Annotated in this window: 54 protein-coding genes and 5 tRNA genes (1 of these 59 running past the window's edge); 40 read left to right on the forward strand and 19 right to left on the reverse strand. The window is 31.6% G+C overall.

The window, feature by feature from the left end; genetic code table 11:
- The 8 genes from LCI24_RS09540 to LCI24_RS09575 form a co-directional block, all read left to right on the forward strand.
- Positions 1-122, forward strand: the 3' end of a protein-coding gene (locus LCI24_RS09540) for an NAD(P)H-dependent oxidoreductase (RefSeq protein WP_274640176.1). Its footprint begins 457 nt before the window's first position; 122 of the gene's 579 nt are visible here — the last part of the coding sequence; its start codon lies off the left edge, out of view; the stop codon is at positions 120-122.
- 277 nt (positions 123-399) lie between these two features.
- Complete coding sequence (locus LCI24_RS09545; protein ID WP_274640177.1) at positions 400-1,752, forward strand: caspase family protein; 1,353 nt, start codon at positions 400-402, stop codon at positions 1,750-1,752.
- Between the two features lie 107 nt (positions 1,753-1,859).
- Positions 1,860-2,396 (forward strand): HD domain-containing protein, encoded by a 537-nt coding sequence (locus LCI24_RS09550; RefSeq protein ID WP_274640178.1) that lies wholly within the window; start codon positions 1,860-1,862, stop codon positions 2,394-2,396.
- A 462-nt stretch (positions 2,397-2,858) separates the two neighbouring features.
- Positions 2,859-4,997: an amino acid permease gene (locus LCI24_RS09555; RefSeq protein ID WP_274640179.1), complete on the forward strand. Its 2,139-nt coding sequence runs from the start codon at positions 2,859-2,861 to the stop codon at positions 4,995-4,997.
- Positions 4,998-5,116: 119 nt separating this feature from the next.
- A complete protein-coding gene (locus LCI24_RS09560; protein ID WP_274640180.1) occupies positions 5,117-5,515 on the forward strand; it encodes a DUF6678 family protein in 399 nt (132 codons plus the stop codon).
- Between the two features lie 243 nt (positions 5,516-5,758).
- Positions 5,759-6,574: an AraC family transcriptional regulator gene (locus tag LCI24_RS09565; RefSeq protein ID WP_274640181.1), complete on the forward strand. Its 816-nt coding sequence runs from the start codon at positions 5,759-5,761 to the stop codon at positions 6,572-6,574.
- Positions 6,575-6,648: 74 nt separating this feature from the next.
- Positions 6,649-7,143, forward strand: a complete 495-nt coding sequence (locus LCI24_RS09570) for a VOC family protein (protein ID WP_274640182.1) — start codon at positions 6,649-6,651, stop codon at positions 7,141-7,143.
- Positions 7,144-7,368: 225 nt separating this feature from the next.
- Positions 7,369-9,210 carry a PLP-dependent aminotransferase family protein gene (locus tag LCI24_RS09575; RefSeq protein WP_274640183.1) on the forward strand — a complete coding sequence of 614 codons (1,842 nt, stop codon included), beginning with the start codon at positions 7,369-7,371 and terminating at the stop codon, positions 9,208-9,210.
- Between the two features lie 300 nt (positions 9,211-9,510).
- On the opposite strand, the gene rlmF is transcribed toward LCI24_RS09575, so the two are convergent.
- The 3 genes from rlmF to LCI24_RS09590 are packed head-to-tail and all read right to left on the reverse strand — an operon-like array spanning position 9,511 to position 12,625.
- Positions 9,511-10,365, reverse strand: coding sequence for a 23S rRNA (adenine(1618)-N(6))-methyltransferase RlmF (rlmF, locus tag LCI24_RS09580; RefSeq protein WP_274640184.1), 855 nt, complete (start codon positions 10,363-10,365; stop codon positions 9,511-9,513).
- Entirely contained in the window at positions 10,365-11,960 is a 1,596-nt protein-coding gene (bshC, locus tag LCI24_RS09585) for a bacillithiol biosynthesis cysteine-adding enzyme BshC (RefSeq protein WP_274640185.1), read from the reverse strand. The genes rlmF and bshC overlap by 1 nt, the downstream gene beginning before the upstream one ends.
- Positions 11,960-12,625, reverse strand: a complete 666-nt coding sequence (locus LCI24_RS09590) for a class I SAM-dependent methyltransferase (protein ID WP_274640186.1) — start codon at positions 12,623-12,625, stop codon at positions 11,960-11,962. Before LCI24_RS09590 ends, bshC begins: the two co-directional genes overlap by 1 nt.
- Positions 12,626-12,746: 121 nt before the next feature.
- Between LCI24_RS09590 and LCI24_RS09595 the strand changes: the two genes are divergently transcribed.
- The 5 genes from LCI24_RS09595 to LCI24_RS09615 are packed head-to-tail and all read left to right on the forward strand — an operon-like array spanning position 12,747 to position 17,936.
- Positions 12,747-14,681 carry a BatA domain-containing protein gene (locus tag LCI24_RS09595; RefSeq protein ID WP_274640187.1) on the forward strand — a complete coding sequence of 645 codons (1,935 nt, stop codon included), beginning with the start codon at positions 12,747-12,749 and terminating at the stop codon, positions 14,679-14,681.
- Positions 14,678-15,937 (forward strand): dihydroorotase, encoded by a 1,260-nt coding sequence (locus LCI24_RS09600; RefSeq protein ID WP_274640188.1) that lies wholly within the window; start codon positions 14,678-14,680, stop codon positions 15,935-15,937. Before LCI24_RS09595 ends, LCI24_RS09600 begins: the two co-directional genes overlap by 4 nt.
- Positions 15,938-15,941: 4 nt before the next feature.
- A complete protein-coding gene (locus LCI24_RS09605) occupies positions 15,942-16,268 on the forward strand; it encodes a hypothetical protein (protein WP_099213844.1) in 327 nt (108 codons plus the stop codon).
- Between the two features lie 3 nt (positions 16,269-16,271).
- Complete coding sequence (locus LCI24_RS09610) at positions 16,272-16,910, forward strand: alpha/beta hydrolase (RefSeq protein WP_274640189.1); 639 nt, start codon at positions 16,272-16,274, stop codon at positions 16,908-16,910.
- A 54-nt stretch (positions 16,911-16,964) separates the two neighbouring features.
- On the forward strand, positions 16,965-17,936 hold the full coding sequence (locus LCI24_RS09615; protein WP_274640190.1) for a sterol desaturase family protein: 972 nt from the start codon (positions 16,965-16,967) through the stop codon (positions 17,934-17,936).
- 33 nt (positions 17,937-17,969) lie between these two features.
- Here LCI24_RS09615 and bcp read toward each other — a convergent pair whose 3' ends face one another.
- Positions 17,970-18,422: a thioredoxin-dependent thiol peroxidase gene (gene bcp / locus LCI24_RS09620; RefSeq protein WP_274640191.1), complete on the reverse strand. Its 453-nt coding sequence runs from the start codon at positions 18,420-18,422 to the stop codon at positions 17,970-17,972.
- Between the two features lie 109 nt (positions 18,423-18,531).
- On the opposite strand from bcp, the gene LCI24_RS09625 reads away from it, so the two are divergent.
- The gene (locus tag LCI24_RS09625; RefSeq protein WP_274640192.1) at positions 18,532-19,188 is read left to right on the forward strand and encodes an endonuclease III domain-containing protein; all 657 of its coding nucleotides are present in this window, start codon (positions 18,532-18,534) and stop codon (positions 19,186-19,188) included.
- Positions 19,189-19,430: 242 nt separating this feature from the next.
- Here LCI24_RS09625 and LCI24_RS09630 read toward each other — a convergent pair whose 3' ends face one another.
- On the reverse strand, positions 19,431-20,012 hold the full coding sequence (locus tag LCI24_RS09630; protein ID WP_274640193.1) for an RNA polymerase sigma factor: 582 nt from the start codon (positions 20,010-20,012) through the stop codon (positions 19,431-19,433).
- Between the two features lie 234 nt (positions 20,013-20,246).
- Between LCI24_RS09630 and uvrA the strand changes: the two genes are divergently transcribed.
- Complete coding sequence (gene uvrA / locus LCI24_RS09635; RefSeq protein WP_274640194.1) at positions 20,247-23,039, forward strand: excinuclease ABC subunit UvrA; 2,793 nt, start codon at positions 20,247-20,249, stop codon at positions 23,037-23,039.
- A 76-nt stretch (positions 23,040-23,115) separates the two neighbouring features.
- Here uvrA and LCI24_RS09640 read toward each other — a convergent pair whose 3' ends face one another.
- Both LCI24_RS09640 and LCI24_RS09645 read right to left on the reverse strand, forming a co-directional pair.
- Entirely contained in the window at positions 23,116-23,724 is a 609-nt protein-coding gene (locus LCI24_RS09640; RefSeq protein ID WP_274640195.1) for an HmuY family protein, read from the reverse strand.
- 21 nt (positions 23,725-23,745) lie between these two features.
- The gene (locus LCI24_RS09645) at positions 23,746-25,812 is read right to left on the reverse strand and encodes a TonB-dependent receptor plug domain-containing protein (protein ID WP_274640196.1); all 2,067 of its coding nucleotides are present in this window, start codon (positions 25,810-25,812) and stop codon (positions 23,746-23,748) included.
- Between the two features lie 95 nt (positions 25,813-25,907).
- Between LCI24_RS09645 and LCI24_RS09650 the strand changes: the two genes are divergently transcribed.
- From LCI24_RS09650 to LCI24_RS09695, 10 genes are all read left to right on the forward strand, one after another.
- Positions 25,908-26,810 carry a DUF6607 family protein gene (locus tag LCI24_RS09650; RefSeq protein WP_274640197.1) on the forward strand — a complete coding sequence of 301 codons (903 nt, stop codon included), beginning with the start codon at positions 25,908-25,910 and terminating at the stop codon, positions 26,808-26,810.
- Positions 26,811-26,844: 34 nt separating this feature from the next.
- Positions 26,845-29,268, forward strand: a complete 2,424-nt coding sequence (locus LCI24_RS09655; RefSeq protein WP_274640198.1) for a TonB-dependent receptor — start codon at positions 26,845-26,847, stop codon at positions 29,266-29,268.
- Between the two features lie 11 nt (positions 29,269-29,279).
- Positions 29,280-30,773: an ankyrin repeat domain-containing protein gene (locus tag LCI24_RS09660; RefSeq protein WP_274640199.1), complete on the forward strand. Its 1,494-nt coding sequence runs from the start codon at positions 29,280-29,282 to the stop codon at positions 30,771-30,773.
- Between the two features lie 108 nt (positions 30,774-30,881).
- A complete protein-coding gene (locus LCI24_RS09665) occupies positions 30,882-31,313 on the forward strand; it encodes a DUF2271 domain-containing protein (RefSeq protein WP_420802991.1) in 432 nt (143 codons plus the stop codon).
- A 28-nt stretch (positions 31,314-31,341) separates the two neighbouring features.
- Positions 31,342-33,519: a PepSY domain-containing protein gene (locus tag LCI24_RS09670; protein WP_274640201.1), complete on the forward strand. Its 2,178-nt coding sequence runs from the start codon at positions 31,342-31,344 to the stop codon at positions 33,517-33,519.
- A gap of 249 nt (positions 33,520-33,768) precedes the next feature.
- On the forward strand, positions 33,769-33,990 hold the full coding sequence (locus tag LCI24_RS09675) for a hypothetical protein (RefSeq protein WP_274640202.1): 222 nt from the start codon (positions 33,769-33,771) through the stop codon (positions 33,988-33,990).
- A 26-nt stretch (positions 33,991-34,016) separates the two neighbouring features.
- A complete protein-coding gene (locus LCI24_RS09680) occupies positions 34,017-35,111 on the forward strand; it encodes a hypothetical protein (protein ID WP_274640203.1) in 1,095 nt (364 codons plus the stop codon).
- 110 nt (positions 35,112-35,221) lie between these two features.
- Positions 35,222-37,288 (forward strand): sensor histidine kinase, encoded by a 2,067-nt coding sequence (locus LCI24_RS09685; protein ID WP_274640204.1) that lies wholly within the window; start codon positions 35,222-35,224, stop codon positions 37,286-37,288.
- Between the two features lie 3 nt (positions 37,289-37,291).
- Positions 37,292-38,041 carry a LytR/AlgR family response regulator transcription factor gene (locus LCI24_RS09690; RefSeq protein ID WP_274640205.1) on the forward strand — a complete coding sequence of 250 codons (750 nt, stop codon included), beginning with the start codon at positions 37,292-37,294 and terminating at the stop codon, positions 38,039-38,041.
- Between the two features lie 96 nt (positions 38,042-38,137).
- Entirely contained in the window at positions 38,138-38,695 is a 558-nt protein-coding gene (locus tag LCI24_RS09695) for a YqgE/AlgH family protein (RefSeq protein ID WP_274640206.1), read from the forward strand.
- Positions 38,696-38,697: 2 nt separating this feature from the next.
- On the opposite strand, the gene LCI24_RS09700 is transcribed toward LCI24_RS09695, so the two are convergent.
- Both LCI24_RS09700 and LCI24_RS09705 read right to left on the reverse strand, forming a co-directional pair.
- The gene (locus tag LCI24_RS09700; RefSeq protein WP_274640207.1) at positions 38,698-39,528 is read right to left on the reverse strand and encodes an aminotransferase class IV; all 831 of its coding nucleotides are present in this window, start codon (positions 39,526-39,528) and stop codon (positions 38,698-38,700) included.
- A gap of 105 nt (positions 39,529-39,633) precedes the next feature.
- Positions 39,634-40,017, reverse strand: a complete 384-nt coding sequence (locus LCI24_RS09705) for an START-like domain-containing protein (protein WP_274640208.1) — start codon at positions 40,015-40,017, stop codon at positions 39,634-39,636.
- A 104-nt stretch (positions 40,018-40,121) separates the two neighbouring features.
- Here LCI24_RS09705 and LCI24_RS09710 point away from each other — a divergent pair.
- Positions 40,122-40,195: transfer RNA gene (locus LCI24_RS09710), tRNA-Met, on the forward strand.
- 34 nt (positions 40,196-40,229) lie between these two features.
- On the opposite strand, the gene LCI24_RS09715 is transcribed toward LCI24_RS09710, so the two are convergent.
- Entirely contained in the window at positions 40,230-41,111 is an 882-nt protein-coding gene (locus LCI24_RS09715; protein ID WP_274640209.1) for an MBL fold metallo-hydrolase, read from the reverse strand.
- 37 nt (positions 41,112-41,148) lie between these two features.
- Positions 41,149-41,583, reverse strand: a complete 435-nt coding sequence (locus LCI24_RS09720) for a GNAT family N-acetyltransferase (protein WP_274640210.1) — start codon at positions 41,581-41,583, stop codon at positions 41,149-41,151.
- A 29-nt stretch (positions 41,584-41,612) separates the two neighbouring features.
- On the opposite strand from LCI24_RS09720, the gene LCI24_RS09725 reads away from it, so the two are divergent.
- From LCI24_RS09725 to LCI24_RS09745, 5 genes are all read left to right on the forward strand, one after another.
- Complete coding sequence (locus LCI24_RS09725) at positions 41,613-42,059, forward strand: GNAT family N-acetyltransferase (protein WP_274640211.1); 447 nt, start codon at positions 41,613-41,615, stop codon at positions 42,057-42,059.
- 112 nt (positions 42,060-42,171) lie between these two features.
- Entirely contained in the window at positions 42,172-42,327 is a 156-nt protein-coding gene (locus LCI24_RS09730) for a hypothetical protein (RefSeq protein ID WP_274640212.1), read from the forward strand.
- 495 nt (positions 42,328-42,822) lie between these two features.
- Positions 42,823-42,895, forward strand: a tRNA-Gly gene (locus LCI24_RS09735).
- A gap of 42 nt (positions 42,896-42,937) precedes the next feature.
- Positions 42,938-43,010: transfer RNA gene (locus LCI24_RS09740), tRNA-Gly, on the forward strand.
- A 41-nt stretch (positions 43,011-43,051) separates the two neighbouring features.
- Positions 43,052-43,124 (forward strand) — tRNA-Gly (locus LCI24_RS09745).
- 31 nt (positions 43,125-43,155) lie between these two features.
- Here the strand turns inward: LCI24_RS09745 and LCI24_RS09750 are convergent.
- Complete coding sequence (locus LCI24_RS09750; protein WP_274640213.1) at positions 43,156-43,803, reverse strand: rhomboid family intramembrane serine protease; 648 nt, start codon at positions 43,801-43,803, stop codon at positions 43,156-43,158.
- A gap of 89 nt (positions 43,804-43,892) precedes the next feature.
- On the opposite strand from LCI24_RS09750, the gene LCI24_RS09755 reads away from it, so the two are divergent.
- Entirely contained in the window at positions 43,893-44,804 is a 912-nt protein-coding gene (locus LCI24_RS09755; RefSeq protein ID WP_274640214.1) for a lysophospholipid acyltransferase family protein, read from the forward strand.
- A gap of 71 nt (positions 44,805-44,875) precedes the next feature.
- On the opposite strand, the gene LCI24_RS09760 is transcribed toward LCI24_RS09755, so the two are convergent.
- From LCI24_RS09760 to LCI24_RS09775, 4 genes are all read right to left on the reverse strand, one after another.
- Positions 44,876-44,951 (reverse strand) — tRNA-His (locus LCI24_RS09760).
- 55 nt (positions 44,952-45,006) lie between these two features.
- The gene (gene bshB1 / locus LCI24_RS09765) at positions 45,007-45,723 is read right to left on the reverse strand and encodes a bacillithiol biosynthesis deacetylase BshB1 (protein ID WP_274640215.1); all 717 of its coding nucleotides are present in this window, start codon (positions 45,721-45,723) and stop codon (positions 45,007-45,009) included.
- On the reverse strand, positions 45,724-46,881 hold the full coding sequence (locus LCI24_RS09770) for a trans-sulfuration enzyme family protein (RefSeq protein WP_274640216.1): 1,158 nt from the start codon (positions 46,879-46,881) through the stop codon (positions 45,724-45,726).
- Between the two features lie 75 nt (positions 46,882-46,956).
- Complete coding sequence (locus LCI24_RS09775) at positions 46,957-48,366, reverse strand: MATE family efflux transporter (protein ID WP_274640217.1); 1,410 nt, start codon at positions 48,364-48,366, stop codon at positions 46,957-46,959.
- A 152-nt stretch (positions 48,367-48,518) separates the two neighbouring features.
- On the opposite strand from LCI24_RS09775, the gene LCI24_RS09780 reads away from it, so the two are divergent.
- The 6 genes from LCI24_RS09780 (at position 48,519) to LCI24_RS09805 (ending at position 53,833) form a co-directional block, all read left to right on the forward strand.
- Positions 48,519-49,277, forward strand: a complete 759-nt coding sequence (locus tag LCI24_RS09780) for a Rossmann-like and DUF2520 domain-containing protein (RefSeq protein ID WP_274640218.1) — start codon at positions 48,519-48,521, stop codon at positions 49,275-49,277.
- Positions 49,261-49,788: a KdsC family phosphatase gene (locus LCI24_RS09785; RefSeq protein WP_099213868.1), complete on the forward strand. Its 528-nt coding sequence runs from the start codon at positions 49,261-49,263 to the stop codon at positions 49,786-49,788. Before LCI24_RS09780 ends, LCI24_RS09785 begins: the two co-directional genes overlap by 17 nt.
- Before the next feature lie 46 nt (positions 49,789-49,834).
- On the forward strand, positions 49,835-50,260 hold the full coding sequence (locus LCI24_RS09790) for a DUF2147 domain-containing protein (RefSeq protein WP_274640219.1): 426 nt from the start codon (positions 49,835-49,837) through the stop codon (positions 50,258-50,260).
- Positions 50,261-50,376: 116 nt separating this feature from the next.
- Entirely contained in the window at positions 50,377-50,817 is a 441-nt protein-coding gene (locus LCI24_RS09795; RefSeq protein WP_099213869.1) for an RrF2 family transcriptional regulator, read from the forward strand.
- Between the two features lie 66 nt (positions 50,818-50,883).
- Positions 50,884-51,603, forward strand: coding sequence for an iron-sulfur cluster repair di-iron protein (gene ric / locus LCI24_RS09800; protein ID WP_274640220.1), 720 nt, complete (start codon positions 50,884-50,886; stop codon positions 51,601-51,603).
- Between the two features lie 10 nt (positions 51,604-51,613).
- Positions 51,614-53,833 (forward strand): nitric-oxide reductase large subunit, encoded by a 2,220-nt coding sequence (locus tag LCI24_RS09805; protein WP_274640221.1) that lies wholly within the window; start codon positions 51,614-51,616, stop codon positions 53,831-53,833.
- 55 nt (positions 53,834-53,888) lie between these two features.
- On the opposite strand, the gene ygiD is transcribed toward LCI24_RS09805, so the two are convergent.
- From ygiD to LCI24_RS09820, 3 genes are all read right to left on the reverse strand, one after another.
- On the reverse strand, positions 53,889-54,719 hold the full coding sequence (gene ygiD / locus LCI24_RS09810; protein WP_274640241.1) for a 4,5-DOPA-extradiol-dioxygenase: 831 nt from the start codon (positions 54,717-54,719) through the stop codon (positions 53,889-53,891).
- Positions 54,720-54,852: 133 nt separating this feature from the next.
- A complete protein-coding gene (locus tag LCI24_RS09815) occupies positions 54,853-55,428 on the reverse strand; it encodes a YceI family protein (protein WP_274640222.1) in 576 nt (191 codons plus the stop codon).
- A 17-nt stretch (positions 55,429-55,445) separates the two neighbouring features.
- The gene (locus LCI24_RS09820) at positions 55,446-55,958 is read right to left on the reverse strand and encodes an NAD(P)H-dependent oxidoreductase (protein ID WP_274640223.1); all 513 of its coding nucleotides are present in this window, start codon (positions 55,956-55,958) and stop codon (positions 55,446-55,448) included.
- 111 nt (positions 55,959-56,069) lie between these two features.
- Here LCI24_RS09820 and LCI24_RS09825 point away from each other — a divergent pair, with 111 nt between their 5' ends.
- Together LCI24_RS09825 and LCI24_RS09830 are read left to right on the forward strand one after the other, a co-directional pair.
- A complete protein-coding gene (locus tag LCI24_RS09825; protein WP_099213874.1) occupies positions 56,070-56,426 on the forward strand; it encodes a winged helix-turn-helix transcriptional regulator in 357 nt (118 codons plus the stop codon).
- A 484-nt stretch (positions 56,427-56,910) separates the two neighbouring features.
- The gene (locus tag LCI24_RS09830; protein ID WP_274640224.1) at positions 56,911-57,186 is read left to right on the forward strand and encodes a hypothetical protein; all 276 of its coding nucleotides are present in this window, start codon (positions 56,911-56,913) and stop codon (positions 57,184-57,186) included.
- Positions 57,187-57,671 lie beyond the last annotated feature (485 nt).

The following is a 57,671-nucleotide window of genomic DNA, read 5'->3' on the forward strand; positions in this document are numbered from 1 at the left end:
TAAACTATATAGGAATAAAAAAAGTGCGAATTACTACTATTGGTCCTATAAGACTCTCAAAAGAAAAGTTTAGAGCTAAATGGTTGAAAAAAGTAGCAACTCTTGGAAAAATGAACAAGTAATAGTACCTCTATTATCCATTCAAGATGCTAACAAACATTTTTCTACACAATACGATATGTAATCTTTTTATTGTTTGGTATCACTTTCCTTAGGCTTCGTGTGTTGACCCGATTAGGCTTCGTGTGTTGACCTGATAAAAAAGTTACTCTTTTTTATCTTATTTTTTTATATTTGAGAGTGTTAATAAAATTGCTAAAAGTTCCGCATATCCTACCGTAAAAAGAATATAACAGTAATTTTATTATGTATATAAACTAGTTTAGCCAATTAAAAAAAATGAGTAACTATATATTAGCAATTGGAATAGACAATTATCAAAATTGCACGAAACTGAATAATGCAGTAAGGGATATTAATAATATCATTGAGGTCTTGACTGAAAAATACGACTTTAATAAAGAAAACATAGTGACCTTATTAAACGAAGAAGCATCCCTTGAAAATATTACAAACGAATTAGAAAACTTTCTTTCTACTCAAGACGAAAGTCATAATTTAATAATTCTATTTTCTGGGCACGGAGAATTTGATGATTTACTTCAAATGGGATACATTCTACCTCAAGAAGCAACACCTTATTCAAAGGCTACATATTTACCTTATTCAACTCTATTCAGTTATGTAAAGGCTTTAAAGTCTCATCATATTTTACTCATTTCAGATTCTTGTTTTTCTGGTAGCGTTTTCACACCATATAGGAAAATCGAAACATCAAAAGAAAAGTTAGACAAAATCCCTTCTAAATGGGCTATCACTTCTGGAAGATTAGAACCCGTTTCTGATGGAGAACCAGGAAAGAACAGCCCATTTGCTGAATCTTTAATCAAAATACTAAATGAGAATACATCAGCTTTAAGCATATCTGAATTATCCAATAGGATAGTTTCAGAGGTCTCTGGGCAAGTTGAGCAAATTCCAAGAGGAGAACCGCTACAAGCTTTTGGACATAAAGGTGGAGAATTTATTTTCAATCGAAAGAAATCAGATAAGAAAATAAAATTATCAAAGGAAAAAGCAAAAGACTTTTCTGAAAGAGAAGAACTTTTGAAGTTGATAGAAGCTAATTATGAATTAGAAGAAAGAATTGAGGATGCAGAAAATGAAAATAAAGCTGGTACTATCAGAAGATTAGGAAAAGAAAAAGAAAGTTTAAATAATATTCTAAATAAAGAATTACTCAAAGAACTAGAAATTCAGAGAGTTTATGTCTCTCAAAACATTTCATCAAATGATAGCTTACCTATAAAGTATCTCGAAAAATACGATGAAATACTTGAGGTTAGAAAAACAAAAATTGAAGCAGTAAAAAAGCAAAAATATGACGATGCTGCAAGATTGAGGGATGAAGAGAAAGACCTCGAAAAAGAACTTGATGAAATCCTAAATCACGAGCAGCTTTTATCACAACTTGAATTGAGTATTGAATCACTTTACAGAGATTATTTTATTAGTCAAATGATTATGAATACTCAATCAAATATAAAGTTTGAAAAAAGAGATAAAATTGAGAATATATTCGGAAGAATTTTATTTCTTGATTTATCTTTTAAAAATGGTAATATATCACCATTTCTTTATAAGGACAATAGAGAAAAATTATTAAATGTTTTAAAAAGTGAGTTGTCATAAAACTGGCTCTAACACCATATATAATTCATTGATTTTTCTCGCCTACTTTTTATCCTTTTGAACAATAGCACACTAAAAAACCCTTCTCTAAATAGAAAACACCTCAAATGACACAAGAACTCTATCAAAAAGCAATAAAATTTGCTGGAGAAAAACATAAAAATCAAAAAGTTCCTGGAACAAACTCTAACTATTTGCTACATATCTCTAACGTTGCTATGGAGATAATCTTAGCATATAATGTAAATAACAATTTCGATTTGAATTATGCTGTTCAATTAGCGCTACTCCACGATACATTAGAAGATACTGATACTGACTTTTCAGAGTTATTGAACATGTTTGGAGAAAAAGTTGCTATTGGAGTTCAAGCATTGACTAAAAATAAAAATCTTGATTCTAAAAAAGAGAAAATGACAGACAGCTTGAACCGAATAAACAAACTTGAAAAAGAAGTTGGAATGGTAAAATTAGCAGACAGAATTACAAACCTTCAAGAACCACCAAAACATTGGAAAAAAGATAAAATTCAAAACTATTTATCTGAAGCTATCGTAATTAATGAAACACTAAATAACAAGAATGAATATTTAAATAAAAGGTTAGAAAATAAAATTGCTGAATACAAAAAGTATATTAAATAAAAACATTCCACGCTACCAACCCTTAGTATAAGTAGCCAATTCCCCCTACTCACAAAAATTGCTACCATATCTTTAAACTACATTTCTTTACTAACATTTTTCTACACGGTAGCATATACCACTGTTTAAAATAGCTCCCCTTACTATGGGAGAGTCACTCCCCTTAGGCAAGGAGTATCATTCCCCTTACCGTGGGAGAGTCATTCCCCTTAGGCAGGGAGTATCGCTCCCCTTACCATTGGGGTGTCATCCCAATTAGGCTTGGGGTGTCGCCCCGATAAAAACCACACCCTATTTTCACTCCATAAAAACAACCAACAAAAGCTAGCCTTTCTAACAAAAAACACTCTAAAAGAGCATATTACAAACACTATCTTAATCTAACCACGCTTAAAAAGTCTAATTTTTTTCATATCTTCTCATGGTCTAACCACTTAATAATAAGCCTTAAACGCAAAAGTCATGAGGAACAAACTAAAAAAAGACTTAGGATTATTTGATGTTTTTGCCATTAGTACTGGAGCTATGTTTAGTTCTGGTTTCTTTTTACTACCAGGAATCGCCTCACATTACACAGGGCCTTCTGTATTTTTAGCCTACTTACTTGCAGGTGTATTAATACTGCCCACCATGTTTAGTATTGCTGAAATATCAACAGCCTTACCACGATCAGGTGGAGCATACTTTTTTTTAGACAGAAGCTTAGGTCCACTCATGGGAACTATTGGCGGACTGGGTACGTATTTCGCTTTAATGCTTAAAACAGCCTTTGCTATTATTGGTATTGGTGCATATGCCGCTATATTTTGGGAAGTACCTACCAAAATAGTTGCCATTGTGGCTACTCTCTTTTTTATGGCGTTAAACTTAGTAGGTGCTAAAAAAACCTCCGCCTTTCAAAAGGTGTTTGTCATATTCCTATTAGTCATTTTAGTTGGTTTTATTGCAGATGGTCTTTTCTCCATCTTTACCTCAGATACTATTACCAACGAATCTATCAATAAACAATTTACTCCTTTCTTTTCAAACGGATTTGGAGGAATGTTTACCACCATAGGTTTTGTTTTTGTTTCCTATTTAGGGCTCACTCAAATAGTAAGTGTTGCAGAAGAAATTAAAAACCCTGAAAGAAATATTCCTTTAGGTATGATACTTTCTTTAGTCGTTACAGGATTAATTTATGGTTTGGGTGTTTTTATTATGGTTACTCTTATTGAACCTACTGCCTTTGCTAACGAACTAGCACCAGCAGCTACAGCCGCAGAACAACTTTTTAAATGGTTGCCCGATAATGTAGGAGTATTATTAATGTCGGTAGCAGCACTTGCCGCTTTTGCCTCAACAGGAAATGCAGGACTATTATCTGCATCACGATATCCGTTTGCCATGGGACGCGATAAATTGTTTCCTGCTATTCTAGCCAAAATTGGTAAAAAAGGAAGTCCTATAGTCGCTATATTTTTAACTACAGCATTAATTATTGTATTCATTCTACTATTATCAGAAGAAGGTATTGTAAAGCTTGCGAGTACCTTCCAATTATTGATTTTTATCTTTATTAACTTTTCTGTTATCGTTTTTAGAAAAAGTAAAATAGAATCGTACGACCCTGGGTATTTATCTCCATTATATCCGTTTATGCAAGTTATCGGAATTGTTATTTCATTCATCCTTATTATTTATTTAGGATGGATGCCCATACTTTTCACCTCTGGTATTATTGTAATAGGCCTACTTTGGTATCACTTCTATTCCAAAGGAAAAGTAAAACGAGAAGGCGCTATTTTTCATTGGTTTGCGCTTTTAGGGAGGCATCAGTACGACGAGTTGGAAAATGAATTAATGACTATTTTAAAAGAAAAAGGACTTCGTGAAGGCGATCCTTTTGATGAAACCGTAATTACATCGAAAATAAAAATAATTAAGGATACTACTAACTTTGACAAGGTCTTAAATATCGCTTCCGATTACTTTTGTAGGGAGTTAGACCTCAACAAAGAAGGTGTACTACACAAGTTTTTCCAATCTATACCCGATGAATCTGTGATAGCGTTACCTGGTATTTTAGTTTTTCATGCCAAGTTTAAGAGTGTTACGCATCCTTCCATGAAAATTGTTATTTCTAAAAACCCAATTAAAGGTGCATTTCCGTCTGAAAACTATGAGTTTAAAAAGCCCATACAAATCTGTGCTTTTCTAATTAATTCTGATGAAAACCCAAAACAGCAATTGCGCATGCTATCGAGACTTCTTGATATTTTAGAACGAGAGCACATCGTAAAAACCTTGCTTAAAATGAATAGCCACAGAGAAATTAAGGAGTTTTTACTACAAAACGAGCGATTTGTAAGCATCAAACTACTCGAAGGAACTCCGCAAGACTCCATGATAGGAAAACAGCTAAAGGAAATTCAGTTACCAAAAGATGTTTTAGTAGCTTTGGTTGAAAGAAACGACAAAACGTTTACCCCTAATGGTTCAACTGTTTTTCTAAAAGATGATGTACTTACTATACTTGGGGAAACCAAATCTATCGCAAAACTGTATAAGGAATACATGAGTTATGAAATAGATAAGCTGGATACGGAGGTGACTACTTAATTTTTGGTTTGATTTCTAAGGTTTAAAATAGCTATATTCGCTACCAGACTATATCGGTTTATTAAAACGGCAGATACTTTAAACCCTTTTTAAATAATAAAAACAGCTGAGCTCAGAAAGTGAACTTAACAGAAAAAAATATAGATGATATCATCCAAAAAAGTAATTTTTCATCATTTATGAATAATTCAAAATGGGAAAAACTATTTGATAATTTAGTTAAGGAATTTGACTCCGTATTTATCAAGTATAAACTTATTGGACGGGAAAAAGTTCTGGAAACTGAATTTGATTTTGTTGATTTCTATCCTTTTTTCATAGAACCTATTTTATATAAAGAAATTGAATGGGTTGAATTTCCTGAAAAAATGCAAATGATTAATAATAAACGGATTTCAAAACAAACAATTTCTGAACATAGCCAAGACATTACTAAAATTAAAAATTTGATTAATAAAATTGGAGATTTTGATATAGAGAAATATAATGGAATTTTAAGATTATATGGGTATAAATAATGCTATACTATAATCCACAATTATAATTCCTTTGAATTCAACTATACCCAAATCTACTCGGAATCACTAATACAAATTCTTAAACAAAAACCATTCTTTTTAACCCAATAATTAAACAGTAAAAACTCCCTCTCCCAACTTTCCAAAAAAATCTAATTAACGTATCTAATAGTATTATTCTATACTTCTTAAGTTATATCTTTGGTAAATCGTATCTCATGCTGAAAAAGATTAAACTACAAAATGGACTACCAAACATACGAACCACATACAGATTTAAGCTCCATTATTAGTTGTTATTGGACTTTGGAAGTACCTATACTTTCCGAACCACAAAAACAACGAATTGTACCAGATGGTTGTATAGAGATGGCATTTATTCTTGGAGACGATATCAAACGGTACACTTCCGAAAATGACTTTATACTTCAACCACGGGCAATGATATTGGGACAAACAATTGAGCCATTTTATATTGAACCAACAGGTTATGTCAATACTTTTGCCATTAGATTTTATCCTTATGGGTTTGCCAATTTTATTTCTGGACCAATCAACAACTTGGCAAATAAAGAAACGTCACTAGACCTACTTTTTGACAAGAAAACCGCAGATGGTTTACAACAAAAAATAATCAACGCTGAAAATACGATACAACGTATAGACATAATCGAAAAGTTTCTTTTGGATACGTTTAACGACCAAAAAACAATTCATAATATTGTAAAAAATACTGTTGATGCCCTTCTAACTACAAACGGAAGTGTTTCTATAAACTCAATCCTCCAATACGACCTATCTAAAAGAAGACAGCTTGAAAGAAACTTTAAAAAACAAATTGGAGTAAGCCCCAAACAATTAGGGAAAGTAATTCGATTGCAAACAGCTTTAAAATTGATGCTTAACCAAAAGTCTAAAAACCTAACCGATGTTGCCTATAAAAGCGACTATTTCGATCAAGCTCACTTCATCAAAGACTTTAGAGAATTTACAGGAATAAACCCCAAAGAGTTTCTTACTGACGAAAGCTTGAAGCTTTCTACTCTTTTTTACAAATAAGCTAAGGTGTCGCATTTTTACAATTTCAACTAATTTTCTGCTCTTAGTTTTGCATCAATAATACTAAGCTGAAAATGAAAAACAACACACTTATTGCCATTATTACCCTACTTTTTTGCTTTGTGTCTTGCAAAAACAAAGACACTACAGTCGCTAAAACAACGCAATCTCAAGAATCAATCACTAAAAGCATACAACAGATGAAAAGTTATGTCTCAATTTTCGAAATTCCAGCAACCAACATTACACGAGCCGTTAATTTTTACAAAGAAATTTTAGGAATAGAAATTGAAAGATTCCATTTTCCAGAAATGGAAATGGGGGTATTTCCTTACCAAAATCAAATGGTTACAGGAGTAATTATACAAGGCGAAGGTTATGAACCTTCTGCTAGCGGAGTTACCATTTACCTCAATGGTGGAGACAACCTGCAAACTATTATTGATAAAGTAGGAGAACATGGTGGAAATATTGTGATACCTAAAACACCTCATGCTGACGAAAACGGGTACTTTGCTATTTTTCTCGACTCAGAAGGAAATAAGATTGGACTTCATTCGCCAAATTAAAAAAACAAACTCCTAATAATAAAGGGAAGTAATAATGGTTTGGGTACTAACTCAAACCGTTATTTCTTTTTATTAAAGTGTCTTAAAAACAAACCCATAAATTTATAAAGTCAGCTACAACTCATATATCAAACGAAAGCAAAACTCCCTGTATAAAACCATTCCTTCCCCTTTTCAAAAAAATCTAATTAACGTATCTTGCAGTCTTATTAAAAGACACCTATAATGCAAGACAAAAACTTACATACTTATATAAAAAATGTTGTAGAAAATATGCCGGCAGATTGGTTAAACCTAACCACGCACCGTCTGGATATTTATGTAGAAAAACTAGCCAAAACCCAGTTTTTAGAACAGTTTGAAGATTTGTATAAAAACAACAATACTGCTGCTTCTGCTTTAAACGAGTTACCAACTGCGTACGATTATATTCGTTTAGGGCATCCGTTATCATCTGTATTAGAATGGACGATTGCCAAACTATACCATACAAAAGCAGAAAATGTAATTAGTTTTTCGTCGCAAACAGTTCCTGTATTGGCTGTATTAAGAGCGAATTTGTTTGCTAATAAAAACACGCAAATAGTATACACCAATGAAATCCCTGGCTTTTTTGATGCAGAAGTAATTAAAAATGTATACGGATATCAGTTTGAATTAAAAAAGGTGGATAGTGTTGAAGCTATTCCTGAGTTTGATGGTAGTACGGTACTTATTGTTGAACAAGAAGCTATTTGCAACTTTACCATTGTACAAAACGTTGATTTCTACATCAACACACACCCAGAATTAGGAAGCTTTTTATTAGTTAACGGTGAGCAAAACGATTCTTATATTTCAGACATTCAACATGTAAGAAGAAGAGAAACTATTGCCATGACTCCTGCTAATTCGTTAAAAGCGTTAAAAAGCCTTATCGATGAGCCGTATGAGGTTACAGTAACTGACGTAGCACAAAACAAAGCAAAGGTTGAGAAACTCATCAATGAAATTACCAATACCAGTACAAAAGCGTTGGTAGCATCAAGTGGACTTTCAATACAATACGCCATTTTAATGGGATTGATTGATGATGCTCTAGAAAACCATCAAGGAAAAGCTATTAAAATTGTAGTGCCTCCAAACTGTTATGGTGGTACAAACGACCAAGCGAGACGTGTTGCTGCTTGTTTAAACAACGTAGACATTGTTGATTTACCTGTTGATGGAGATAATGATATGGTAGAAAGTATTGATACCGTGTTAACCAACATTGCTGCACAAGATGCGGTTCCTTATATCATTGCTGAAATTCCAACCAATCCAAGAGTAGAAGTACCAAACCTTACCGATTTAAGAGATGTTTTGAGTAAGAAACGTACGACTCCTACCGGTGAAACAGCGATTGATCCTGTATTTATTTTAGACCAAACTTTCTGTCCGAATGTTCACTTTTTAGGAGATACAGACATGTTAGCCAATATTAGAACTATTTCGTTTGCAAGTGGTTCTAAATTCCCAAGTGGTGGAAAATGTACTGCTGGGTACTGTGTTGGAAACAAAACCACCAATGCTTTAATAGAAAAAATAGAAAAGCATTTACACATTTGCGATAACGAGGCTACACCACTTCAATATGAAATATTAGCTGCGCAAATGCCTTCTATGACGCAACGAATTAGCGATGCTTATAAGAATACTCGTGAGTTTGTAAACTTTATCCACGAAGTGTTACCTGATGCTAAAATCAATTTTGTTTCTGAGGAATTAGCAGCACAAGGATTTATGCCATCAGTATTTTCGTTAGACCTTCCTACCAAAGGAAATACTGCGGAAGAAAAAGAAGCCTATAAAAGAGCTTTAAACTTAAAGCTTATCAATTTAATGATTACTGAAATTCCAAATGAAAGTAAGTATTGTGTAAGCTACGGACAGTTAAAAGGTTGTTACTGGACGATTCCTGCAACCTCAACCCAAGGAACTACCAAAGAAGGTGATAAAGATTATATTGCTCGTGTAGCGCTTTCTCCTAATATGGATTTAGAGCTTCATAAAAAAGTATTCTTAGACTTTGTAAAAGGTATTTAAGAACTATAAAACGTCATAGCGAGGAGTGATAACGACGTGACTATCTTACTCTCTACATAAAGATTACTTCGTTATCACTCGTAATGACAAAACAAAACGTTGTTTCGACTATATGAGTGACTCCTATTTTAAAGATTTCGCCTTTCGTTACACATTCAGTTCGAAATGACAAAAAAAACGTCATTTCGAAAGAGGCTACGACTGAGAAATCTCAATAATCAGAGTAACCAACCTTAGTGAGATTTCTCCCTTCGGTCGAAATGACGTTTATTTATTATTTCAGAAAGTTTCTTTCCTTTTCTAAAACCTCCAACACACAATACGTGTTACCTTGTTTCCTTGGTGCATAGGAATTACTTTAAATTCTTTAACTCCTAATTTCTTACCTGAGTTTTGTAAGCTTTCTACGTTTTCTTTTTTAGAAACCAAACTCGTAAACCATTTACTTATTTTCGGGAATTTAGAACTCTCATATAAATAGGTATGTAAAAAAGCTTTCTCTCCACCTATATACCACAGCTCATTAGAGTTCCCTGCAAAATTACGGACAGCATTATTTCCTAAATTTCTCGATTTTCTTCGGTTGGCTCCTCTCGCCTCTTCTGCCGATTTATAGAATGGTGGATTGCACATCGTTACTGTAAATGCATCATCTGCTTCTATGATTCCTTCTAAAATATGCTCTTCTTTAAACTGTTGCCTTAATTCAACCTTATCCGTAAAACCATTATCATCTATAATGTCTTGAGCATAATCTAGTGAATCTAAATCGATATCAGTAGCAACAAAATTCCAGTCATATTCTGCAATTCCCAACAAAGGATAAATACAACTTGCTCCTGTACCAATATCTAACACCGTTACGTTTTCCTCATCTGCTACCAAATCTGCTAAATGATGAATGTAATCTACTCTTCCAGGTATTGGCGGACATAAATTATCATCAGAAAAATTCCAATGCTTAATATTATAGTGAGCAGCTAATAATGCTTTATTAAACTCTTTTACTGCTATTGGGTCAGAAAAATCGATGGTTTCCTTCTCAAATTTTTCAATAACAAACTCCTCTATTTTTGGATACTTTTCTTTTAAGAGTTTAAAATTATATCCGTTTTTATGTTTGTTTTTTTTGTGTAATCCTTTTTTATCTGCCATTAAAGTGTAATAACTGTAAACTCTAGTTGTAACGGATGTAAATTTTCTTTCAGAACTTTAATAAAGTCGGCTCCATATTCTAAATAGAGCTCTGAAAAATTACGTTGACGTTCTTCTAAACTTTGATTAGGTAACAATTCGTTTTGCAAAGCTACGATTCTTTCAACCATTTCTTTCTGACGTCTTTTTTCTGCTCTCAACCATCTTTTCTCGAGGTTTTCTAGTCCTTTTATCTGCTTTTTTTCTTGTGCATTTACTGCACCTACAAAAGAAACATCGGTTTTTTGAGCTAGCTCACGTAAATCGTCAAATTGTTCTTGTAAAAACTGCTTTTGCTTGGTAAAATCTACCTTAGTATCACCATTGGCTAACACTTTTCTTGCTAGTAAATCATCTTGTTTTAAAAACAACTCTTCTTCTGAAACGTTTAGTTTCTCTAACTTTCCTAATTGTTTTTCTGAGAGTATTTGAGCTGAGTTTCTTAATAACAAAATAGGAAACGGAACATTTACTTTATCAAAATATGCCTTTAACTCTAACCAGTAGGCTAACTCCCCTCCTCCACCTATGTAACATAAGTTCGGTAAAATTACCTCTTGGTATAGTGGACGCATAATTACGTTTGGTGAAAAGCATTCTGGCTGACTATGTAAATGGTCTAGAATTTCATCTTTTGTCCAAGAAATATCTGTATTATTTACCTTGTAAATTCCGTTTTCAAGAACAATACGTTCACGAATCCTATCGGTGATATAAAACAAGTTTATCTCACGCGGATTTACTTGTATTTTATATGACTTTTCTAGCTCTGTAATTGTTTTCGATACTTCTTTATAAGAGGTTTCGTGTAGCAAATCGTATTCTACATACGGTGTTAGTGCTCTTTTTAATTCTCTTTCATCAGCATCTAAAATTACCAAACCATACTTTCCAAAAAGTTTATCGGCTATATATCTAGTTGCGTCTGCTAATGTTTTGTGTTGCAAGTATCCTTTTTCAAATATCTCTTTTATTTGAACAGCATTTTTTGAACTTCCCAAATGTTCTGCAAACACTTCAAAAACATCTTGTAACCCCTCGGTTATAAAACGTCCTACTGGTCCTGTTTGGTCAGAGTTCCACTGTACTTTTATCCCTTTAAAATTAAAGAAGTTAATTTCTTCAAAATCGTGGTCTTCAGTTGCCATCCAATATACGGGTACAAAATTCTCATTCGGAAATTGCATTGACAAATGCTCACACATATTTATAGTTGATATAATCTTATATAAAAAGTATAACGGCCCTGTAAATAAGTTCAGCTGATGTCCTGTTGTAACAGTAAATGTATTCTCTTCTAGTAAGCTTTCTATATTTTTTTGCGTGTCGAACGACAAATCAATGTCTTTGTATTGTTCTCTCAATACTTCAACCAATCTTTTTCTTTGAGTGCTTGAAATAGGATTTGCTTTCTTTTCTTCTAGTTGCTTTTCAAAGTTTCGTAAACTCGGATAACGGTTATAAAAAGGTTGAATATTTTCATCAGCCTTTAAATAATCCTCCATTGTTTTAGAAAAGAATCCTGTGTTTTTATAAGGTATATTGGTTACGTTCATTACTTGTGCGTTCTTTGAAATAAAGTGTAAACATACGGACGTTCTCCTCCGTACGGATTTACAAATGTGTGATTAAAACTATTGACTAAAACAAAATCGTTTCCTAATTTTTCTTGTAGCATTTCCGCATTGTAACGTTGTAATTGCAGTCCACAACATTTTTCTGCTCCGTCTAAAGCAAAAACAGCAATAATTACAAATCCGTCAACTTTTACAATCTTCTTTAATAAATTAAAATAGGCGTTCTGTTCTTCGGTTTTTAAGAAGAAGTGTAGTACCGCTCTATCATTCCATACATCAACTTCATCAAGCTCATGTAACTTGGTTGGAGTCACTAAATCATCAGCTATAAAATTAACTTTTGATGCATCTTTTCCTAATCGATTTTGTATATCGATTAAAGCTTTTTCAGATAAATCATTTGCTATTAAACCTGAATATCCATCAGCTACTAGCTCGTCAATTAACATAGATGAACCAACGCCTACATTTAAGATTTTAGCATCTTTAGATACTTTGGATTCTTTTAGTAATTGAATAGTTTCTTTCGAACTTTCTTCGAACCAGCCTAGTTTTTCTGTTGGATTTTTTACGTAGGCAGCATTCCAGTGTTTTTTGTAATTAATTTCTTCCGGAATGTTACACTCACTCTCTTTTGTAGTCATAGTCCAAAAATAGGAAAATTTAATCCTTTGTCGAAAACTTACTAGACTTCTAACAGATTTTTAACTACATTCTTTTTTTAACCATCTATTTAGGTATTTTTACAGTTAGTAAATTACAATTATGCAGTTTAAACATCCTGAGATTTTATATTTCTTAGCTTTTTTACTCATTCCTATTTTGGTACACCTGTTCCAACTACAGCGATTTGTAAAAGTTCCGTTTACCAATGTAGCTTTTTTACAAAAGTTAGTGTTGCAAACACGTAAAAGTTCTCGTATAAAAAAATGGCTGATTTTAGCCACTCGCTTACTGTTACTTACTGCTCTAATTTTTGCTTTTGCTCAACCCTACTTTAGTAATCATAAATTAGATGAAGAGCAGCATTTCTTTATATATCTAGATAATTCTTTAAGTACTAATGCTGTTGGAGAAAAGGGTAATTTACTACAAATTGCTACACAAGAAATTATTGAAAATTCTACAGAGAAAACAAGTTATTCTTTACTTACAAACAATCATTTTTACGCTAATAAAACAGCTTCTGAACTAAAAGAAGAGTTGTTAAAAACAACAAATACCGCAAAAAGTAGAGACCTTGCTGATGTTTTTCTAAAAATGACTAGCGAACATAAGTCTATAGCTTCTCCTACCAAAAACATTGTAATTTCTGATTTTCAAAACATTAAAAAAGAGGAAGTTGACAATGTTCCTAAAAATACTTCTTTTGTGAAGTTAGTACCTGAACAAAAAAGTAACATTTCTATTGATAGTGTTTTTGTTGACGATAATGGTGGGTCTAATTTTAACGTCCATATTGTTGTTAAAAATCAAGGAAATGCCAAAAATGATATTCCTATTGCTATATACAATAATGACAAATTGTTGAATAAACAAACCTTTAGTATTGAGAAAAACAAGACTACAGAGGTTACTTTTTCTGTTGTAAAAGCACCTGTGTTTTTAGGTAAAGTAGCTATTAATTTTAACGACACCTACGGGTTTGATAATTCATTTTATTTCACCATTAATGCTAACGAAAAAATTAATGTACTAGCTATTGGAGAATCAAACAACTTCTTACAACGAATTTATACTAAAGAGGAGTTTAACTTTACTTCTTCTTCGCTACTAAATGTAAATTATAATTTGATAGATAAGCAACATCTTATTGTCTTAAATGAGTTAGAAAATATTCCTGAAACACTTATAAATAGCTTAGCAAGTTATACAGCAAAGGGTGGAAATATAGTTGTAATTCCAAGTAATAAAGTAACTCTTTCTTCTTATAACAACTTTTTTAATAAACTAAATACAGGAAAGTTATTTTCACTAAAAAGTGACAGTTTAAAGGTTACTTCGATTAATTATAATCATCCTCTTTTAAAAAATGTTTTTGAAAAGAAGGTAGCCAACTTTCAATATCCATTTGTAAAAACCTCATTTAATACTGAGTTTAAAAATGCTAGCAATATTGTTTCTTTTGAGAACAAACAAGGTTTTATTAAACAGATTAGTTTACCAAATGCTTCTATGTATTGGGTAGCTGCTCCTCTAAATAAAGACAATAGTAATTTTACAAACTCTCCTTTAATTGTTCCTGTTTTTTATAACATAGGAAAACAGAGTTTACAACTTTCTGAATTGTATTATACAATAAACAAACAAAATACTATTGATATTGATAAGCAACTAGGTAAAGATGAAGTTTTAAGTATTGTTAATAGTAAAGGTTCTTTTATTCCTTTACAGCAAACTTTTCAAAACAAAACACGTATCACAACCAAAGACCAGCCTTTAACTGCTGGGTTTTATCAAGTACAACAACAAAGTAATGTACTTAGAAATATTGCTTTTAATTACAATAAAGATGAAAGTGTCTTAGACTTTTTAATATTTTCTGAAGCTAATGACATGACCATATCTACTTCAGTTAAAAACACCTTAGAAAATATTAATAATGAAAACAAAATTCAATGGCTTTGGAAATGGTTTTTGGGCTTAGCTATTGTATCTTTGCTTTTAGAAATTTTGATTTTAAAATTCTTTAAACCATGACAACGCTGCTTAAATCGGCAACAATAATAGATGCTTCTAGTCCTTACCACCAACAAACTAAAGATATTTTAATTACTGACGGTATTATTACCAAAATTGACAACAACATTACTAGTGAAGAAAACTATACTGTTGTAGCGCTTGATAACCTTCACGTATCTCCGGGTTGGTTTGATACAAGTGTTTCTTTTGGTGAACCTGGTTATGAAGAGCGAGAAACCTTGCAACATGGTGTACAAGTAGCGGCTAAAAGTGGGTTTACACATGTAGCTATTAATCCAAATACACACCCTATAGTTGATAATAAATCGGCTATTGAGTTTTTAATTAATAAAGTAAACGGAGCTGCAACTAGTATTCATCCTATTGGAGCTTTAACACAGCAAAGTAAAGGAGTTGAAATGTCTGAAATGTTCGACATGCAACAATCGGGTGCTATTGCTTTTGGTGATTATAACAAACCTGTTAGCAATGATAATTTGTTAAAGATAGCTTTGTTGTATGCTCAAAACTTTGACGGATTGGTACTAAGCTTCCCTAAAAACAACTTAATAGCAGGTGAAGGTGTTGCTAATGAAGGTAAAAATAGTACTCTTTTAGGGTTGAAAGGAATTCCTGCTCTTGCAGAAGAAATTCAAATTTCTCGCGATTTATTTTTATTAGAATATACAGGAGGAAAATTACACATTCCTACTATCTCAACAGCTAAATCTGTTCAACTTATTAAAGAAGCGAAAGAAAAAGGCTTAGATGTAACGTGTAGTGTCGCTGTACACAATTTAATATTAACAGATGATGAACTACATGGCTTTGAAGCTAATAAAAAGGTAAATCCTCCTCTACGTACAAAAGAAGATAGAAAAGCTTTAGTACAAGGTTTAAAAGAAGGAGTTATTGATATAATTACTTCAGACCATAATCCTATTGACATTGAACATAAAAAAGTAGAGTTTTCTACCGCTAAAGACGGAACTATAGGTTTAGAAAGTGCTTTTGGTGCTTTAAATACAGTATTAGATTTAGAAACTATTATTAATTGCTTAACAAGCAACCCGAGAAAGCGTTTTAATGTTGAATTGGCTTCCATAAAAGAAGATGAAAAAGCTAGTTTGTCTATTTTTAATCCTGATGGAGCGTATACTTTCTCTAAGGAAAATATTGTTTCTACCTCGAAAAACAGTATCTTTCTAGGGAAAAAGCTAGAAGGAAAAGTTTATGGTATTTACAATAATAGTCAACTAATTTTAAACTCATAAAATCATGGAAAACTTAACAGTAAACGAAGGAAAAACCGAAGCAATCATTAGTCATTTTACAGTTATAGGCCTTATTATTGCCTTTGTTTTAAACATGAACAAAAAGAATGCTTTTGCTAGTTTTTACATTAGGCAAATGCTTGGTTTAAATGTTCTTCAGCTTTTAAACGGCTGGGTTGTTTATAAATATTTAGGTAGTAATGCTGGTTGGATTGTTGGCGTGCTACTATTTGTACTTTGGTTAATTAGCCTTTTAGCTGTTTTAAAAGGAGAAAAAAAGCTTGTACCAGTTGTTGGAGAGCAATTTCAAAACCTATTTAAAGGAATTTAATATATGAGTTTACAATATATTGTAAGAGAACCTAAAACCTCAAATGCTAACCCTCCATTATTAATTTTATTACACGGATATGGTAGCAACGAACAAGATTTATTTTCATTTGCTGAAGAATTACCAGACGATTTATTAATTATAAGTGCCAGAGCTCCTCATGATATGGGGTATGGTGGCTATGCATGGTATGCTATAAATTTTGATTCAGTTAACGGTAAGTTTTCTGATTTAAAACAAGCAGCTGAATCAGTTGATAAGATTGCTTCTTTTATAGATGAAATTAAAGAAAAGTACAATACAAACCCTGATAAAACATTTTTATTAGGATTTAGCCAAGGAGCTATTTTAAGTTATGCGTTAAGTTTTAAGTACCCTAACAAGGTAAAGCACGTAGTAGCTTTAAGCGGTTATATTAATGAAGAATTGTTACCAGCCGAAATAGACAACTCAATTGCTACAGATTATTATATCTCTCACGGAACTGTAGATCAAGTTCTTCCTATAGATTGGGCACGTAAAGCTCCTATTATACTGAAAGACTTTAAGTTGGATAACGAATATTCAGAATACCCTGTTGGACATGGTGTAGCTCCTCAAAACTTTTATAGCTTTAAAAGTTGGATTGAGAAAAGACTATAAACTTTAACAGTTAAATTGAGTAAAATTAAATATTTTTGCAACTAAAAAAATAGCATGAGCAACATATTTAATCAAGATATATTATACTACTGGAGTGCTCCGTTTTTCATTTCTGTAATCTTACTCGAAATGTTCTTTAGCTATCGAGCTAAAGCCAAAAACTACGAATTTAAAGATACAGCTACTAATGTTTACTTTGCCCTAGTAAATTTTAGCCTAGACTTGTTAATGAAGGTTACTTCATTTGCTATTATGGGCTTTTGTTATCAATACAGAATTATTGATTGGGAAGGTAATATGTCGTGGGCATATTGGTTATTGGCTTTTATAGGTCAAGACTTTTTGTACTACATTCACCATTATGTAGATCATCATTCAAGATTTTTCTGGGCTGTACACGTAACACATCACAACTCTGAATTTTACAATATTTCAACTGGTTTTAGATCTCCAGTTTTACAGCCTTTATTTAGGTATATGTTCTTTTTACCCTTAGCTTTTCTAGGTGTTATGCCATTGCACATTATGTTTGCATACGCCATGAATCAAAACTACGGAACTTTATGCCATACTAACTTTATTAAAAGTAAATTAGGTTGGTGGGGATATATTTTTGTTACTCCATCTCACCATAGAGTTCACCATGCTTCTAACACTAAGTATTTAGATAAAAATATGGGAATGGTGTTGATTATTTGGGATCGTATTTTTGGAACTTTTCAAGCTGAAGAAGATGAAACTGAATACGAAAAATTACGTTATGGTTTAACTAAGCCTTTAGAAGATAAAGGACCTATTAATATTATTTTTCACGAATGGAAAGAAATTTTCAAAGACTTTTTTAACCGAAAAAAGGATTTACCATTAACAACACGTTTAAAATATGTGTTTATGCCTCCAGGGTGGAGTCATGATGGTAGTACTAAAACAAGTAGAGAATTACAAAAAGAACTTGCTACCACTACAGAAGTAATAACAACTCCTAAAGAATTAAGAGTAAGTCCACAAAAAATAAAAGTCGAGTAAATACTCGACTTTTTTCTTTTATTAGATGTACTATTACTTTAATATCTGATTTGCGTGTTCTTTTGTTTTTACTTTCGTAATAACATCTTCAATTACTCCATTTTCATCAATTACAAAAGTAGTACGATGAATTCCATCATACTCTCTTCCCATAAACTTTTTAGGTCCCCAAACACCAAAAGCATTGATTACATCTTTACTTTCATCTGCTAACAAAGGAAAAGGTAATTCATTTTTATTAATAAAGTTTTGTTGACGTCTTGCTGAATCTGCACTCACCCCCAAAACATCATACCCTTTTGCTAAAAAAGTTTTGTAATTATCTCGTAAGTCACAAGCTTCTGCTGTACAACCAGGCGTACTTGCTTTTGGATAAAAGAATAATACTAGTTTTTTCCCTGCATAATCAGAAAGCTTTACTGCATTTCCTTTTTCGTCTACCGATTCAAAATTTGGTGCCTTATCTCCTATTTTTAGTGTTGTCATATTATTTTGCTTCAAAGTTATAAAGTCAAAGTTACAAAGTTGATTTTGATTATCCATAAAACATACGAAGCTTCTTTGTACCTTTGATTTTTTCAAATTTTATAAAGCAATGACGAAAGCAGAAAAAGTTCAATTTGTTATAGATACTTTAGAAGAGTTATATCCTGAAACTCCAATTCCTTTAGACCATAAAGATCCTTACACATTATTAATTGCTGTATTAATGTCTGCTCAAAGTACTGATGCTCGTGTAAATACCATTACACCATTATTATTTGAAAAAGCTGATAATCCGTATGATATGGTAAAGCTTACTGTTGATGAAATTAGAGAGATTATCAAACCTGTTGGTTTATCACCAATGAAATCAAAAGGAATTCACGGTTTATCTAAAATCTTAATTGAAAAGCATAATGGTGAAGTTCCTGTTGATATGGAAGCCTTGGAGGAATTACCTGCGGTGGGGCATAAAACTGCTAGTGTGGTAATGTCTCAAGCCTTTAACATTCCTGCTTTTCCTGTAGACACACATATTCATAGGTTGATGTTTCGTTGGAATTTATCTAATGGCAAAAGTGTTGCTCAAACAGAAAAAGATGCAAAACGCCTATTTCCAAAAGAATTATGGAATAAACTTCACTTACAAATTATTTATTACGGACGAGAATACTCTCCTGCTCGTGGTTGGAAGTTAGAAAATGATATTATTACCAAAACGGTTGGAAGAAAATCGGTAATAGACGATTATAATAAAAAGAAAGCATAAAAAAAGCCCCAACCTTTGTTGAAGCTTTTTCCACTCTTAATTCAAATTCAATTCAATGAGATAGTTTGATTTCGTTTTAACTACTGTTAGCGATTTAGAAAAATTAATCAAATATTGAATTGTTTCTTGTTTAGGTTTCATTTTAAAGTCAGGAGACTTCTTTGAGTAAATTTGCATCATATATAATTCCCTTATTATTACTTATAATCAATGATTTAACGATGCATTTTTTCAAATATTGTTTAACTGACCAAAATAATTTTATTTTTTTCAATTATTTTTCTCAAATTAATTAAAGCGTAGCGCATTCTACCCAATGCTGTGTTGATACTAACACCTGTATTTTCTGATATTTCATTAAAACTCATATCGTTATAAATACGCATTTTTAAAACTTCTTTTTGTTCTTCTGGTAGCTCTTCAACTAACTCTTTAACATCATTTAAAATTTGTTCTTTTATTATTTTACTTTCTGCATTTAAAGTTCCATCACTTAATACTGAAAAAATATCAAACTCTTCTGTATTATTAAATGTAGGCATGCGATTATTCTTTCTAAAGAAGTCAATAATTAAATTATGAGCAATACGCATAACCCAAGGCAAAAACTTACCTTCTTCGTTATAATTTCCTTTTTTTAGCGTTCTTATTACCTTTATAAAGGTGTCTTGAAAAATGTCTTCTGTAGTATCTCTATTCTGTACTTTACTGTAAATAAAGCTATAAAGACGTTGTTGGTGGCGCTTAATCAATAATTCTATGGCATATTCATTACCATTAATGTAGTTTTTTACTAAAACACTGTCATCTACTATGTTTTGCATAATAATTACTTTTTTAAAAGAGCAACTAGCTAGTTCTCTTTTGGTTAGGGGATATTAAGTTATAAAAGTAATTATCTTGCTATAGGCTATTATTTATTGATTAATAACGAGTTACAAATATTAAATTTTTTATTAATAAATACAAAAAAAACTAAAAAAAAAGAGAAAAACACTATAGTTTATTCATAAAAACCACTTGAAATTGGTATTTTTATCGCTTATTTTTTTGAGTATATGAAGACTGATATTTCAACTGTTAATCCAAAGGAAAATATTATAATTAAAGGGGCTAAACTGCACAATTTAAAAAACATTGATGTAGTAATTCCTCGTAATAAATTAGTAGTAATTACTGGACTTTCTGGTTCAGGTAAGTCTTCTTTGGCTTTTGATACTTTATATGCGGAAGGACAACGTCGTTATGTAGAAAGTTTAAGTTCCTACGCACGTCAGTTTTTAGGAAAACTACATAAACCTAAAGTAGATTATATCAAAGGAATTGCGCCTGCCATTGCTATTGAACAAAAAGTAAACTCTACTAACCCACGTTCAACAGTTGGTACTTCTACTGAAATTTACGATTATATCAAGTTACTCTTTGCTCGTATTGGTAAGACCTTCTCTCCTATTTCGGGAAATGAAGTGAAAAAACATACTGTTTCTGATGTTATCAATCATGTAAAAACTTTTGAGGAACGCACAAAATTGTTATTACTTGCTCCTATACATATTAATAAAGACAGAGATATAAAAACTGTTTTACAAGTACTAACACAGCAAGGATATGCTCGTTTAAAATATCAAGATACTGTATACAGAATTGATGAATTTCCTATAAAAGATTTTAAAGGAAATGAATTACAGCTAGTCGTAGATAGAATTGTTGTAAAAGACGAAGAAGATTTTTACAACCGTTTGGGAGATGCAATACAAACAGCATTTTTTGAAGGAAAAGGTATTTGTTATATCGAAAACCTATCAGATAATAGTACTGTTGAATTCAGTAATAAATTTGAGTTAGACGGAATTTCTTTCTTAGAACCTAACACTCATTTATTCAGCTTTAACAATCCTTACGGAGCTTGCCCTACTTGTGAAGGATATGGAAATGTGATTGGTATTGATAAAGATTTAGTAATTCCTAATACAGGACTTTCTATCTACGAAAATGCTATTTTTCCTTTTAAAACAGATAGTTACAAAAAATATAAAAACGATTTAATTCTAAATGCTGAAGAATTCGGAATTTCTATACATAAACCATGGTTCGAACTTACAGATGAACAAAAAGACTTGGTTTGGAATGGAACAAAAAAATTTAAAGGAATTAATCATCTATTCAAAAAACTAGAAGAAAAAAGTTACAAAATCCAAAACCGTGTAATGCTCTCTCGTTATCGCGGAAAAACAAAGTGTACCGAATGTAACGGAAAACGTTTACGTAAAGAAGCTAACTACGTTCAGGTATATGGTAAAACTATTGATGAATTAGTAACCTTGCCTTTAGATGAATTGGCAGTATTTTTCAACAATATTCAATTAAACAAATACGAAGAAAAAATTGGTAAACGTTTACTTACCGAAATTAATAATCGTTTACAGTTTTTAACAGATGTTGGCTTAAGCTATCTAACTTTAAATAGAACGTCTAACACGCTATCAGGTGGAGAAAGTCAACGAATTAATTTAGCCACTTCATTAGGTAGTTCGTTAGTAGGTTCTATGTATATTTTAGATGAGCCTAGTATTGGTTTACACCCAAAAGATACAGAAAGATTAATTGGAGTCTTAAAAAATCTACGTGATTTAGGTAATACTGTAATTGTAGTTGAACATGATGAAGATATCATGAAAGAGGCTGATTACATTATTGATATTGGTCCTGAAGCAGGAACCTATGGTGGAAATGTGGTTGCAGAAGGAACTTTTGAAGATATCCTACAATCTGAATCGCTAACAGCTAAATATCTATCAGAAGAATTAAAAATTGAAATCCCTACTAGTAGAAGAACATCAAAAAATTCTATTGATATTATTGGTGCTCGTGAAAATAACTTGAAGAACATTGATGTTTCTTTCCCTCTTAATAACTTAACCGTTATTACTGGAGTTTCAGGTAGTGGTAAAAGTACCTTGGTTAAGAAAATCTTGTATCCTGCAATGCAAAAAAAGCTAGTTGGATATGGCGAAAAACTAGGACAACATACAGATGTTACGGGAAGCTTTGACTTATTAAAACATGTAGAGTTTATCGATCAAAACCCTATTGGTCGTTCTTCACGCTCAAACCCTGTAACATATATAAAAGCGTATGATGATATTCGTAAATTACTTTCAACTCAAAAACTATCTAAAATTAGAAACTACCAACCAAAACATTTTTCTTTTAATGTAGATGGTGGTCGTTGTGAGGTTTGTAAAGGTGAAGGAGAAGTTACTATAGAAATGCAATTTATGGCAGATGCGCATTTAGAATGTGAAACCTGTGGTGGTAAACGCTTTAAAAAAGAAGTACTAGAAGTAACTTTTGAAGGAAAATCAATCGATGATATTTTGAATATGACCATTGATGATGCCGTTGCTTTTTTTACAGAACATGAACAAGCCAAAATAGCTCGAAAATTAAAACCTTTACAAGATGTTGGATTAGGTTATGTACAGTTAGGACAATCGTCTTCTACCCTTTCTGGTGGTGAGGCACAACGTATAAAACTGGCTTCTTTTTTAGTTAAAGGAAACACTAAAGATAAAGCTTTGTTCATTTTTGATGAACCTACTACTGGATTACATTTTCACGATATTAAAAAGTTATTAGCTTCTTTTAATGCTTTAATTGAAAGAGGACACTCAATAATTGTTATTGAACACAATATTGAATTGATTAAGTGTGCTGATTATATTATTGACCTTGGTTTAGAAGGTGGAAAAAAAGGTGGAAATTTAATCTTTGCTGGCACCCCTGAAGAGTTAGCGAAAAACAAAAAATCATATACCTCTAAGTATCTAAAAGAGAAGTTACATTTTTAAAGAGAAAAGCCACCCAACCTCTCAGTCGGACAGCCTTTCACAACAAAAATTAACAAAATTTAATAACTAAAGATTACTAAAACTTCGTGTCTCCAATATTTGGATTGTATACGTAATTAAAGGTATAATATTTTGAACCTTCTAGCGATGGTGCGCTATCCTTGTAATAACTTAAAATCTCCATTTTAGCGTAATTTCCATCAATTGTTTTTACTACAATAACTTTTCCTGCAATAGGTGCTATTGTATGATTTTCTTGATTATAAGCATACCAACCTTGGTTGCTTCCTGTTTTTATAACTAATTCTTCCTCTGAATCCTGTTTTAACTCTGTTTCAGCTGGTGCAGTGGTAACTCCTTGTAAACTTGTACTTGAAAGTAACATCATGCTAGCATTACCTGTTCTATCTATATCTTCTAAAAGAGCTCCTTTTTTACCTCCGTTAACAATAATTTCTGTAGCTCTAAACGCAATATCCCAATTATCACCAGTTACCTGTTTCCCTTCTTTAAAACTAAACTTTGTAAACTCACCTGTGTAGTTACCTCTACCCTCTCCTGGTGCATACAAGTTCTCTATCTTTTTTGCTACTACATCATCTAAAACAACATCATCATTGTCACTACACGAAACAGCTACAAAAGCTAACATAGTCATTGCTAAAATTGATTTTAAAATTCTCATTTTTACTGATTTATATTTATATTAAAAATTAAATTGAATTCTTCCGTAATAAGTTCTACCTAAACGCAATACACTATCGTTATTTGTAAAACTGTCTTTATTTTCTAACCCTCTTTCATTAATAAGGTTATCAACACCTATCTGAACATTCATTAACTTGAAAAGAGTTTTATCTACCGCCATGTTTACCTGTGTGTTATCAGAAACAAAATCATCAAACTCGTCTACTATACCTTGACTATCGTTCGTATCAAACAAAGCATATTTACTTCGGTATACCACTCTAATATTTGCCGAAAAATCATATTGAAAATTCTCATAGAATAACTTTAGATTCCCCATATGTTTTGATCTATTTGGTAATCCGTAGTAATTAGATAGCATCATTCTTTGAGCAGGTGAAGCAGGAGTTTTTCTAAAAAAAACAGTTCCAGATTTAATCTTCTCTTCCTGATTTTTGTCTCCAGTATCCAAAAACTGATATCCTCCTAAAACTCTAAAGTTGTCGTTAATCTTATAATTAGCATCTATCTCAACTCCTTGAGTATATACCTCATCAACATTTCGATATGAAAACGTTCTTGTTCCAACTGGCAAGTTTAATTCAGAAGCTTCTAATTGTGTATCAAAAGTGTCTATCAAATCTTTAATATCATTTCTAAACAAGTTGATATTTAATTTTAAGTTTGATATTGGTTGTACTTGAAATCCGAAGTTATAACCAATAGAACTTTCTGGTTTTAACTCATTTTCTATTGTTTGTACTGCTAGCAAATCTCCATACAAGTCGTGCAAAGTTTGTGTACCCAACACAATATAGCCACTTGATGTATTTTTAAAATTGAAGTATAATTGACGGAAATCTGGAGCTTTAAATCCATAACCTACGGAACCTTTAACCATTAACCAATCATTTATTTTATAGCTAGAAGATATTTTAGGTGTAAATGCTGATTTATACTGATTACTATCTTCAAACCTAGCTCCTACAACTATATTTAAATTGCTAACTGAATTAAAATCAAACTGACCAAAAACATAAGGAGTATTAAACTCTTTCACTCCTTCAAACTCCGTTCTTTCTAAGCTTTCTAAATTAGCTCCTGCTCCTAAAATTAAAGTACCCGTACTGAAGGTGTTTTTGGATTTTACTTCTGGTCGTAACAGCGTTTGGTTATAATTTGTCTTTTCATTATTGAAAATACTCTCAGCATTATACTTAGTTGCATAAAAAGTATAATCTACATCCCATTTATTTGTTATTTCATGAGATAATTTTGTAGTAACATTCCAATCTTCTTGACTATTCTCTTCAGAGTTATCGCCTTGGTTTTGGAAGAAGTAACGTTGAGAAAATACTCCTTTTAACTTATCAGAAAAATCATACATTACCTTTAGGTTTCCTGTAAAATTTTGATGTGGTGCTGTTGTTCTTGAAGTTGTTTCTGGCGATAAATCAAATCCTTCGCTAGAATTTAAGTTGACTCCAGCCACAATCCCCAGTCTTTTCTTTTTCCAAACAACATTAGTGTTTATATCCAACTCGTTTTTTGCTCCGCCTCTTGCAAAATAACTCAATGACCCTTTAAACTGTTCATACTTTGGTTTTTCAGTAATTATATTAATAACCCCACCAATAGCTTCAGAGCCATATAAAGAAGATGAAGGCCCTTTCACTATTTCAATTTGTTTGATATTATTTACCGTTAATCTATTTAGATCAATATTTCCTGAAGTTCTTCCAACAATTGGTACACCATCAATTAAAATTAATGTGTAATCAGCAGCAACTCCCTGTAACTGTACTCCTTCTGAATTTCCAAAATCAGAAACTATCGTAATTCCAGTTTGCTCTAATAAAATATCTTTCAACCTAACTGACCCAGATTTTTGTAATTGCTCTTTTGTTATTAAAGTAACTGGCATTGGAACTGAAGACAATTGACGCGATGTTCTTGTGGCAGTTACAATCACTTCATCTAAATCATAGCTAGAAGTTACATTCTTCTCAACACTAGTGTTTTCTTGAGAAAAAGCCATAAAACTAATCAGCATAAAACTTAGTAGCACTCCTTTATTTAGAAACATTCTTAATAATTTTTTTGCAAATATATCTTTTATTTTTAATCAATCTAAATAAAAGTTATATTTTTGTCGAAAAATAAATTCAAACAAATCTTACGATGAAAAAAATACTATTTGGTAGTATATTAATACTATCTGCACTTACAATTAACGCCCAAAACAAGAAGAAAAAAGATAGAGAAGCTATTAAAAAAATGTGTGGTTGCTATGAAGTAACTTTTAATTTCGCAGAAACTTTTAACAACAGTAAAGACTCACTTTACAAACCTTCAAAAACAAAAAAAGATAAAGCTTTAGAATGGGCAGGATTGGTTGTTGACGAAAACAACAAAATATCCATTCAACATTTATTACAAGTAGGTAATCCTTCAAATCCACATATAGTTAAACACTGGAGGCAAGACTGGTTATATGAAAACACTGATTTTTACATGTATAATGGTGATAATAATTGGTTATTTCAAACCAAACCAAAATCAGAAGTTAAAAAACAATGGACACAAAAAGTATATCAAGTAGACGATAGTCCACGATACGAAGGTTCTGCCACTTGGGTTCATGTAGACGGAAAAAGTTACTGGGAAAATACTACAGACGCCCCATTACCAAGAAGAGAATACACAAAAAGAAGCGATTACAATGTAACTGAGAGAGGAAATCGTCATGAAATTACAAGCTACGGTTGGTTACATGATCAGGATAACAGAAAAATTATAAGAGAAACTGGTAAAGAGGATATTGTTATTGCCCATGAAAAAGGCTACAATACTTATGTAAAAGTAGCTGATAGCAAATGTAAAGCTGCACAAGACTGGTGGAAAAAGAACACTAATAAATGGCAACTGGTTAGAAATAAGTGGTCTGAGGTTTATGGTAGAAATACCAACCTATCATTAGAACAAAAAGTAGATAACAAGCCTTTATACAAACACTTGTTTTCTGAAAACACTTCTGAAGAAGAACAAATTAACAAAGCAATAGAGTCTTTTATAAAAAAGTAATCCAAAAAAATAAAAACCTCTCAAATAAAAAGAAATGAGAATTATAGTGTCTCTACTACTAATATGTAGTTGTATCCAAACAATATACAGTCAAGCAACCATAAAAGGTATTGTAAAATCAGAAAATAATGAATCTATTCCGTATGCTAATGTTTTTATCAAAGGAAGTAAAATAGGTACTGAAACTAATGAAAATGGTAATTTTACTATCAAAAATGTACCATACTCAAACTACAAGCTTGCTGTAAGCGCTGTAGGTTTTATTCAAGTATCACGAAAAATAACGGTTAAAGAGAATATAAATAACTTAGTAATCATTTTAAAATCAGATACTCAATTAGATGAAGTTGAACTTTTTGGAGCAAGAGATAAAAGAGCTGAAAAACTAGAAACACTTACTAGGTTACCTTTAGCTCCCAATGAGCAATTACAAAGTATCTCAGTATTATCTCATAAACTAATCGACCAACAAAATGCTTTAAGTCTTAGTGATGTTACCAAAAATGTAGCAGGTGTTTATACGTTTGCTACTTATGGTAATACTAAAGAAAGTATGTCACTAAGAGGTTTTAGAGGTATTCCTTTATTAAAAAATGGCGTTCGTATTAACTCTGACTTCAGAGGTACTGGAATTATCACTGATATGGCAGGTGTCGATAACATTCAAGTACTAAAGGGAGTTTCAGCTATTAGTCAAGGATTAGGTGGTGACTTAGGTTCTGCTGGTGGAGTCATCAACGTTGTTACTAAAACCCCTAAATTTTATACAGGTGGTGAAATTACATTTAGGGCAGGTAGTTTTGGTAAACTACGTCCTACTTTTGATGTCTACGGACCAATAGATACTAACAAAAAACATGCTTTTAGAATTGCTGGTTCTTACGACAAGGCTGATAGTTTTAGAGACCACGTTGGTTCTGAGCGTTTTTATGTAAATCCGTCTTATGCCTGGAGACCAAATGATAAAACGACCATTACCTTAGAAATGGATTATATGCATGACAGTAGAACTCCAGATCAAGGAACCATTAATTTAGGGACTTATGATGTAAATAACATATATAAGTTGCCTAGCAATAACTTTATAGGCTTTGATTCAGATAATGTTACTACTAAAAACCTAACTTATGCTATTAGAGCAGACAGAAAGTTAAATGATAAATTAAGTTTAAAAGCAGGATATTTTGTTTCTGATTTAGATATTGATACTAAGTCCTCATACGCATTTCAAGGAAGTCCTAGAAATGGTTTGCCTGTTTTGTCAGACTCTCAACGTTATAGAGAATATACTGCATCTGGTAGAAAAGACAATAACAGTGTATTACAACTAGACTTAGTAGGTAAAGATGTTAAAACAGGATTTTTAAAACATACTTTCCAAATTGGAGCTGATTTTAGAACTTCAGAGTTTGATAATTTAAGATATACAACAAACTATAATACAGGTAATGATTATGTAGATATTATAGATGTACTACAGCCTGTAAATAACACCCTAACTAATGATATTAGCATTACAAGAAATTCTAGTGGAGATACAGGATCTAAAACAGAATCTTACGGAATTACGATACAAGATAAAATTAGCCTAACCAATTGGGCAGATGTTTTCTTGGGGTTACGCTATACCTCTATGAAGAGAACCAAAGGTAACTTTATTGGGAGACCTTTAGACGAATCTAAAAGCGATGACGCTTTTAACCCATTAGTAGGTTTTAATCTAAAACCAAATGAAAATATTATTGTTTTTGGTTCATATGCCAGTAGCTCAGACCCTAGGACTTCTTTTTATATGGATGTTGACGGTAACGAATTAGGTACAGAGCGTTGGGATCAAATTGAAACCGGTATTAAGTCTACTTGGTTAAACAATGCTCTACGTTTTAATATCACTACGTTCTACACGTCAAGTAAAAACTTAAACCTACCAGTTTATGACAATGCTGGTAATGATTTAGGTTATTATACACAGGGAGGTGATGATGTTAGAAATGGTGTAGAAATTGAATTAGTTGGTCGTATCCTTCCTAATTTAGAAGTTATTGGTGGGTATTCATATTTAGATGCTAAATATAAAGACCATGTTTCTTATTATTACAACTCTCGTCCAATGAATACACCAAAACATACAGCAAACTTCTGGGCTCGTTATGCATTTAGAAAATCTTTAGATGGTTTATCAATTGGTGCAGGAGCTTATTATTTAGGAAAGCGACCTCATAATGTATGGTCTAGAAACTATACACATACAGGCGTGGTTCCTGGTGTTAAACCTTTCGATTTAAAAGCTTACACTACTGTTAATGTACAAGCATCTTATAAATTCAATGAAAAATTAAGTATTGATGTATTTGGAAATAATATCTTTGGCGAAGTTGGCTACAACGCTTACCGCACAAGCTATATTAATAGAATTGAACCTGCTAATTTTGGTTCTACATTACGCTATAAATTTTAAAAAACAGAAACATGAAAAAACAACATATAACATTTGCTCTTGTACTCTTTATTAGTACAATTCAAGCACAAACAAAAAACATCTTTTTTGAAAGATCTTTTTGGCAAACTAACCCTACAATAAAAACTGTTGAACAAAAAATAAAAGAAGGGAATGATGCTACTGCCTTAAATCCGAATGGATTTGATGCTGTTACTTATGCTATTCTTGCAAGTGCACCTAATAAAACAATCAAACATTTACTTACTAAAAAAGGAAATGGTGTTAACAAAATTACACACGATAAAAGAACCTATGTTTTTTGGGCTGCTTATAAGAACAATGTTGAAATAATGAAGCATTTAATAGCTAATAATGCTCGTATGAACCTAAAAGATTCTCATCAGTTATCTCCATTGACTTTTGCTGCAAATGCAGGACAAACTAATAAAGAAATTTATGAATTGTGTATTCAAAACGGAATTGATATCAAAACAGATGTTGACGAACATGGGGCTAATGCTTTGCTATTAGTTTTACCTAGTTTAAAAGACCTATCTTTTATTGAATATCTTTCTTCTAAAGGTTTGAGTTTACATAGTGTTGATAGTGATGGTAATGGTGCTTTTAACTATGTTGCTAAAAAAGGAAATAAAAAAATGTTAGAGCTTCTTATAAAAAAAGGATTACCTTATAAAAACCTAAATAAAAAAGGAGGAAATGCAATGCTATTAGCTACACAAGGTTCTCGAAGTGGCTACAACTCTTTAAAGTTTTTTAAATATTTAGAGAGTTTAGGTATCAAGTCTAATATTACTAACAAAGAAGGAAAAACACCGCTTCATAATTTAGCACGTGGAAACAAAGATGTAAATACGTTTAACTATTTTCTTAATAAAGGTGTAAATCCTAATCAATCTGATGACAATGATAACACTCCTTTAATTATCGCTGCTAGTAGAAACTCTTTAGAAATTGTTCAGCTTTTATCAGAAAAAACAAAGAATAATAATCACACTAATAAAAAAGGACATTCAGCACTTACGTATGCAGTTGAATACAACTCAGAAGCTGTTGTGGATTATTTGGTAAAAAACGAGGCTAATATTGAAGTAAAAGACAACAAAGGAAATTCTTTAGCTTATTATTTAGTCAAAAGTTATCATCCTAAAAAAGTGAACGATTTTACTGAAAAAATGAGTCTTTTAGTCAATAACGGATTAAACTTAACAAAACTCCAAGCTAATAAAAATACGTTATTCCATATAGCAATAGAAAAAAACAACATCGATTTACTTAAAAAAATCAACACTTTAAAAATTGATGTAAACGCTAAAAATAGCGAAGGTTTAACTCCATTACACTTAGCGGTTATGCAAGCTAACAACACTGATGTAATCAAATATTTATTAAGTATTGGAGCTAAAAAATCAATTACTACTGATTTTGATGAAACTGTACACGATTTAGCTAAGGAAAATGAAATCTTAAATAAGAAAAATATAGATATTAACTTTTTAAAATAAACTTATGTACCAAGTCGTGTGTAAATACAATTACACACAATTTGGTATTAAATAAACCAATAAAAAATGAAAAAAATCATAGCTCTTTTTATTACTGTCTTCACAATAATGGCTTTTAACACAAATGATAGTGCCACGTATAAATGTATGATTCAAATGAAAAATTATACTGGTGAAGGTGCTTACATCGCTATTTCTTTATTAAACCCAACTGGAGAATACGAAAAAACATTGTACGTTCAAGGTGATGATGATGAATGGTATTCTGACATTACCGAATGGTGGAAGTTCCAAGGAAAAGTTCGCACAGATATTGACGCTATCACAGGAGCGACCATTAGCGGAGGTAATCGAGCTATTACCGTATTAAAAATTGACAATGATAAAATTGACAATGGGTATAAAATTAGATTTGAATCGGCTGTTGAAGATCAGGAATACTACAAAAATGACGTAGAATTTGAACTCACTACCGAAAACCTTAAAGGTAAATTTGAAGGAAATGGGTTTATTCGTTACATCCGCTTAATGCCTCAATAATTTTACTAAATAGAAATAGCTAACAAAAATGACCACTTCTATATGGAGATATAGCCACTTAACTTTGGCTATATCTTCTTTCCTTTTCGTACTCGTTGCTGCCGTTACAGGTATTGTTTTATCTTTTGAACCTATCTCAAAACAGCTTTCAGACTACAGTATTTCTAATACTGAAGAAATTACACTTGCTCAAACAATTTCTGAACTACAAAAACAATACGACGAAATAATTTCTATCACTATTGATGAGAATGATTTTGTAACAGCTTCGGTAGTTACCAAAGAAGGAAAAAGTGACACATTTTATGTAAATCCAACTACAGGAGAAAAATTAGGTAGTATTGAAAAAAAGAAACCTATTTTTCAGTTTGCTACTAGCTTACACAGATCTTTATTTTTAAAATCTACAGGAAGATTTATCGTTGGCTTTATTTCATTTTTACTTTGTTTAATTGCGGTAACTGGACTCGTACTAATTGCTAAACGACAAGGTGGATTCAAACAACTTTTTTCTAAAATTGTAAAAGAAAATTTTGAACAGTATTATCATATTATAATTGGTAGGTATACACTTATTCCTATTATCATCATCACGCTAACGGGGATGTATTTATCGCTAGATAGATTTTCAGTTTTACCCAAAGAAAAAATTAATCACTCTTATAATTTTCCTTCAGCTTCTTCTAACAAAAAAATAGCAGTTGCTGATTTCCCTACATTTAAAAACACCTCTCTAAACGAAGTAAAAAGTGTAGAATTCCCTTTTTCTGAAGATGAAGAAGATTACTTTTTTATGAAACTTAATGATAGTGAAGTACTAATTCACCAATATACAGGGAACATAATCAGTAAAGAGAATCTTTCGTTAACCAGCATACTTTTAAACTGGAGCTTGTTATTACACACAGGAAATGGAACAATTATTTGGTCAATAGTATTGTTACTTTCTTCAATATCTATCCTATTCTTTATCTATTCAGGATTTTCGATGACCTTAAAAAGAACACAGAAAAGTTCACTACCTAAAAATAAAACTAGTAAAGACAAGGCTGAAATTATCATTTTAATAGGTTCAGAAACAAACAACACCTACCCTTTTGCTTCTTCTTTATTCAATGCTCTAATTAAAAACGGAAAAACTGTTTTCATCGACATCTTAAATAATTACACTTCATATAAAAGTGCCAAACATCTAATCATATTAACCTCAACTTACGGAGAAGGTGAAGCCCCTTCTAATGCTACTAAATTTATACAACTTGTTCAGCAAACAACTACTACAAACCCAATAAACTATTCAATAGTTGGTTTTGGTTCAAGAGCTTACCCCAATTTTTGTCAATTCGCTATTGATATAGATAATAAACTACAACAACTTTCAAATTTTAAAGTTCTTTTACCTGTTTATAAAATTAACAACCAATCGTTTCAAGACTTTAAAACCTGGTGGCACCAATGGAGTAAAAAAACTGGAATACAATTTCAACTAACACAAGAGGTTAAAAAACTTAAGAAACAACAAATATTTACAACTGTTTCTAAAACTGAATTAAACAACGACGATTCTTTTTTAGTTCGTTTACAACCAACCAAAAAGCTACGCTTTAACTCAGGTGATTTACTCGCTATTACTCCCAAAAAAGATAATATTGAACGTTTATATTCTGTCGGAAAAATAGATAACGACATTATACTAAGCATAAAAAAACATGAACTCGGTGTGTGCTCTAATCTACTTTATCAATTAGAAGAAAACGAACCGCTTCAAGCAAATATCAAACAAAATAAAGATTTCTATTTTCCAAAAAAGAACAAAGAAGTAATCTTAATTGCTAATGGAACAGGTATCGCTCCATTTTTAGGAATGTTACAACATAAAAATGGCACAAAAGCGCATTTATTCTGGGGAGGAAGAACTAAAGAATCATTAAAAATATATACTCCTTTGTTAAAAAACATAGAACAAAACGATATTCATATTGCATACTCTCAAGAGCAACATAAAGAATATGTTCAGGACTTGTTATTAAAGAAAGAAACTACTGTTTCTTCTGTTCTGCAAAATGGTGGAACTATAATGATTTGTGGCTCTATTAAAATGCTAAAAGGTGTTGAGAATGCATTAGAACAAATCACTTCAAAAAGACTAAACACTTCTTTAAATCACTTCAAAAAGAATAATCAAATTAAAACAGATTGTTATTAATAAGATAAAAGAACCACCTTATTATTATAAAGGAATTAAGATATAAATGTTCTTTGATTAATAAATTGTTAGATAAATCTGTTTCACCCAAACCACCTTTCTCATTTACCCTATATACTTTTCTCTAACGGCTAAATATTAAAATCCGAAGACAAAACAACGAATTCTAATTTATCCGCTACGAATTCTAATTTACTCCAAATTTACCTGTACATCTGTGGTAATTTTGATCATATAAAAACAACAATTATGTGGTCAAACAACAATTATTCATCAGTATTAAAAATGTATTTAGAAAAATACACAAGCTTAAAATTACAAATAAACACAAGCGGATTAATCGCTTCTGTTGAAAAACAAGAAAACGGTCAGTGGATTAACGACCGAAACCTTCCTAACATTTTAAATAAACTATCATCTAGTATGAATTTAGGGAAGGATGTAACCATCATTTTACAACAATATCAATAACTATAATAACCTTAAAACAAAAAACTATGAAACAAAACATTTTAAAAGTAGGTACAGTAATGGGATTACTACTACTAATCGGAGTATTTTCAAATTGTGATAACACAAAGAGTGACAACAAAAACCAAGAACAGGGAAACATTGCTACCATTGAGGAAACTATTGAAAAACCAGCTGTGGAATACAGAAAACCTGTGGTGTTTATTACAGGAAACGACAAAGGAAACAGTCATTTTTACGATAGTGCCAGAGTATATTTCAAAGAAAAAAACTATGAAATAATAAACGGTAAATATTCTGTAGAAGAAATTATTTCTTGGATGAACAACAATGCTAATGAAAACCCATACGGAGAAGTTCATATTGTAAACAACAACAATCCGTTCAAAGCAATGAATTTAGAAACAGTAATTAAAGGAGATAAAGTAACTGCTGAAACTTTGCAAAAAACAATAAATAGAGGTTCATTACCTTCAGTAAAAAGTGAAGCAATTACAGATGATACTAGAATTATTTTTCATAGCAATCAATTGGCTGAAAACACTGATTTAGTAAACACATTAAAAAGTGCTTTTATAACTGAAGAAAAAATTCCACAAGTAGTTGCTTCTCCTTACTACAATGTTTTTGGAGGTGAGTTTTCTAATCATTATTTAGCACAACCATACTATGTGTTTTACCCAACAGCAAATTCACCTGGTAAAGTAGATTTATCAAAAGAAATTGCTAAAAAATATCCAGAAGAAAAAGAAATTTCTTGGTACGATGCTTTAAATAATGAAAAAGAACGTTATGTGGGAGAACCGTATACAATTCAGTATACTATTCCTGTAAACCTGGAATTGGATTACCATAACTCTGATAATGAAATTCCTCAATTTGTAATGCAAGAAGAAATTATGGATTTTATTGCCAGTGAGGAAGCATTAATGAAAGAGGTAGAAAAAACAAATATTCCTGTAGAAAAATTTAGATGGACCTACACTGTAAAAAACAGTCAGTTAATTATAAAAGGTAAAGCTTCTGCTCTATGTGTTTTAAAACCTTTAACTAAACCATACGGAGAATTAGAACACGTAAAACCAGATACCAATAATAAACGTTTATACGCTATGAAATAACTAATAATTGTTGAACAAACGTCATTACGAACTTAGGAGAACCTCATAATAAAAGTAATTGCTTCAACCATTCCCCTTTCGTAATGACGTTTTATTTAAGTATTTTTGTTATGATGAAAATGCAACACTATACTACAAAAACAGCTATGAGAAACAGTTTTGTATTGAGTATTAAAAAATACTCAATACAAAACTTTGTTTTTTTATTACTCTGTTGTTTTTTTAATGGATCCATAAATGTTTCTGCTCAAAATCAACCTTTAAAAACTTATACTAAAAATAACGGATTACCTAGTTTACATATAAATAGTGGTGCTCAAGACAAAACTGGCTATATATGGCTTGCTTCTAATAACGGATTAATTCGGTTCAACGGAAATAAGTTTACGACTTTTACTACTAAAAATGGGCTTCTATCAAACAATATCAATACCATTGCTACAAAAGGAAATACTGTTTTTATTGGTACTGATAAAGGTTTAAGTATAAAAAGCCATCGCGGATTCACTAATTTAGAACGTAACAATGTTAACTGTATTCTAACCGCTAAAAACCATACTTTTTTAGGTACTAAAAAAGGAATTTTTAGAGTTCGTGAAGATTACCTCTCTCCTCTTCGTACCAACTTTCAAATTGACCTAAATCAGATAAACGATATATTATTTGATGGAAAGTTTTACTGGATAGCCACAAATAAATCTTTATGGAAACTAGACAAGCTTATCAATCCTGAAATTTTAAAAAGAATTGATGTAAACAATTACACTTCCATTTTAATTAATGGAAAAACAATCATTGCAACCACCTATAATAATGGCATTAAGTTTATTAAGGGTAATGAAATAGAAACACAAACCATCTCAGCACAAAATGTAACCGAGATAAAAAAAATTAATAATCAATTTTGGATTGTTTCAGAAAGTGAAGGTATTGAAGTACTCGATGCTAATTTTAATTTTGTTAAAAACATTAATAAATACAATACCTTAACAACTAATAAAATCACCAGTGTTTTTCAAGATGATAAAAATAACACATGGATTTCTACAAAAGATAAAGGAGTTTACTTTATTAAAAACGATAAAGTCATACAAAAGAAGCCAACCATTTCTTTTGAAAGTATTGAAGTTGTTTTTACTCCATTAGATAGTATTAACATAAATAACTACAACAAAACTTTACAATTACCTGCTGATAAAAACCATATTTCTTTTTATTATAAGACGATTGACATTAATAACTCAAATAATTTAGAATATCGCTACACTCTTAATGGCAAAAAAAGCCCTTGGAGTACTAAAAGTGCTATTGATTTGGCTTATTTATCGCCAGGAAACTATACCTTTTCTACTCAATCAAGAATAGGAAAAACAGAAAGCACTCCTATTGAGTTTATTTTTTTTATCGATACGCCTATCTATAAGAAAAATTGGTTCATTTGGTCTGTTGTTGGATTAGTCTGTTTAATTTTAGCACTTATTATTTGGTCTTATATTCGAAGAATTCAGACCAAAAACAAAGCAAAAGTTGCAAAACTAGAGTTAGAGAACCATTTGATTTCTTTAGAACAAAAAGCCTTGCAACTACAAATGAATCCGCATTTTATTTTTAATGTTTTAAACGGAATTAAAGCTTTAGGAAACTCAGGGAAGTCTGCTGAATTAAATACTACCATTAGTAAGTTTGCTACACTTTTACGTGGTGTTTTACATAATTCTAGACAAGAAGAAATTAGCTTAGCTGAAGAAATTACTATACTTAAAAACTATATTGAATTAGAACAACAGATAAACTCTAACACGTTTGAATATTCTATAACTACAAATCTTACCATAGATTCTGAAGAAATTTTAATTCCACCAATGCTTATACAGCCTTTTGTTGAAAACAGTATAAAACATGGAATCTCATCTGTTGAAAATGGAAAAATTATGATTGATTTTTCTATAAAGAGCAACCTTTTACATTGTGAAATAGTAGACAATGGTATAGGAATTCATCAATCAAAAGAACTCAAAAAAACAAGCTCACATAAATCAGTAGCATTAAAAGTTACACAAGAGCGAATTCAAAATTTATCAAACAAAAGTACTTTTTCTATTAGTGAAATACGTGAAGAAGGTAAAGTAACAGGAACTAAAGTACTATTTAAAATTCCTTTAAAAACTGATTTTTAAAACATGAAAAAACTTTCTGCAATTTTAGTAGATGATATGCCTACAGCATTGGAAATGCTACAAAACGATCTTACTCAATTTCATCCAGAAATTGAAATCATTGGCACTGCTAAAAGTGTGGTTGAAGCATCAAAAGCTTTACGAAAACAACAACCAGATATTTTATTTTTAGATATTATGTTAGGGGATGGTACAGGTTTCGATATTTTAGAAATTCACCCAAACTTAACTTCAAAAATTATTTTTGTTACAGCAAGCGACGAGTATGCTATTAAAGCTTTTAAATTTGCTGCTATTGATTATGTGCTAAAACCATATTCTAATGAAGATTTAGCAAACGCTATTAATAAGGCTAAAGATCAAATTAAACCCGATAAAGAGCAATTAACAGTACTACAACAATCTATTACAAAACCAAATCAACGTCCTAAAAAGATATCTTTAAACACTTCTGACAAGATAATGGTGGTAAATTTAGATGATATTGTTCGTTGTCAATCTGATAATAATTACACGGAGTTTTTTATGAATGATGGTCAAAAAATATTGGTTGGAAAAACTTTAAAACACTTTGCCGACATGTTAAAGGAATATGATTTCTTACGAGTACACCAAAGCCATCTTATTAATATTCAATTCATTAAAGAATTCATAAAATCTGATGGAGGATATTTAGTTTTAAAAAACAAAACAACGGTTCCTGTTTCTGTTCGTAAAAAAAATGAAGTTATTAACGTTTTAGAAAAAATGTAACCACAGTTTTTTCCCTATTTCCTCTGGTTTTTTAACACTTTTGTTAAAGTTTTATTAATATTTTATTTATCTTAGTGTTTATAAACTAAAAAAATTATGGTTGCATTTAAACCGGAAAAAGGTAGGTTATTAATTGCTGAACCAGCAATTTTAAATGATAGTTCTTTTAAACGAACTATTGTTTTACTTACTGAACATAATGAAAAAAGTTCGGTAGGTTTTATTTTAAACAGACCTTTAAACCATGTACTCAGCGATTTAGTTCCTGAGATAGACTGTGATTTTACAGTATATCAGGGCGGACCCGTAGAACAGGATAATTTATATTTTATCCATAAAGTTCCACATTTACTTCCTAACAGTATTGAAGTTGCAAACGGTATTTACTGGGGTGGAAATTTTGATCTTTTAAAAGAGTTATTAAACAATAAACAGTTAAAAGCTAGTGATATTCGCTTCTTTTTAGGCTATTCTGGCTGGGGGACAAACCAACTAGAAGAAGAACTGTTAATGAACTCTTGGTTTATAGCAGAGAATGACTACGAAAATATTTTAACTACCAATGACCAAAGCTTTTGGAAAGACAAGTTATTGGAACGAGGTGGTAAGTATAAAATTTGGGCTAACGCTCCTAGCGATATTCAAATGAACTAGTTCTAACTAGTAACTATTGCAAGCTTTAGGCTACTTTTTATTTTATTAGTTATATCTGTTGAAAATTCTTTTTTACGATAATTAGTAACTGATTGAATTCCTACAATTGCATTCGTTATAAAAACTTCGTCTGCTTTTTGGATTTCAAAAGGGGAGATAGTTGTTTCTTCTATTGTATATTCTGGGTGTTTTTCTATAATTTCAATTACTTTTTTTCTGATAATTCCCTTAATACATCCTTCTGTTAAAGCTGGAGTTTTTATTGTATTTCCTTTTACTATAAAAATATTTCCATTAATAGCCTCAACAACTCCTTTGCGTTCATTTAGTAAAATACAGTTATCTAAATCGTTTTCTTCAGCAAAAACAGCTGCTAAAGTATTCAGCATTCTGTTGGTTGTTTTTATTGTTGAAAGCAAACCTGAATAATTATAAAAATCTTTAAAAACATCCATTCTATAGGTCTCTTTTTCTACATTTTCTAAAGGAGTTCCTTCAATAATATAATCTATCTCGTTTGTAACAGGCGCATACAAACCTCCGTCTTTTCTAAAAACAGTTAATCGCACTCTGTAAGTAGAAGATTCTGGTAACTCTTTAGTTACCTTAAGAATTTCCTCTTGTAAAAATTCAAGAGTAAACTTCATTGGTATTTTCATACGAAGCATTCGCATTGATGCCATTAACCTAAAATAATGGTCTTCTACAAAAACAACTTTACCATTTAATACTTTAATTGTTTCAAAAATAGCATCGCCATACTTAAAAGCTCTATTCTTTGTTGAAATTTGTACTTCGCTATCAGAAATTAAAGTTCCATTAAAGTTTACCATTTCTTAAAAATTTTAATTGCAAACTTACAATTTAGGTGAGTATTAGCCACAAAAAAACTCGACAAAATTGTCGAGTTTATCTTTTAGTTCTTTTCTCCTTGTTTGTTAAGCTCCTATTGTATGTTTTAATTCTTCTATTTGGTTTTGCCAAAGCATTTTTGCTTCTTCAGCATCATCTTCATCATCAGCAAAATCTGTAACAATTACAGCAACGTCTTTTGTTAACGGATCTACCTGTATTTTAAATTCAAAATAACTATCATCACCTTCACTTTCAGTCCATTTAAACTTAATACGCTCATCTGCCTTTTTTGTAATAATCTTTGCCTCTTCTTCAGAGTCATCCCACATAAAAGTAATAATCTTTCCTCGTGAATTTACTCTATCAGCAAACCACTCTTCTAAACCTGCTGGTGTTGCAAAATATTGATATAACATGCTTGGAGATGCATGAATAGGAAACTCTAATTCAAATTTAACTTTGCTCATTTATTTTTTTGTTTAAGTGCCAATATAGATAATTATTTTTTAAAAAAAAATTTAAATGTTTGTTGCCTAAAACCAAAAAGTAATTATATTTGCACCCGCAATCAGGCGAGGTAGCTCAGTTGGTTAGAGCGCAGGATTCATAACCCTGAGGTCGGCAGTTCAAATCTGCTCCTCGCTACAAAACCCAAATCATTAGATTTGGGTTTTTATTTTTACTTCATTTTCAAACTTTTATAAATCGCTTCTTTTATTTTTTCTTCTGTAATCCAACCATTATAACTTTTATATTTTCCTGTTATTGAAGAATTACTTTTTACTTCTTCTAGGCTTCTTCCTTTTTTTATTTCTGACGATATAGTACTTTTTAAGTCTTTCAACATACTTAAATATACCTTCAATTCTTTTTCTGATGATACATTTCCATGTCCTGGAATTATTTTAGTATCATCATCTGCTATCATTATCATATTTTCAACACCTTTTATATATCCATCTATTGTACCTCCTGAATCTATATCTATATACGGAAATTTTCCTTGAAAATAAGCATCTCCTACGTGCAATACATTACTATTTCCAAAATACACTAATGCATCTCCATCAGTATGTGCATTATGAACATGGGTAATCAAAATTGGTTCTTCATTAATATAAAACTGTATATCTTCTGAAAAAGTAATCACCGGTAACGCTTCTTTTGGCGACGCTACCTTTTTCTTACCTCTAACAACTTGATCAATACTCATTCGTTTACGTACATTCTCATGAGATACAATCACTGCTCCTTCTTTTTGAAAGTTAGCATTTCCTCCTGTATGATCACCGTGCCAATGTGTATTAACCAAATAGGTTATTGGTTTATCCGTAATTGTTTTAATAGCTTCAAGTATCTTTTTACTTAAAGGAGCAAATTGATCATCAATCATAAACACACCATTTTCCTCTACAAAAACTCCAATATTTCCTCCTTGTCCTTTTAAAACATATATGTTTTCTGTTAGTTTTTCTGTAGTAATTTTAACTTCTCTTTGTTGCGAAAAGACATTATATGACAACACAACAAAGAAGCTAAATAATAATGATGAAGTTTTCATTGTAAAATATTTTAAATAATTATCGAGAAACAAACTACTAGTTTACAATATAATACATTTTAAAATGAGGTCCTACTTTTTGCACCTCGAACTCCTTACCTATTGTTACGAAATTTAAACTTTTATAAAACCCAACTGCCTCTTTTCTTGCATTACACCATAAAACATCAATTCCCTTAACTTTTAAAATTCTTTTTGCTTCTTCTATTAATAATCTTCCTGCTCCCATCCCTCTTACTTCTGGTAACGTTGCCATTCCTCTTAATTGATATTGTTCTCCATTAACAACATCTATTCTATTTTGCATAAAAGATGCTATACCTACCAATTTATTGTTGTAAAAAGCTCCTAAGTGAAACGTATTTTCAAGTTCATCTTCCTTAAACTTATAAGGCAAATCAATATTTTTTCGTAAAACAGCTAATCGAATTTCATAGGTATCTTGAGCTGATATATTTTTTATTTTTATCATCTTAAATTTCTTTAATCCAAAAATACAGAATGAATATAAGTTTTAACCTAATTAATAAAGAAGATATCCTTACAATTCTTCCTCTTTTACGTAAAGCCAATACTACCACACCTCATGATGTTTTAAAAACTAGAGTTTTAGAAATGGCTCAATATCAAAACTATGAATGTATTGGTGTTTTTGATGATAATAAACTTATAGGTATTTGTGGACTTTGGTACAGTATGAGACACTATATTGGAAAAAGCGTGGAGCCTGATCATGTCATTATTGACGAAGCATACAGAGGCAACAGTATAGGCAAAAAACTTTTTAAATGGGTGTATAACTATACCAAAGCTAAAGGTTGTGAAGCTGTTGAATTAAACACCTATACTGCCAATAGAAAATCTCATAAGTTTTACTACAATGAAGGTTTTGAAATCTATGGTTTTCATTTTCTTAAAATTATAAGGGATGAAAAATCTTTTTTCTAGGAGGCTCAAAGAAAGTCTAAAACAAATAATGTAAAACCTTACTTTTTTTACGGTTTTATTTCTAATATTATATTTTAAACAACCTAATTTTGAGAAACTTAAAACTTTTATTATGATAAAGAGTATTTCAAACTTAGGAACTAGTTTAAACAAAAAAGAACAACAATCGATTAATGGTGGTAAAGCACAATGTTTATTACCTGACAATACTTGTTCTCGAATTTGGTTTGGTTGTGCTGAACCGCAATGCCAACCTCAACCATTTTAAAATACTAAGCGGGTTTTCCCGCTTTTTTTATCTTCATTAATACTTTAACCGTAAAATCTGTACTTTTTATTAGAATGATGAAAGTTACAATTCAAAAGTTTTTTTATGGTTTATCCTTACTTTTTTTACGTTTTTTTCACTCTTTTATTTATTAAATTCTAAGTACCTTTGCAGTACTTAAGAGACGTCTTAAGTTCTTTTTCATAGCAATTTTCCCACTCAATATTTTTGAGTGGGTTCTTTTTTTATCCTTAATACTAGAATTTCGTATACTATACAGATATAATAAAACTTATTTTTAATGTTCTTTTTTATTATAGAATAATAGAATTTACATTTACAGCCATAAAACACTCTTACCTTTTCTAAAATCTTTTAAAAACCTATCTTATTCACTTTCTGAAAACTACCTATTAAAGAAATAGTTTTTGTTATTTTTTTTAAAAATATATTTGTAGATATTAGAAACAGTCTTATATTTGCAACCGCTTTACTGCGGGAGTAGCTCAGTTGGTAGAGCGTCAGCCTTCCAAGCTGAATGTCGCCAGTTCGAACCTGGTCTCCCGCTCTAATTTTTACATAATTGTAAGAAATTACAAAAGTCTTTACCGCGGGAGTAGCTCAGTTGGTAGAGCGTCAGCCTTCCAAGCTGAATGTCGCCAGTTCGAACCTGGTCTCCCGCTCTAATTAAAACACAGCAAGTAATTGCGAAAACTTTACCAATGCGAGAGTAGCTCAGTTGGTAGAGCGTCAGCCTTCCAAGCTGAATGTCGCCAGTTCGAACCTGGTCTCTCGCTCAAAAAACCGAAACTAGCGTTTCGGTTTTTTTTATTCATTAAATTTTAGTTTATCTCCAAAGAAAAACAACCCAACGATAATTAACGCCATTATACTAACCATTATAGTATGGTTTGTTATTACACTTGGTCGTAACACTAATGTTATCAAGTATCCACCAATAGCACCTCCTAAATGAGCCGAATGACCAATATTTCCTACTTGATTTTTCATTCCGTAAATAGAATACAACAAATACCCTACACCAAAAACATACCCTGGAATTGGAACTGGTATTGGCAACATAATTAACTCCATGCTTGGATATAACATTATAGAAGAAAATATTACACCAGACACAGCTCCTGATGCACCAACCGCACTATAATACGGTATTCTTTTATGTTGATACAACGAATACATGCTCCCTGCTATTAAACTTGCAAAGTAAATTAACACGAAGTTTAATGTTCCAAAACTTGAATCAACCACTTTTCCAAACAAATACAAAGCATACATATTAAACCCTAAGTGCAGCCAATCAACATGTAAAAAACCAGAAGTTAACATTCTTATTTTCTCTCCTACTAATATTTTTTGAACCTGAAATTTATAGCGATCAAAAAAAGCAGCGTCACTAAACCCTTTAAGAGATACTAATACATTAGCTACAATTAATATAATAATAATTTGACTCATAATTTTGTATATACCCACAAACATAAACAAAAGTTAATAAAGTAAATCATTCATTAATTAATACGATATTTGCCTAAAATTAAAACTCAATGAAACTACTCATATTTATAATTGTTTATCCGCTAATATGGATATTATCAATTTTACCCATGAGATTATTGTATATAATTTCTGATTTTTTTCGTTTAATTGTTTTCAACCTTATTGGATATCGTAAAAAGGTAGTTGTTCAAAATTTAAGAATGGTTTTTCCTGAAAAAAGCGATAAAGAAATAAAAAGCATTGCTAGAAAATTTTACAAGCATTTTATCGACTTAATTTTTGAAAGCATCAAAGCTTTTACAATTAGTGAAAAAGAAGTACTAAAACGCTACAAGTATAAAAACCCTGAACTCGTAAACAACCTTACTAAAGAAGGTAAAAGTATTATTCTACTAGGAGCCCATCAAGCGAACTGGGAATGGTCTTTTAGTCTTCCTTTAGTTTTAGACACACAAGTTTTCGGAGCTTACACTAAACTTACAAATAAGTATTTTGAAAAGGCTGTGAAAAATTCAAGAACTAAATTTGGAATTGAAGGTTTCAAAACCTCAGAAACCATAAAAGGAATCCATAAAAACTATCTAAAAAAAATACAAGGCGCCTATATTCTTTTGAGTGACCAATCTCCTCAGGTACATAAAACTCACTACTGGGCTGAGTTCTTTGGTATAAAAGTTCCAATACACACTGGAGCTGAAATACTTGCTAAAAGATATGATTTTACTGTAATTAATTACACTGTTAAAAAAATAAAAAGAGGTTATTTTGAAACTGAATTTGAATTAATTACAGATTCACCAAAAGATTTTGAAAACTATCAGATTACAGATAAATACTTAGAAATAACCGAAAGAAACATAAAAGAACAGCCAGAGTGTTATTTATGGACACATAAACGTTTTAAGCACAAAGACAAATATGAACAATGGCTAGAAAACAGAAAAGCTTCTCAAAAATAACTGAGAAGCTTTTTTTTTATTCAATACTAATTTTAAAACACAAAAAAACCTTCTCGTTTTGAGAAGGTTTTGGGTGAAAGACCGGGTTCGAACCGGCGACCTCCGGAACCACAATCCGGCGCTCTAACCAGCTGAGCTACAATCACCATGTAACTTGCGGGTGCAAATATACAAGCTTTTAGTATTTTGGCAAAACTTTTTTTTAAATTAATTTACTTAAATTTTCCACTGCCACGTAACGTTCTGATGTAAAGCCCTCTGCAAAATCAACTCCTATTAATCTTCCTAAGTCTCTTGCTCTATATTCTATACTATCAGTAAAATTTTTGCTGGTTATAGGCGTTTCTGGCTCATTGCTTTTCGGATCAAAAAACTGTGATGAATACGCCATAACTGAGCTTATCTTTTTATCCATGAATCCAGTAACATCTACTACAAAATCAGGTTCAATGTTTTTCCATTGTATGTAATGGTATACTTGTTTTGGCCTCCACTTTTCTTGCTGAACTCCTTCTAACTCTGTTGCTATTTTAAGCAAACCGCTTAAAAAGCAAGCATCTGACACTAACTGACTTCCTTTAGGGTGATCAATGTGGCGATCGTCTATAGCATTACACAATACTATTTCTGGCTGATACTTACGTATCATTTTTATAATTTCTAGTTGATGTTCTTTATCATTTTTAAAAAAGCCATCTGCAAAACCTAAGTTTTCACGTATTGAAACTCCTAAAATTTCGCCTGCAATTGCAGCTTCTTCATCACGTAATTCAGCAGACCCTCTTGTTCCTAGTTCTCCACGAGTTAAATCAACTATCCCTACTCTTTTTCCTTGTGAAATTTCTTTGGCTATGGTAGCTGCACATCCTAATTCTACATCATCTGGATGTGCTCCAAAAGCTAATATATCTAGTTTCATTTATTGTATTGTTTTTTGTAATGCTTGTTCTATATCTTTAATTAAATCTTTTGTTTCTTCTATACCAACCGAAAAACGAATAAGTCCATCTTTTATTCCTTGTTTTGCTCTTTCTTCAGGTGAAAGCAAGGCATGTGAAGTTTGGGTAGGGCTCAACACAGTACTTTCTACTCCTGCTAAACTCATAGACGGTTTTATAAGTTTTAAATTACGTTGAAAAGTCATAGCATCTATTTCTTCCTGTAACTCAAAAGACAACATGCCTCCAAAATACTTCATTTGAGATTTAGCTAACTCATAATCTGTATGCGATTTTAACCCTGGGTAGTACACCTTAGCTATGTGTTCATGCTTCTCTAAGTATTTTGCCATTTTCAACGCATTTTTACTTTGGCGCTTTACGCGTAAATTCATCGTTTTTAAACTACGTTCTAACATCCACACTGTAAAATCACTTAAACTCCCTCCTAGGTTCTTTGCTAAATTCCATATTAGTTGTATCTGTTCTTCTGAAGCAGCTACTGCTCCTGCCAAAATATCTGAATGACCTCCCATATATTTAGTCGCAGAATGTATCATAATATCAATTCCAAAATCAACTGGTGTTTGATTAATTGGAGAAGCAAAGGTATTATCTATCATTGTTACAATACCATGTTCCTTTGCCAAATTAGCAACAGCCTGTATATCTACCACTTTTAATAAAGGATTGGATGGAGTTTCAATAAAAATTACACGCGTATTATGCTGAATTTCTTTTTCAAAGTCTTCAATAGCTAAACTATTCGTAAACGAATATTCTATTCCGAATTTATCAAACTCTTCTACTACAAAATTATAGGTTCCTCCATACAACGTTTCTTGTAATACCACATGGTCTCCTTTTTGTAAAAACGCTAATAACGAAGTACTAATCGCTGCCATACCTGAACCAAATAGCAAACCTGCTTCTGTTTTTTCTAAAGCCGCTATCTTTTTGGACAAAGCTTCCTGATTAGGCGTATTGAAATAACGTGGGTACCTTTTTACATCAACATTATCAAATTGATAAGAGGTTGACATATAAATTGGTGAAATAGCTCCTTTAAACTGTTCATCTTTTATTTCGCCAACATGCGTACAAATAGTATTAATGCCTAATTTAGGTTTAGTATTCATAGTTATAAGAGGTTTTAAAATCTTAGACTTTAGATTTCTTTACAGAACTTTAATAGCTAAGTTACAAAAACTACCTTATACCTTAACAGATTTCCATTTTCCTTTTTTAAACAACCAAATACCTACAACAGCTATTAAAATTTCTGCTAATGTTATTGCTAAAAAGACTCCAATAGGGCCAAAATCTAATGTAATTGCCATTACATATGCAAATGGTAATTGAAATAGCCAAAAACATACAAAATTGATATAGGTTGGTGTTTTAGTATCTCCTGAACCATTAAAAGATTGAATTACCACCATTCCGTAAGCATAAGCTATATATCCTGCTGCCATTATTTGCAAGCACAATGCTCCGTTTTCAACAACTTCAATATTCTCTGAAAACCACCCTAAAAAGGTTGGAGCAAAAACTATATAAATCAATGAGACTGCTCCCATAAAAATTGCACAGTACTTACTAGTTATCCAAACAGATTTTTCTGCTCTCTCAGGTTGTTCAGCTCCTAAGTTTTGACCTACTAATGTTGCTGCAGCATTACTCATTCCCCAAGCAGGCATTAAAGTAAACATCATTATTCGAATAGCAATTGTATATCCAGCAAGTACTTCACTTCCAAATTCAGACATAATTCGCATTAAAAATACCCAGCTTGAAGTTCCGATAATAAATTGTCCTATTCCACCTAATGACACTTTAATTAAGTTTATCATTACAGAAACTCTCACTACTAAATCTTTAATAGCCAATTTAACTTTACCTGCTCCAAAAAATAAAACTGCTAATTGAGTTACTACTGCCGTACCTCTACCAATTGTCGTTGCTATAGCTGCCCCTTCTACTCCGTATGCTGGTACAGGACCTAAACCGAAGATAAAAATAGGATCGAGAATAATATTTAATCCATTCGACAAGATCAACGTCCACATTGCAATAGATGCATTTCCTGCTCCTCTAAAAATTGCATTGATTAAAAAGAGTAGCATTACAGTAATGTTTCCTCCTAACAATACTTGGGTATAACCAAAGCCTTCAGCTATTAAGTCTGGCTCACCTCCCATTAATCCTAATATTTCTTTCGGATATAAAATCCCAACAACACTAATAAGAATTGAAATAAATACTCCTAAAAAAATAACTTGTACTGCTGTTTGATTTGCTCCTTCTGAATCTTTTTCTCCTGTTCTTCTGGCCACTAAAGCAGTTGCCGCCATACTTAACCCTATCGCTACTGCGTATACTAAGGTTAGTACCGATTCAGTTAATCCTACAGTAGCTACTGCGTTTACACTTACTCTCGATACATAAATAATATCTACCAGAGCAAAAATAGATTCCATTAGCATTTCTAAAATCATCGGAATTGCTAATAAAAAAATAGCTTTACGAATACTTCCTGTCGTAAAATCTTGCTGTCTTCCTAAAACAGCATCTTTAAAAAGTGAAAATATGGTTTGTTTTGATGTTTGATTGTTATCAGTCATTATAAAATTTTATAAATACATAAAATTGTCTTAAAAAGAGTAAGACATAACTATTTGTTGCTCAGGCAACACTTCTATTTTAGACGACTCATACAATCATAATGGAGCAAATATGCGAAAATATTTTTAATTAATTTCAATATCTTCGTGCTATGATTAAAGTTGCCATTATAGGAGGCGGTAATGTAGCTACACATTTAGCCAATGCTTTTAGTAAAACAAACGAAGTATCGTTGGTTCAAGTATATGCTAGAAATATAGAGCAAGTTGAGCATTTAAAAGAGGTTACTTCTATTACAAATAGCATAGAGCTTTTAACAAAAGCTGATGTATATATCATTGCTGTTTCTGATGATGCTATTGGTGATGTTTCTCGTAAAATTGAACAAAAAAATGGCTTGGTGGTACACACTTCTGGTAGTGTAGCTATACAGTCGTTACAAAACACTGGACGTAAAGGTATTTTTTACTTATTACAAAGCTTTTCTAAAGACAAAAAGGTTGACTTCAATAAAATTCCATTTTGTTTAGAAGCTGAAAATGAAGAAGATTTACAATTATTGGAAACGCTTGCTAAAACTATTGGAAAAAAGATATACCGTATTAACTCAGAACAACGTAAACGATTACACGTGGCTGCCGTTTTTGTAAACAATTTTACCAATCACATGTATAAAATTGGTGCTGATATTTGCAACGAACACCAAGTTCCTTTTGAAGTATTACTACCATTAATTCAAGAAACAGCTCAAAAAATAACCGAGTTGAGTCCTGATGCAGCACAAACAGGTCCTGCTAAAAGAAACGATCAAAAAACTATTCAAGATCATTTAGCATTGTTAAATGCCGAACAACAAGAAATTTATAAACTTATTACAAAATCAATCCAACAAAATGGAAAAGAGTTATAAAGAATACTTACCTCAAATAGACACTTTTATTTTTGATGTAGACGGAGTATTAACTAACGGAATTGTAACCGTTTTTCCTGACGGACAATTGGTACGTCAAATGAATATTAAAGATGGATATGCCTTAAAATCTGCTGTAAAAGCTGGTTACAGGGTTTGTATTATCTCTGGTGGAAAAAACGAAGGTGTACGAACACGTTTAGAAGGTTTAGGTATTACCGATATTTATTTAGGTGCTCACGATAAAATTCAACAGTTTAATGAATTGGTTGAAAAATACAAATTGAACCCTGAAAATGTTGTGTACATGGGAGATGATATTCCTGATTACCCTGTAATGAAACTTGTAGGTATGCCATCTTGCCCTAACGATGCGGCTCGTGAAATACAACAAATTTCAAAATACATTTCTGATAAAACTGGTGGTAACGGTTGTGCTCGTGATATTATAGAACAAGTATTACGTGTGCAAGGAAAGTGGGATAGCAACTTTGACGCACAATACGATTAATTGGAATACTTTTTGAAAACGATATACTATTAAAACTTTTTAAATTATGAGAAAAATACTTTTTGCTTTATTATTTACAACCGTTAGCTTATCTATGAGCGCACAAACTATTTTCGGAAAATGGGAAAACCGAGATGAAGAAACCAATAAGGTTGATTCTGTGATTGAAGTATATAAAAAAGACGGAAAGGCATACGCCAAAATTGTAGAAATTACTGACAAGAACCGTCAAGAAGCTGTTTGTGATAAATGTAGCGGAAAGCGTAAAAACAACCCTATTTTAGGAATGAATATTTTAACAGGTCTAAAAAAAGATGGTAACGAATGGAGTGGCGGAAAAATTTTAGATCCAAAAAACGGAAAAGAATACAAGTGTTATATTAAACTTGAAAATAACAACAAGTTAAAAATTAGAGGTTATATAGGTTTTGCTGCCTTTGGTAGAACAGCTTATTGGCACCGAAAAAACTAAACACAAAACAAAACTCAAAAGCATCATTTTTTAATGGTGCTTTTTTTATAAAAAAATAAAAGACTCTAGTGTCTTTTTTAAAGAAAACTAATATCTTTGTAGCATATTATTTTTATATGTTTTCAAAATCTTGTGAATACGGTTTAAGAGCAACTATTTTTGTTGCAGAACAATCTAGCTTAGATAACAAAGTTGGTGTTAAAGCCATCGCTGCTGCTATTGATTCTCCAGAAGCTTTTACAGGAAAAATATTACAAATTTTAACGAAAAATAATATTATCGACTCTATTAAAGGACCTTATGGTGGGTTTGTAATTAACAAAGCCGACCTTAAAAAAATCCGTTTAAGTGATGTGGTTCGTGTATTAGATGGCGATAGTATTTATACAGGTTGCGGATTAGGTTTAAAGCAATGCGATGATAGCTCTCCCTGCCCTCTCCACTTTAAGTTTGTAGAGATTAGAGATAATTTGAGAAAAATGTTAGAAGAAAACACACTCCACGATGTATTATACACCCAAGATAAGAAGAATACTTTCTGGTTAAAACGGGAATAAAAAAATTTACAACAATAAAAGATAAAAAGGTCTTTTTATAATTTATATACAATAAACAGAAACAAAATGGAAATAAATAACAACACAACAGTGGCAGATATAGTTGCAAACAACTATAAAACAGCTACAATTTTTAAACTATATGGAATTGATTTTTGTTGTAATGGTAACAGAACTATTCAAGAAGTTTCAACAAAGAAAAATATTGTTCCAGATACATTAATCAATAAACTCATCCGAATTGATAGAGGCTCAAAATCTACTAACGATTATCAAAACTGGTCGTTAGATTTTTTGTGTGATTACATCTATCAAAATCATCATACCTATGTAGAAAAACAAATTCCTGAAATTTTAGAGTATTTAACTAAAATAGCTAAAGTACATGGTAACAATCACCCTGAGCTACACGAGGTTTTGCAACTCTTTAAAGAAAGTGCCGGAGAACTTACCACACATATGAAAAAAGAGGAACTTATTTTATTCCCTTTTATAAAAAAGTTAGTTGAGGCAAGTAACTCAAAAACTCCCCTTTCTCCTCCTCCATTTGGTACGGTAGAAAACCCTATAAACATGATGCATACTGAACATGATAATGAAGGTAGTAGATTTAGAACAATTGCAGAACTAACTAACAATTATACTCCACCAGAAGATGCCTGTAACACTTACAAAGTTGCTTTAGCTATGCTACAAGAGTTTGAAGAAGACTTACACAAACACATTCATTTAGAAAACAATATTCTATTTAAAAAAGCAATCAAATTAGAAAATCAATTAAATTAAATAATTAATAATGAGAAAAATTTGGACTGGATTTATTGCAGTAGTGGTATTATCATTTATTGCATTAATATGGGTAGGTACAGAAATTTACCAAACCCAACCCCCTATACCTGAAACAGTAAAAGTTAACGGAAGTAATGAAACTATATATACAAAAAAAGACATACAAGATGGACAAAATGTTTGGGAGTCTATTGGAGGAATGGAAGTGGGTTCAATTTGGGGTCACGGAAGTTATGTAGCTCCAGACTGGACTGCCGATTGGATTCATAAAGAAGCGGTTTATTTATTAGACTATTGGGCTAAAAAAGATTTTAATATTAATTATGATGCTTTAGATGAAGAAAACAAAGCTGCTTTAAAAGCTCGACTGGTAAAAGATATTAGAACCAATACGTTTAATGAAAAAGACCTATCAATAACAATTTCAAAAGAACGAAAAGAAGCCATTGAAGCGAACGCTGCGTACTATGCAAATATCTTTTCGAAAGGTCATGAAAAATATGCCATTCCAGAAGGAGCATTAACAGATACTGAAAAACTAGCTAAGCTTAATGCCTTTTTATTTTGGACTTCTTGGGCTGCCAGTACAGAAAGACCAGATCAAGAATATACCTATACTTCAAACTGGCCTCACGAACCGTTAATTAATAATACAATTACTCCCGATTCACAACTGTGGTCAGGCTTCTCAATAATTTTATTACTACTGTTTATAGGTGTGTTAACCTATTACTACATCAGAAATCATGAAAAAGGAGAAGCAGTAACAAACCCAAACAATGACCCTTTATTAGACTTAAAATTATTCAAATCTCAAAAAGCGGTATTAAAGTACTTTTTAGTTATTTCACTCTTGATCGTATTACAAGTTGTTTTGGGTATTGTTACTGTACACTATACAGTAGAAGGTCAAGCATTCTTTGGTTTTAACTTATCTGAATACCTTCCGTATTCAATCTCTAGAACCTGGCATACACAACTTGCTGTATTTTGGATTGCCGCTACATGGTTAGCAACAGGATTATTCTTAGCTCCAATTATTAGCGGTAAAGAAATGAAGTACCAAGTTTTTGGCATCAATTTCTTGTTTATCGCCTTATTAATTATTGTTTTGGGCTCTATGTTAGGTGAATGGTTAGGTGTACACCAATTTTTAGACTTAACCACCAACTTCTTCTTTGGTCACCAAGGATACGAATACATGGATTTAGGTAGGTTTTGGCAAATACTCTTAGGTATTGGCTTAATTTTATGGGTAATTATGGTTAGTAGACATGTGTTGTATGGTATTCGCAAAAAAGATGACTCAAAACATTTACTCTCTATTCTTTTAATTGCTGTGGTAGCCATTGGTATGTTCTTCTTCTCTGGATTAATGTATGGAGAAAACAGTTCATTACCAGTAATTAATTATTGGAGATGGTGGCTCGTACACCTATGGGTAGAAGGATTCTTTGAGGTATTTGCTACGGTAATTATCGCCTATATTTTCTCTCAAATGAAAATTATTTCTACCAAAACCGCAGGAAAAACAGCTATTGCATCAGCAACAATTTTCTTGGCAGGAGGTATTATTGGAACCTTACACCATTTGTATTATTCAGGAACACCTGTACAAGCTATTGCTTTAGGAGCTACATTTAGTGCCTTAGAAGTAGTACCATTAACCTTAATGGGATTTGAAATTAGAGAAAACTGGAATTTATTGAAAAAGAATGCTTGGATTCAACGTTATAAATGGCCAATTTTCTTCTTTATTGCAGTTGCCTTTTGGAACATGGTAGGTGCTGGTGTTTTTGGGTTCTTAATCAACCCTCCTATTGCATTGTACTACATCCAAGGATTAAACACAACTGCTGTACACGCACATACTGCACTATTTGGAGTATATGGAATGTTAGGGATGGGCTTCATCTTAATTTGCTTACGCTTGTATTCAAATATTTCTTGGAACGAAAAACTCGTAAAAAATGCGTTTTGGTTTTTAAATGGTGGGTTAGTTTTAATGGTCGTGTTAAGCTTACTACCTGTTGGTATAATTCAAGCTTACACTTCTATTACCAAAGGATATTCTTTTGCTAGAGATCCTGAATTATTATACAACCCTACAGTACAAACCTTAAAATGGATGCGAATGATTGGTGATATTGTATTCTCTTTAGGTATTGTATGTTTCTGCTGGTTTGTGGTAAGAACAACGATTAATGCGATAAAACAAAAATCGTAACCCTTATTGTTTTTATAAAAAGTCTGTGTAGCCCCACCTATACAGACTTTTTTTATTACCCTATTTTTAAGGAAGTCATACTTAAAGAGCCCGCCAATAACTTGTCATTAAAAAGCTGAACCTCTTCATTTTTTTGCTGTAGTCCTAAACTGTAAATTAAAGGTAAATAATGGTCTGGTGTTGGAATTGCTAACTGAAATGCTTTTGATTGTTTTGCATAGTCTATCAATGGTTTAAAATTCCCTTCTAGCAAATGTTTATTAACCGTTTCTCTTGTTTCAATAGCCCAATCATATCCATAATCATCCTTATCAAAATTCTTCCAATCAACTAATCTTAGGTTATGAACAATATTTCCGCTACCAATAATTAATACGCCTTTTTGCCTTAAAGAAGTTAGTTGTTTAGCCAATTCAAAATGATAATTGGCTTCTTTTGTATAATCAATACTCAATTGAATTACCGGCACATCAGCCTTCGGAAATAAATGCTTTAATACAGTCCAAGCACCATGATCTAATCCCCAATGTTCATCTAGCTCTACAAAATTAGGATGCAATAATTGTTTTGCTTCTTTAGCTAATTCAGGACTTCCACTAGCAGGATATTGTTGTTCAAATAATTCTTGTGGGAAACCTCCAAAATCGTGAATTGTCTTAGGCATTTCCATCGCAGTTACTTTTGTTCCTTTAGTAAACCAGTGTGCCGAAACACAAATAATAGCCTTGGGTTTTGGTAGTGTTTTTGAAATATTTTGAAAACCTCTCGTAAACTCGTTTTCCTCAATAGCATTCATAGGACTCCCATGTCCCAAGAACAATACTGGCATTGTTTGAGAAGCTGGCAAACTATCTGATAACCTTTTTAAACCGCTTAATATTCCCATACTCAAATTTACTGATGCTAACCCTAATAACTGTAAAAACGTTGTTCGTTTCATAAGGGATTCTTGTTTAACTCTATTTTAAAAACATACCCCAAACCAATGTTTAAGGCATGCATACAATCTTAGTTGGGTTTTAAAAAACCAAATCAACTACCAAATCAAACTCGTCGTAAATTGCTTTATCTTTTAAACCATCAAAAAAGCTTGTAGAACCATATTTTACATCATACTTTGTTCTATCAATTTTTAATGAAGCCGTTGCTTTTCCTCCATACACAGAAATTTCAAAAGTTACAGGGTTTGTTTTATTCTTAACAGTCAAATCTGCTGTTACTTTGTATGAGTTCTTTCCTTTAGCTTTCACCTTAGTAAAAACTAATTTAGCTGTTGGATGATTATTTATACCAAAAAAATCGTCTGATTTTAAATGTCCTTCTAATTTCTTTTGATAATCTCCTGATAAATCTGTTACCGCAATAGATGTCATATCTATTACAAACTCCCCTCCTACTAATTTGTCTTCATCAAAGTGTAAGGCTCCTGATTGTAAATTAACTGTTCCTTCATGAGAGCCAGTTACTTTATAACCTTTCCATACTACTTTACTCTCTTTGGTATTTACTTTCTTTACTTCTTTTGTAATAGTGGTAAACGATAGTGTAGCAAATGCTATTAATACTAACACTAAAGGATTTTTAAAATTTTTCATCGTTATATAGGTTTTAATTAATTTAAGATTAAATCTGCGTATTGTTTTGAGTTTACTTTAATATCTTCATGCTTTGGGTTGTCATTTGCTCCATAAAACACATGAGATGGTAAAACTTCTGTTCCACAAAACTCAAACGAAACAGTTACCGATTTTAATAAGTCTTCTAAAGATACAAAACTATTATAGGTTTGCTCTGTACCTCCTGTTGATACGGATAGACGAAACTTTTTCCCTTTTAATTTATCTCCTCCTGGACCAAAAGCCCAACCATATGTTAGTACCTCATCCATCCATTTTTTTAATAAAAAAGGAGTGTTAAACCAATGCAACGGAAATTGAATAACGATACTATCATGATTCAATAACAACTCTTGCTCTTTTGCTACATCAATATTTAAATCTGGATATTCTTTATATAGTTGATGAATTCTTACTTTATCATCGTGCTGTTGCAACTCATCTATCCAGGACTTATTTACGTTTGACTCCTCAATATTTGGGTGTGTTACAATTACTAAGTGTTTCATTCTTTTATTTTTACTTGTTTTTTATATCACAAAAGTATGTATATTTGCTATACAAAAGTAACTACTATACTTTAGTATACCAGTATACAAAAGTATACCAACCTAATAAACATGGAAACAGTTGTTCAAATGGAAGAGCTAAAAAGATGCTCTGTTCAATATGTATTAGCATTAAGAGATACTTTAAATGTAATAAGCGGAAAGTGGAAACTATCTATTATTGGTAGCTTGTTATACGGAAAAATGCGCTTTAAAGAACTACAACGAAACATTGGTAAAATTTCTCCAAGAATGCTATCTAAAGAATTAAAAGATTTGGAAGCTAACGGAATAATTAAACGTACTATTTACGATACTAATCCTGTTACTGTTGAATATGAATTAACAGAATCTGGAATGCGATTACATACTACCCTAGATGTTATGGTTAAGTGGGGAATTGAGCATAGAGAACTAACCTTAAAATAGTACTTCTATATTCTTCTACCTAACATTACATAACGTCATTACGAACGAAACGCAGTGAAGTGACGTAATCTTATGAATAGAAGTTACTCATAAACAACTACTTTCATGTTGTCTTGATACAAAACGAAATAAAATATCCATTCGAAGTGATGGTTATCGAGAAAAAGATTGTTTCGTTCCTCGCAATGACGGAAACCAACAATAACGTCATTACGAACGAAACGTAGTGAAGTGAGGTAATCTCATGAATAGGAGTTACTCATAACTTTGAGACCTCTCAACTTACTTCGTAGGCTATCTTCGTTCAAAATATATTTTGAACTCGATAATATTAGAGGTAACGGTAGTCTAGAAACAGATTACTCCTTACCCACTCTTCACAACTACGATAAAAACACTTCGGAAATCCGCATTTTTTTCTGCATATATCACCTTTTAAATCTTTATTCAAATAGATAGTTTTGTATACATAAAATCATGAATTATGGAAGAAGTAGTTTTTAAAGCCTTGTTAACTAACACCAAGTTTAATAGAATTGATAATTTTATTCAAGAAGTAATTAACACTAACAAAAATAACGGAGCTACCTACGAGTCAGTAAGAGAGTCTCTTATAAAATTGGTTTTATATCGATTTATTAAAATAGACACTAATGCTTCTAACGATTGTATTCTACGAGAAAATAATTTTTATCAAGCACGCGAATTAGGTAGTGTGAGTTCTTGGTTAGAAAAACGACGTACTTACGAATACTCTTAATAAGGTTTCTTAATCTTTAAAATAAAGACAACACCAAACTATCAATCACTCCGAGTGAAATTTACAAAATTTAGTGAAGGGAATTTTGTATCGAGAATTATTGGATTGTAACAAGGTTCTCGATACTATTTTGTTCCACTACGTAGCACAAAATCACTCGAACTGACATTTCAACGTTATTATGAATGGAAGTTACTCATAAACACCTACTTTCATTTTGTCTTGATACAAAACGAAACAAAAAATCAAGACTTATTTTTCCTTTTTTGAATTCTACGTTGTATTCCGTATTCGAATCCAGACCGTAAACTCTTTGGATTCTCTTGTACTCCATAACCTTGAATGCTACCAAAATAAAAATAGGTCGGTTATTCATACTCTTCTCTACTCCTCGCAATGACGGTAATAAAACGTCCTCAGAAAGCAAGCCGAAAATTACACCACAAGAAACGTTACAAATGAAAAGCTGTTTGAGCGACAGCGAG

Source organism: Tenacibaculum larymnensis, assembly GCF_028829235.1.
Lineage (GTDB): Bacteria > Bacteroidota > Bacteroidia > Flavobacteriales > Flavobacteriaceae > Polaribacter > Polaribacter larymnensis.

What these genes read in the sequence shown, in the direction of transcription:
- LCI24_RS09545 (WP_274640177.1), top strand. Translation starts at nt 400, where the DNA reads ATGAGTAACTATATATTAGCAATTGGAATAGACAATTATCAAAATTGC.
- LCI24_RS09550 (WP_274640178.1), top strand. Translation starts at nt 1,860, where the DNA reads ATGACACAAGAACTCTATCAAAAAGCAATAAAATTTGCTGGAGAAAAA.
- LCI24_RS09555 (WP_274640179.1), top strand. Translation starts at nt 2,859, where the DNA reads ATGAGGAACAAACTAAAAAAAGACTTAGGATTATTTGATGTTTTTGCC.
- LCI24_RS09565 (WP_274640181.1), top strand. Translation starts at nt 5,759, where the DNA reads ATGGACTACCAAACATACGAACCACATACAGATTTAAGCTCCATTATT.
- LCI24_RS09570 (WP_274640182.1), top strand. Translation starts at nt 6,649, where the DNA reads ATGAAAAACAACACACTTATTGCCATTATTACCCTACTTTTTTGCTTT.
- LCI24_RS09575 (WP_274640183.1), top strand. Translation starts at nt 7,369, where the DNA reads ATGCAAGACAAAAACTTACATACTTATATAAAAAATGTTGTAGAAAAT.
- rlmF (WP_274640184.1), bottom strand. Translation starts at nt 10,365, where the DNA reads ATGGCAGATAAAAAAGGATTACACAAAAAAAACAAACATAAAAACGGA.
- bshC (WP_274640185.1), bottom strand. Translation starts at nt 11,960, where the DNA reads ATGAACGTAACCAATATACCTTATAAAAACACAGGATTCTTTTCTAAA.
- LCI24_RS09590 (WP_274640186.1), bottom strand. Translation starts at nt 12,625, where the DNA reads ATGACTACAAAAGAGAGTGAGTGTAACATTCCGGAAGAAATTAATTAC.
- LCI24_RS09595 (WP_274640187.1), top strand. Translation starts at nt 12,747, where the DNA reads ATGCAGTTTAAACATCCTGAGATTTTATATTTCTTAGCTTTTTTACTC.
- LCI24_RS09600 (WP_274640188.1), top strand. Translation starts at nt 14,678, where the DNA reads ATGACAACGCTGCTTAAATCGGCAACAATAATAGATGCTTCTAGTCCT.
- LCI24_RS09605 (WP_099213844.1), top strand. Translation starts at nt 15,942, where the DNA reads ATGGAAAACTTAACAGTAAACGAAGGAAAAACCGAAGCAATCATTAGT.
- LCI24_RS09610 (WP_274640189.1), top strand. Translation starts at nt 16,272, where the DNA reads ATGAGTTTACAATATATTGTAAGAGAACCTAAAACCTCAAATGCTAAC.
- LCI24_RS09615 (WP_274640190.1), top strand. Translation starts at nt 16,965, where the DNA reads ATGAGCAACATATTTAATCAAGATATATTATACTACTGGAGTGCTCCG.
- bcp (WP_274640191.1), bottom strand. Translation starts at nt 18,422, where the DNA reads ATGACAACACTAAAAATAGGAGATAAGGCACCAAATTTTGAATCGGTA.
- LCI24_RS09625 (WP_274640192.1), top strand. Translation starts at nt 18,532, where the DNA reads ATGACGAAAGCAGAAAAAGTTCAATTTGTTATAGATACTTTAGAAGAG.
- LCI24_RS09630 (WP_274640193.1), bottom strand. Translation starts at nt 20,012, where the DNA reads ATGCAAAACATAGTAGATGACAGTGTTTTAGTAAAAAACTACATTAAT.
- uvrA (WP_274640194.1), top strand. Translation starts at nt 20,247, where the DNA reads ATGAAGACTGATATTTCAACTGTTAATCCAAAGGAAAATATTATAATT.
- LCI24_RS09640 (WP_274640195.1), bottom strand. Translation starts at nt 23,724, where the DNA reads ATGAGAATTTTAAAATCAATTTTAGCAATGACTATGTTAGCTTTTGTA.
- LCI24_RS09645 (WP_274640196.1), bottom strand. Translation starts at nt 25,812, where the DNA reads ATGTTTCTAAATAAAGGAGTGCTACTAAGTTTTATGCTGATTAGTTTT.
- LCI24_RS09650 (WP_274640197.1), top strand. Translation starts at nt 25,908, where the DNA reads ATGAAAAAAATACTATTTGGTAGTATATTAATACTATCTGCACTTACA.
- LCI24_RS09655 (WP_274640198.1), top strand. Translation starts at nt 26,845, where the DNA reads ATGAGAATTATAGTGTCTCTACTACTAATATGTAGTTGTATCCAAACA.
- LCI24_RS09660 (WP_274640199.1), top strand. Translation starts at nt 29,280, where the DNA reads ATGAAAAAACAACATATAACATTTGCTCTTGTACTCTTTATTAGTACA.
- LCI24_RS09665 (WP_420802991.1), top strand. Translation starts at nt 30,882, where the DNA reads ATGGCTTTTAACACAAATGATAGTGCCACGTATAAATGTATGATTCAA.
- LCI24_RS09670 (WP_274640201.1), top strand. Translation starts at nt 31,342, where the DNA reads ATGACCACTTCTATATGGAGATATAGCCACTTAACTTTGGCTATATCT.
- LCI24_RS09675 (WP_274640202.1), top strand. Translation starts at nt 33,769, where the DNA reads ATGTGGTCAAACAACAATTATTCATCAGTATTAAAAATGTATTTAGAA.
- LCI24_RS09680 (WP_274640203.1), top strand. Translation starts at nt 34,017, where the DNA reads ATGAAACAAAACATTTTAAAAGTAGGTACAGTAATGGGATTACTACTA.
- LCI24_RS09685 (WP_274640204.1), top strand. Translation starts at nt 35,222, where the DNA reads ATGATGAAAATGCAACACTATACTACAAAAACAGCTATGAGAAACAGT.
- LCI24_RS09690 (WP_274640205.1), top strand. Translation starts at nt 37,292, where the DNA reads ATGAAAAAACTTTCTGCAATTTTAGTAGATGATATGCCTACAGCATTG.
- LCI24_RS09695 (WP_274640206.1), top strand. Translation starts at nt 38,138, where the DNA reads ATGGTTGCATTTAAACCGGAAAAAGGTAGGTTATTAATTGCTGAACCA.
- LCI24_RS09700 (WP_274640207.1), bottom strand. Translation starts at nt 39,528, where the DNA reads ATGGTAAACTTTAATGGAACTTTAATTTCTGATAGCGAAGTACAAATT.
- LCI24_RS09705 (WP_274640208.1), bottom strand. Translation starts at nt 40,017, where the DNA reads ATGAGCAAAGTTAAATTTGAATTAGAGTTTCCTATTCATGCATCTCCA.
- LCI24_RS09715 (WP_274640209.1), bottom strand. Translation starts at nt 41,111, where the DNA reads ATGAAAACTTCATCATTATTATTTAGCTTCTTTGTTGTGTTGTCATAT.
- LCI24_RS09720 (WP_274640210.1), bottom strand. Translation starts at nt 41,583, where the DNA reads ATGATAAAAATAAAAAATATATCAGCTCAAGATACCTATGAAATTCGA.
- LCI24_RS09725 (WP_274640211.1), top strand. Translation starts at nt 41,613, where the DNA reads ATGAATATAAGTTTTAACCTAATTAATAAAGAAGATATCCTTACAATT.
- LCI24_RS09730 (WP_274640212.1), top strand. Translation starts at nt 42,172, where the DNA reads ATGATAAAGAGTATTTCAAACTTAGGAACTAGTTTAAACAAAAAAGAA.
- LCI24_RS09750 (WP_274640213.1), bottom strand. Translation starts at nt 43,803, where the DNA reads ATGAGTCAAATTATTATTATATTAATTGTAGCTAATGTATTAGTATCT.
- LCI24_RS09755 (WP_274640214.1), top strand. Translation starts at nt 43,893, where the DNA reads ATGAAACTACTCATATTTATAATTGTTTATCCGCTAATATGGATATTA.
- bshB1 (WP_274640215.1), bottom strand. Translation starts at nt 45,723, where the DNA reads ATGAAACTAGATATATTAGCTTTTGGAGCACATCCAGATGATGTAGAA.
- LCI24_RS09770 (WP_274640216.1), bottom strand. Translation starts at nt 46,881, where the DNA reads ATGAATACTAAACCTAAATTAGGCATTAATACTATTTGTACGCATGTT.
- LCI24_RS09775 (WP_274640217.1), bottom strand. Translation starts at nt 48,366, where the DNA reads ATGACTGATAACAATCAAACATCAAAACAAACCATATTTTCACTTTTT.
- LCI24_RS09780 (WP_274640218.1), top strand. Translation starts at nt 48,519, where the DNA reads ATGATTAAAGTTGCCATTATAGGAGGCGGTAATGTAGCTACACATTTA.
- LCI24_RS09785 (WP_099213868.1), top strand. Translation starts at nt 49,261, where the DNA reads ATGGAAAAGAGTTATAAAGAATACTTACCTCAAATAGACACTTTTATT.
- LCI24_RS09790 (WP_274640219.1), top strand. Translation starts at nt 49,835, where the DNA reads ATGAGAAAAATACTTTTTGCTTTATTATTTACAACCGTTAGCTTATCT.
- LCI24_RS09795 (WP_099213869.1), top strand. Translation starts at nt 50,377, where the DNA reads ATGTTTTCAAAATCTTGTGAATACGGTTTAAGAGCAACTATTTTTGTT.
- ric (WP_274640220.1), top strand. Translation starts at nt 50,884, where the DNA reads ATGGAAATAAATAACAACACAACAGTGGCAGATATAGTTGCAAACAAC.
- LCI24_RS09805 (WP_274640221.1), top strand. Translation starts at nt 51,614, where the DNA reads ATGAGAAAAATTTGGACTGGATTTATTGCAGTAGTGGTATTATCATTT.
- ygiD (WP_274640241.1), bottom strand. Translation starts at nt 54,719, where the DNA reads ATGGGAATATTAAGCGGTTTAAAAAGGTTATCAGATAGTTTGCCAGCT.
- LCI24_RS09815 (WP_274640222.1), bottom strand. Translation starts at nt 55,428, where the DNA reads ATGAAAAATTTTAAAAATCCTTTAGTGTTAGTATTAATAGCATTTGCT.
- LCI24_RS09820 (WP_274640223.1), bottom strand. Translation starts at nt 55,958, where the DNA reads ATGAAACACTTAGTAATTGTAACACACCCAAATATTGAGGAGTCAAAC.
- LCI24_RS09825 (WP_099213874.1), top strand. Translation starts at nt 56,070, where the DNA reads ATGGAAACAGTTGTTCAAATGGAAGAGCTAAAAAGATGCTCTGTTCAA.
- LCI24_RS09830 (WP_274640224.1), top strand. Translation starts at nt 56,911, where the DNA reads ATGGAAGAAGTAGTTTTTAAAGCCTTGTTAACTAACACCAAGTTTAAT.